This is a genomic window from Citrobacter sp. wls718 (assembly GCF_005280945.1).
GTDB lineage: Bacteria > Pseudomonadota > Gammaproteobacteria > Enterobacterales > Enterobacteriaceae > Citrobacter > Citrobacter gillenii.
The window spans coordinates 66245-119462 of sequence record NZ_SZWV01000053.1 but is presented as its reverse complement, the minus strand read 5'-3'; the positions used below and the strand labels follow the sequence as shown (position 1 = coordinate 119462).

Here is a 53218-nt window from a genome sequence, read left to right as displayed (position 1 = left end):
GGGTCCGGTAGACTATACCGGACCCTTTTTTTAAGCGTAGGTTTTATGCGTAGGTTTTGATAATTTCCAGTACGCCATTAATAATAAACTGCACGCCCATACACACCAGCAAAAAGCCCATCAGACGGGAAATCGCTTCAATGCCCCCTTTGCCGACCAGACGCATAATTCCGCCTGAACTGCGCAGGCAGCCCCACAGAATGACCCCGATCACCGCAAAAATGATCGGTGGAGCGACCATAATAACCCAGTCCGGAAACTCAGAGCCTTGACGTACGGTCGAGGCCGAACTGATGATCATCGCAATGGTACCCGGACCGGCAGTACTGGGCATTGCCAGCGGCACGAAGGCAATATTGGCCGTCGGTTCGTCTACAAGTTCTTCTGACTTACTTCTCGCTTCCGGAGAGTCGTGCGCCTTCTGCTGCGGGAACAGCATCCGAAAGCCGATAAACGCAACGATTAACCCACCCGCAATACGCAATCCGGGAATCGAAATCCCGAAGGTATTCATCACCACCTGCCCGGCATAGTACGCCACCATCATGATGGCAAACACGTAGACAGACGCCATTAATGACTGACGGTTACGCTCTGCGCTGTTCATATTGCCGGCAAGGCCGAGGAACAACGCCACGGTGGTTAACGGGTTCGCCAACGGTAACAGGACAACCAGTCCCAGACCTATGGCCTTAAACAAATCCATCATAATTCATCTTTCCTGTGCGTTAATCGTCAACGGCAAGTATACGGTGAAAACACCCGTTTAAGCCATTTTCGCGATGTAAGGATTCATTTTTCTCCTCTACGCATAAGCCTGTGAAATCAAAATATTGAAACGAACGTACGGTTAGCCAGGTGCTGACGTTTTAGCAAAACGTGGCATTTGCCGACCCATTCATTTGACTTATATTTGCCTAAGCAATAATATCAGCCGTGACTAACTACTTGCCAGGGCAACCATTGTGAAAAACACCAGTGATCTGTTCAACGAAATCATCCCACTGGGCCGTTTGATCTATATGGTTAATCAGAAAAAAGATCGTTTGCTAAACGACTACCTGTCACCGCTGGATATCACGGCATCGCAGTTTAAGGTGCTTTGCTCCATCCGCTGCGCGGTGTGCATCACCCCTGTTGAATTGAAAAAAGTGCTGTCTGTCGATCTTGGTGCGCTGACGCGTATGCTCGACAGACTGGCCTGTAAAGGCTGGATTGAAAGACTTCCTAATCCACATGACAAACGCGGCGTGCTGGTGAAACTCACCGAGCATGGCGCGACAATTTGTGAGCAGTGCCATCAATTAGTCGGGCAAGACCTGCACCAGGAACTAACAAAAAACTTAACGGCGGACGAAGTGGCAACACTTGAGCATTTGCTTAAGAAAATCCTGCCGTAAACAGAAAGAGGTATGACGATGTCCAGACGCAATACTGACACAATCACTATTCATAGCATTTTGGACTGGATCGAGAATAACCTTGAATCACCGCTGTCACTGGAAAAGGTGTCAGAGCGTTCAGGTTACTCCAAATGGCACCTGCAACGGATGTTTAAAAAAGAAACCGGCCATTCATTAGGTCAATACATCCGCAGCCGCAAAATGACTGAAATAGCGCAAAAATTAAAAGAAAGTAACGAACCGATCCTCTACCTGGCGGAGCGTTATGGCTTTGAGTCTCAGCAGACGCTGACCCGGACCTTCAAAAACTATTTTGATGTGCCACCCCATAAGTACCGTATGACAAATATGCACGGCGAATCCCGGTATTTGCATCCGCTGAATCAATGTAACTGCTAATCGCCTGATAAAGACGTAACCGAGGAAATCATGAAACTTCTGTCATCTGCAATGCTGGCCCTGCTGCTTATTGTTTCGGGCCAGAGCATGGCGGAACAAACCGCGCAGCCCATAACACCCAATAATCGCGACGCAATAATTATGCCTCCTACGCAGGAGCAGTCCCCGTTTGATTTTAATCATATGGGTGCCGGCAGCGACAAGTCCGACGAACTGGGTGTGCCTTATTACAACATGCGCAGTTTATAAGTCATGATGCCCCGCCACGGCGGGGCTACTGTTATCCCCTCGCCTGAGCGGTCCTGCGCAAACGAAAACCAAACACGTTGATGTACAGCCCCGCCATAATCAACAGCGCGCCGATAAGTTGCAGCCCACTTAGCGTTTCATCCAGTAACACTGCCGCACTCGCCAGCCCAACCACTGGCACGAGTAAAGACAGCGGGGCCACGCGCCAGGTCTCATAGCGTCCCAGCAACGTACCCCATATGCCGTATCCCACAATCGTCGCCACAAATGCCAGATAGACCAGTGAGAGAATAGTCGTCATATCAATAGCAATAAGGCTGTGTACGATGAGACCTGGGCCATCAAGGACGAGCGATGCCAGAAAGAACGGTAAAATAGGGATCAAGGCACTCCACACCACCAGCGACATCACTGGCGGGCGGGATTCATGTTGCATAATTTTCTTGTTGAAGATATTGCCGCAGGCCCAACTCAGCGCTGCCGCCAGCGTCAGCATAAAGCCGAGTATCGTCACGTGCTGTCCATTCAGGCTGGCTTCGATCAACACCAGCACGCCAAACACTGCCAGCGCGATGCCGACCCGTTGCTTGCCCTGTAAACGCTCACCAAAAGCGAATGCGCCCAGCACAATGGTGAAAAATGCCTGCGCCTGCAATACCAGTGACGCCAGTCCAGCGGGCATGCCAAATTTTATGGCGCTGAACAGAAACGCGAACTGGCCAAAGCTGATGGTCAGGCCATAACCGAGCAGCAATGAGAGAGGGATTTTCGGGCGGGCAACAAAGAAAATAGCCGGAAATGCCACCAGTAGGAAACGTAGCCCTGCCAGCATCAGCGGCGGCATATTGTGCAGGCCCACTTTGATGACGACAAAATTTAGCCCCCATACCACCACGACCAGTAGTGCTAACAACCCGTCTTTACGTGACATTCACCCGCCCCTGAAATTATTAAATTTTTGTAAACAAGTTAAAGTAGCGGAAATCGTTGCCGGGTAACAGATCATTAATACAGGTAGGTATAACTGGGCATTTTCAGACAACTTTTTGAGTGTACATCACACTTTTGCCGTGCTATTTCTGTCTGAAATTTAATAAAAACATAACAACATGCATTGTCGGGCAAGAAAATGAATACCACTCTGAGAAGATCCACCCTCGCTTTACTCGCCTCCTCACTATTACTGACGATTGGGCGGGGTGCCACGCTCCCGTTTATGACCATCTATCTCAACCGACAGTACGGCCTGAGCGTCGATCTGATTGGTTACGCCATGACGGTCGCCCTGACTATTGGCGTTATCTTCAGCCTGGGCTTCGGTATTCTGGCCGATAAGTTCGATAAAAAACGCTATATGCTGCTGGCGATTACCGGTTTTGCATCTGGCTTTATCGCGATCCCTCTGGTGCATAATGTTATCGTAGTGGTGTTGCTTTTTGCCCTGATCAACTGCGCCTACTCCGTCTTTGCCACCGTGCTGAAAGCCTGGTTTGCCGATAACCTCTCTGCCACCAACAAGACCAAAATTTTCTCACTTAACTATACAGTACTCAACATTGGCTGGACCGTGGGTCCGCCGCTCGGCACGCTGCTGGTGATGCAAAGTATCAACCTGCCGTTCTGGCTGGCAGCGCTTTGCTCAGCCTTCCCGTTGGTATTTATCCAGACGTGGGTGAAACGTTCAGAAGTGCCATCCGAGGGACTGAACGTATCCGTCTGGTCCCCCTCGGTACTGCTGCGCGATAAAGCGTTATGCTGGTTTACCCTGTCAGCGTTTTTGGCCTCGTTTGTGGGCGGCGCATTTGCGTCCTGTATTTCTCAGTACGTGATGGTGGTTGCTGACGGTGATTTCGCAGAAAAAGTGGTGGCCGTGGTCCTGCCCGTCAACGCGGCAATGGTGGTTACATTGCAATATGTCGTCGGGCGCCGTCTTTCCAGCGCCAACATCCGCCCGTTAATGGCCGGCGGAACATTATTCTTTGTGCTGGGATTAGTGGGTTTTATTTTTTCCGGCAACAGTCTGCTAATGTGGGGCATTTCTGCAGCGTTTTTTACCATCGGCGAAATCATTTACGCACCGGGCGAATATATGCTTATCGACAACATTGCCCCCGCGGGGATGAAAGCGAGCTATTTCTCCGCCCAGTCACTGGGCTGGCTTGGCGCGGCATTTAACCCGTTAGTCAGCGGCGTTATTCTGACGACCCTGCCGTCATGGTCGCTGTTTGTGGTGCTGATGATTGCCATCATTCTGGCCTGGGCGCTGATGCTAAAAGGCATGCGAGCTAAACCCTGGGGCCAGCCTGTAGTCTGTTAATTTCTCTGGCGACAGAGCATGTGCTGCCCTGTCGTTTTTTCAGAAAACCCCGATATATTTTCCCTGCTCCGCATATTTTGACATCCTTATTTATTTTTCTCTGCCAATAACGCGATAACTTTACTATTCAGACGAAATAATCCCCCTGGTTCAATCTTTGTTTAAGATTAAATTGCTAGTATAGTCCTTAACGAGGTGAAATTAAGGTAAGAGAGGAAACTCACAAATAAAGGAGCATAAACAATGCTGGGTAATATGAATGTTTTTATGGCCGTTCTGGGAATTATTTTATTTTCTGGTTTTCTGGCCGCCTACTTTAGCCACAGATGGGATGATTGATGAACGACGATAGTCCTGCACCGAACCGGCCCCTTGTAGCATCACTGCTCAAGGGGCCATTTTTTTGTCCTGAATGCCGACTACCTGAACGACAGGTAAAAAAAACCGCCGGATAAACCAGCGGTAAATGCTTGCATGGATAGATTTGTGTTTTGCTTTATACGCTATCAGGCAATTCCCTGCACAGATAGCGAATAGTCACCCAACATAGCATCGACAACCCCAATGAACGTTAAACGAAACCAAATCATCTCAACAAGACTCATTGTTCAGACCAGCGTCGTTATCCGCTCTTTGGCACCCACCCGTGTGATCTGCTCATGTTCATCCATAAACATGCAGCGATTCCTGCCAGTCTGCTTCCCTTCATACATGGCTCGGTCAGCACGCCCGAGAGCCGTGTCCAGCGTTTCGCCCTGACGAACTCGTGTGATCCCGGCCGTTACCGTAATATCAATCTCCCCCTGCGGGTAAGGGATCTTTTTTTGTTCAATGAGATGACACAGGCGCAAGCCCGCGAGAGATGCCTGCTCATCCGTTTTTGTTCTGATCAGAATGATGAACTCTTCGCCACCGTAGCGATACGCGATCTCATCATAACGAGTCCATGACAATAAATTTGATGCCAGATTGCGCAGTACGACGTCACCAACCAGATGGCCGTAGGTATCATTGACGTATTTAAAACGGTCGATATCCAGCAATAATAAATATAAATTAAGCGGTTGCGCGTCAAGTAACTGCTGGTCAAAAGACTCATCCAGCATTCTTCGACCAGGTAAACCGGTTAATACATCGATATTACTGCGGATAGTCAGTAAATGTATTTTATAATCCATCACCGCCGACGTAAAAGCCAGAAGCGCATCCTGAAAACTGTCGAAATGCCATGACTGACTGCGTTCTTCTACTATTACCGATAGCAAGTCCTTACCTAATAAATGCATTTTTTCATGGGCCGCATTTATCTTACTCAAATAACTATAATCTGCGTCATCCTTGACCAGACGCGGGGTAAGCCACTGTCCGAATTGACAGGCACAGTGCGAATTCTTACCTGAAATATCCGCCTGAGTGACATCAGATAACACCACGCAGTGAAACATTTTGACTAGCCATTTATAGTGCGCATCAATCGAGTGATTCAACTCCATCAAGATTGAATCTATTTCTGCCGTTTCTCTCATCATCACGAATCCTTTCCCTGTGTGAGTATTGCTGATAGACAATAGTTTAGCGGCTATAAAGAAAATTTATGTAAATTTATTAATAGTAATTAATATGCCGCAGTCTCGGCCACCGATAATACGGTCAGATTGTAAGCTGACCGTATTATCCCGGCTACTGTTCTAATCCCCGGTTGCGCAGCATTGCATTAATTCCTGGTTCACGCCCACGCCATGCGGGATACAGACCATGCAAATCAGCACTATTACCGCGCGAGAGGATTGCCTCACGAAAATACTGGCCGTTTTCACGGGTTAATCCACCGTTTTCGACAAACCACTGATAGCCATCGTCGGCCAACATTTGCGTCCATAAATAGGCGTAATATCCCGCGGCATAGCCACCACCAAAAATATGAGCAAAATAAGTGCTGCGATAACGCGGCGGCACAGCAGAAATATTCAGCCCTTCCGCAGTCAGCGCACACTGCTCAAACTCCGCTACTGACAATATCCTCTCGCCGTTTTCCAACGTGTGCCAGTGCATATCCAGTAATGCGGCACTGAGCAACTCGGTCATATCGTAGCCCTTGTTAAACAAGCTGGCCTGCTGCATCTTATCCTGCAGCGATTCTGGCATTCTTTCCCCGGTTTCAACATGGCGCGCGTAGCGGGCAAAGACCAGTGGATGACTCGCCCAGTGTTCATTAATTTGCGAAGGAAATTCAACGAAATCACGCGGGGTATTGGTTCCTGAGAGTGTGGCATAACGTTGACTGGCAAACAGGCCGTGCAGCGTGTGTCCAAACTCATGGAACAGCGTAATGACGTCATCCCACAGCAGCAAAGCGCGCTGACCCTGGGCAGGTTTTTGGTAGTTACAGACGTTGTAAATCACCGGTCTGGTTTCGTTAAGCATCGATTGCTCAACAAAATTCCCCATCCATGCGCCACCGCTTTTTGATTCCCGGGCAAAGAAATCACCGTAGAACAACGCCAGCCCCGTGCCGTCGTGGTCAAAAATTTCCCATACCCGTACATCCGGGTGATATACAGGGATGTCGAAACGATCGATAAACGTAATGCCATAGAGCTGGTTTGCCGTCCAGAACACACCATCGTTCAGCACCGTATCTAACGCAAAATAGGGTTTCAGCTGTGCCTCATCAAGAGCATATTTTTCACGGCGAACCTGTTCGGCATAATAGGCCCAGTCCCAGGCCTGCACGCTAAAATCGCCCTGCTCTTTATCTATGGCATTTTGGATTTCAGCCAGTTCATCATGGACTCTCCGACGCGCAGCCGGAACGATAGCGCGCATAAAAGTGAGCGCTGCTTCCGACGTTTTTGCCATTTGGTCGGCAATTTTCCACGCTGCATAATGAGCAAAACCAAGTAACTTCGCCTGCTGCATTCGGATTTCCGCCAGCCGCTGAACGATGGTGCGCGTATCGTTGGCATCATTATTTTCAGCCCGCGTCCATGCACGGGTAAACAGCGTCTCACGGGTCTGCCTGTCATGTAACGCGGCAAGCGCAGGCTGTTGTGTCGTGTTCAACAGCGGGATAACCCAATGGTCCTGAAGCCCTTTCTCCCTGGCAATTGCAGCCGCCATGGCTTTCTCTTCCGGGCTTAATCCATCCAGTTGATGGACATTATCCACCACCAGGGCACCTGATTTATTCGCCGCCAGCAGGCGCTGATTGAACTGGCTTGTCAGCGTGGCTGATTCGGTGTTCAGCAATTTGAGACGCGCTTTGTCTTCTTCATTCAATTGGGCACCAGCCAGTACAAAACGCTGATAGACGACCTCCAACAACCGTAAGGACTCTGCATCCAGTCCTAACACGGCACGCTGTCGCCAGACGGCCTCTACGCGCGCAAAAAGTGCCGCGTTAAGATAAATATCATTCGCCAGCGCCGCCAGCTCAGCGGAAAACGCTTCATCAAGACGCTCTAATTCATCGTTGGTATGCGCTGCCGTCATGGCAAAGAACACGCTGGTGACGCGCGTTAACAGTGCACCGCTCTGCTCAAGTGCCAGCAGCGTATTAGCAAAATTTGCGGGCTGTGAATTTTGCACAATGGCGTCGATTTCGGCACGCTTTTTCCGAACACCTTCGTCAAACGCGGGACGGTAATGATGCACGTCTATGCGATCAAATGGCGGAGCCTGATAAGGCAAAGTGCTTTGACGTAAAAAAGGATTCGTTAACGACATCTTTCACTCCTGAAAACGATTTATTGACGTGGTATGGTAATAGCACATAAAAAGCGTTGAGGAACAGTGAGATGATCGTTTTAGTAACCGGAGCAACCGCAGGTTTTGGTGAGTGCATTACGCGTCGTTTTATTGAGAATGGGCATAAAGTTATTGCCACCGGACGCCGCCATGAGCGTCTGCAAGAGCTGAAAGACGAGCTGGGCGATAACCTGTATACCGCACAACTTGACGTACGTAACCGTGCCGCAATTGAAGAGATGCTGGCCGCCCTACCAGCCGAATGGCGCAACATAGATATTCTGGTCAACAACGCCGGTCTGGCGCTGGGTCTTGAACCGGCCCATAAGGCTAACGTTGACGACTGGGAAACCATGATCGACACCAACAACAAAGGGTTGATTTATATGACCCGTGCCGTACTGCCGGGTATGGTCGAACGTAATCGTGGTCATATTATCAATATCGGTTCAACCGCCGGTAGCTGGCCCTATGCCGGAGGTAACGTGTATGGCGCAACAAAAGCGTTTGTTCGCCAGTTTAGCCTGAACTTACGTACCGACCTGCATGGCACTGCCGTGCGCGTGACCGATATTGAACCGGGCCTGGTTGGCGGTACGGAGTTCTCTAACGTGCGTTTCAAAGGCGACGATGATAAAGCCGTCAAAGCCTACGAAAACACCACCGCGCTGACGCCGGAAGATGTCACTGAAGCCGTGTGGTGGGTGGCGTCATTACCTGCGCATGTCAACATTAACACCCTTGAAATGATGCCTGTTGCACAGTCTTTTGCAGGCTTGAGCGTCCACCGGGGTTAATTTTTATACCCGGCCTTGTGCCGGGTATAGATACCACCGAATAAGTGATAAAGTATTCGGGTTAACTCTCTAAAAAGTAAGAATGAATGACCGTAGAAACGCAACTCAACCCTACACAGCCGGTAAATCAGCAGATTTATCGTATTCTTCGTCGCGACATCGTGCAGTGTCTGATTGCGCCCGGTACGCCGCTTTCGGAGAAAGAGGTTTCCGTCCGCTTTAATGTATCACGCCAGCCAGTACGCGAAGCATTCATCAAACTGGCTGAGAACGGCCTGATTCAGATCCGTCCTCAGCGTGGCAGTTACGTGAACAAGATTTCGCTGTCGCAGGTGCAAAATGGGTGTTTTGTTCGCCAGGCAATTGAATGCGCGGTTGCCCGTCGCGCCGCGTCGATGATCACTGACAACCAGTGTTATCAGCTCGAGCAGAATCTGCATCAGCAGCGCATCGCTATTGATCGTAAACAGCTTAACGATTTTTTCCTGCTGGACGATGAGTTTCATCAGAAGCTGGCGTTAATAGCGGATTGTCAGCTCGCCTGGGACACAGTGGAAAACATCAAGGCAACCATCGATCGCGTTCGCTATATGAGCCTCGATCACGTCTCCCCGCCGGAAATGCTCCTGCGTCAGCATCACGACATTTTTGCCGCGCTGGAAAAGCATGACAGCGATGCCGTTGAGCGCGCGATGATGTTGCACCTGCAGGAAATCGGTGAATCTGTTCAGCTGATTCGTCAGGAAAATAGCGACTGGTTTAGCGAAGATTAATCACTCCCTCACCTCGTTCCGGGGTGAGTTTATGCATCCCTTTATCTCCCCCTCTGAACCGCCAAAAAAAAGCTGTGATTTTGATCGAAAACAAAAAAATTCTTTAACGAGAAGCGTATTTATATTGCGCCCGTTACGTGGGTCTAAAAGCCCACGGGCTTTGACGGTAAGTTGGAGAGGAGAAACCACCATGAAAACATACGATCGTAACCGTAACGCAATCACCACCGGCAGCCGCGTCATGATCAGTGACACTGGCATTACTGGCCGCATCAAGGCTATTGATTCCGATGGCCTGACCGCAGAGCAAATTCGCCGCGGGAAAACAGTGGAAATCGAGGGTTGTGAAGGTAAATACGCCCCTCTGGAATTGATTCGTCTGGGTATGAACTGATTGGTGTGAGTGCCAGAAAATAACGCGCCATCTGGCTGGAGTATAAGCCGGATGGCGACATCAACGTTTTACGTCGTTACTTCAATTTCGCGGCATACTTCGCCACCGTCACCTTCGCCCCTTCCGCCAGTAAGGCCAGATACGCTTCGGTAACTCGGGTTCTGAACAACTCAACCTGCGGCAGCTCACGACCAAAGATAGCATCGATTGCCAGCAGCGCCTGAACACGTTCTTCGCCCTCTTTACTGCTCTGCACCGCATTCTGGATAACCGGCAGTAACGGATCGCTAATCTCAATCGCGTCGCCCTTTTCATCCACGCCACCTACGTAGCGCATCCAACCCGCCACACCCAGCGCCAGCAGGTCGAAACGGCTGCCGTGCACAAGATGCCAGCGTACGGAATCGAGCATACGCTGCGGAAGTTTTTGGCTGCCGTCCATCGCTATCTGCCAGGTACGGTGACGCAGTGCCGGGTTGCTGTAACGTTCAATCAAACGATCGGCATACTGCTGTAAATCAACGCCTTTCACTTTCAGCGTCGGGGCCTGCTCCTGCAACATCAGCGCACGGGCGGTAACACGATAATTGTCGTCCCCCATACAGTCGTTAATGTGTTGGTATCCCGCCAGATAGCCGAGATAGGCGAGGAAAGAGTGGCTACCGTTAAGCATACGCAGCTTCATCTCTTCGAACGGGATAACATCGGCCACCAGCTCAGCTCCTGCTTTTTCCCATTGTGGACGACCGGCAACAAAGTTGTCTTCAATTACCCACTGACGGAACGGTTCACACGCCACGCCCGCCGGATCGCGCACGCCGGTAAGCTGTTCAATTTTATCCAGCGTATCGGGCGTTACGGCAGGAACAATACGGTCAACCATGGTCGACGGGAACGTCACATGCTGTTCGATCCAGTCTGCCAGCCCGGCGTCCACCGCACGCGCGTACGCAGTAACCACGTTACGCATGACATGACCGTTTTCAGGCATGTTATCGCAGGACATCACGGTAAATGCGGCCAGACCGGCAGCTTTGCGGCGAGCAAGCGCTTCAACAATGACGCCCGGCGCAGATTTGGGCTGATGCGGATTTTGCAGATCGGCGGCGATCAGCGGGTTTTCCAGCATCAGTTGTCCAGTTGCCGGGGAGTGGCAGTATCCTTTCTCGGTAATAGTGAGAGAAACGATAGCCACCTGCGGTTCGCACAGGGCGGCAAAAACAGCCTCAAGACCATCAACCTGCGCATGCAGCGCGTTTTTGACAACGCCAACCACTCTCGCCGTCCAGGCATCGGCCGACATTTCCGCGACGGTATACAGATTATCCTGCTGTTTCAGGTCGGCAATCTGCTGCTCGCCGCCGATCAGGTTAACTTCGCAATATCCCCAGTCACTGTTGTGCTCGGCCGCCAGGATATCCGCGTAAACGCCCTGATGCGCACGGTGAAACGCACCAAACCCCAGATGAACAATACGTGGGACCAGTTTGCTACGATCGTAGTCAGGAAGTGCAGCCTTAGCTGCCAAGAGTTTGTTTTGCATGGTATGACCTACTTATCAATGAAATCAGGACTGTCTCAGAGTAACGCCTGTATGGTTGTATGTTTTGATTTGCATTAAACTTTTTACTATTGGTATGACATCATTTGAAGTTATGTGACAGCATGGCCGAATTCCCGACCATGCTGATTAGCGCATCACCTGACCTGAGTCGCACCGGCACGGATCTTCTCGGTTTTACTCACCTCAGCCGCATCTTCCAGAACACTCAGGTCACGATCTTTAACTTCAGGCATCAGGAGTGCTGAAACTAAACCGATCAGTGAGTAGATAATGACCATTACTAAAATAGGCCACCAGGACTGGGTCATGTTACAGAAAATACCGGCTAACACGGGACCAAAACCAACGGCCACTAATCCGCCAGCCTCTTTTGAAATGGCCATGCGCGTAAATCGATTACGAGCACCGAACATTTCAGCCATGGTGATATTTTCGAGGGCAAATAACCCCAATACGGCAAAGTTATGGATAACAATCAGCGCGGTCATGATGACGCCAGGACTATACGAATTATCAACCACAATAGACAGCATTGGATAAGCCAGAATGATGGCTGATATATTCAGGATGATATAAGGCAAACGACGACCGTATTTATCAGACAACCATCCCAGAAGCGGTATAGTAATAAATCCAATAACCGAACTTATCATCAACGCATCGGTGGGTATTGATTTATTAAATAACAACGTCTGTACCAAATAACCAGCAAGGAAGGTCTGAATTAAACCTGAGTTACCCGCCTGACCAAAGCGTAATCCGGTTGCCAACCAGAAAGATTTACTGCTGAACATCGCACCCAGCGAACTCTCTGAAGGGTCATTCAATGCAGGTGCATTTTCCCCATCATTTACTTTCTCAAATACCGGGCTTTCTTTGAGATTCATACGTAACCAGATGGCGAAAATCATCACCACCACACTAGCCAGGAACGGAATACGCCAGCCCCAGGCTAACAACTCTTCGCGTTCAAGCGCGAAGAACATCACCGCCCAGATGGCCGTGGCGCTGAGCGTCCCGCAGTTTGTTCCCATCGCAACAAGGGAGGAAATAATGCCGCGTTTTCCTTTTGGCGCATACTCTGCAAGCATGGTTCCCGCGCCAGAAATTTCAGCACCGGCACCCAATCCCTGCACAATACGCAGCGTCACCAGCAACACTGGCGCAAAGATACCAATCTGCGCATAGGTCGGCAGCACGCCAATTAGCGTGGTACAAATCCCCATCATGGTAATGGTAATGAACAGCACCTTTTTACGCCCGATGCTGTCCCCCATCTTTCCAAATATAAATGCCCCAACGATACGAGCAATATAACCAGCTCCGTACGTGCCCATCGCTAAAATGAGCGCCATGGCGGCTGATTGTTCCGGGAAAAATATCTCATGGAATACCAGTGCGGCACCCAAAGAATATAACTGAAAATCCATAAATTCGAGAGCCGTACCTAACCATCCTGAAACGGCGGCTCTCACCAGATCTTTCGTTGATCTTTCGTGTTTTTCTTGATTCATATTGGCTATCTCTAAGAGGTAAGATGCGTACCACTTACTCGCAGTAATTAATATTATTCAGCGAATGTGAGTAAAACTTTGCAGCAGTGCCGCTGGTCTTTCTCAAACAATTCGATTGCGTCTGTAACGTGGTGATAGTCAAAAGTGTGGGTAATCAATTTATTCGGGTCGATAAGCCCTTTAACCAGCCAATCAATAACCACCGGGAATTTATTCGCGTTTAACCGTGATGAATAAATGGAAAGTTCTTTCCCGGTAATGCCCTGCTGTACAATTTGGCAAGGTTCGCTGGAGAATCCCATCAACACAATCCGTGCCGCCGGCGACGCCAGCGTAATAGCCTCCTGTAAAATAGATGGATGACAAGCTGCATCCACGATGATTGTGGGTTTTAACCCTTTTTCAGCCAGAAAATCCTGTAGCGATTGCTGACCATTATTTATGGTCCAGTCAGCACCACACTGTTTAGCCATTGCCAGACGTTCTTCAATCCTGTCGGCAATCACCACCGTTTTTACGTTATAAACACGTTTAAGTGCCTGAACGGTCGTCAGCCCCATCGGCCCCGCACCGTAAATCAGCGCAATGTCGTTTTCTGTGGGTTTAACTTGTCCGGTCACGTTTGCCGCAATAGTAAAAGGCTCAACCATAACGGCATGCTCATCTTTCACTGAGTCCGGGATCGGCCAGGCATTTTTTGCCGGTACAACAGCAAATTCACTGAAACCGCCATCACGATGGACGCCCAGCACCACCAACGACGTGCAGACGTTCGGTTTACCTATTGAGCAGGGGTAACAGTGTCCACAGCTGATCACGGGATCAACAGATACTCGCTCGCCTAAACGCGAACGATCAACACCCTCGCCTACCGCATCAATAATGCCAAAAAACTCGTGGCCGATGACGCGTGGATATTTTGCGAAGGGATTATGCCCACGATAGATATGACTATCGGAGCCACAAATTCCTGCCAGCTTAATCTTGACCCTGACTTCGCCCGACGCTGGAGTAGGAATTGCTCTTTCTTCAATCACCAGCGTATTCGCTTTTTCAATCACAATACTTTTCATAGCAAACCACTCCTTACCAGTTCCACAAAGTGCCATCTTCCAGGCGCGCGACGGGCAAATAGGCCGGATCGTACGGATATTTCGCCGCGAGTTTTTCGTCGAATTCAATACCCAGACCCGGTTTGTCACCAGGGTGCATATAGCCGTTATCGAACGTCCAGTTATGCGGGAAGACCTCCAGCATCTGCTCGGAATAACCCATATATTCTTGTACGCCGAAATTTGGCACCCACAGGTCAAAGTGCAGCGCAGCAGCCATGCAGACAGGTGACAAATCAGAAGGTCCGTGAGAGCCGGTGCGCACCTGGTACAGCGACGCAAAATCCGCAATGCGACGCATGCCGGTGATGCCGCCCGCATGGGTAATGGTGGTGCGGATGTAGTCGATCAGCTGTTCTTCGATCAGCTGTTTGCAATCCCAGATACTGTTGAAGACTTCCCCTACCGCAATCGGCGTCACCGTGTGCTGGCGAATCAGTCGGAAACATTCCTGGTTTTCAGCTGGCGTCGGATCTTCCATCCAGAACAAACGATACTGCTCAATGCTTTTGCCAAACCGCGCGGCTTCAATCGGCGTCAGGCGATGATGCATGTCGTGCAGCAGGTGTTCGTTGAAGCCGAATTTGTTACGCACGGCGTCAAATAACTGAGGGGTAAAATCAAGGTACTTTTCCGTCGACCACAACTGCTCTTCCGGCCACTGCCCTTTGGTCGCTGGCTCATAGGCCAGGCCTTTGCCTTTTGACATACCGTAGGTGGTTTTCATACCCGGCACGCCGCACTGGACGCGAATCGCTTTAAAGCCCATCTCCTGATGGCGCGCGTAATCTTCCAGCACATCGTCAATGGTACGGCCGGTGGTGTGGCAGTAAACCATCACGCCTTCGCGGGACGCGCCACCCAGCAGCTGATAAAGCGGCATATTCGCGGCTTTCGCTTTGATATCCCACAGCGCCATATCAACGGCAGATATCGCCGACATCGTGACCGGACCACGACGCCAGTACGCGCCTTTGTAGAAGAACTGCCAGATGTCTTCAATGCGGTGCGCGTCGCGGCCAATAAGTTGCGGACACACATGGTCCTTCAGATAGGACGCAACGGATAACTCACGTCCGTTCAGCGTGGCATCACCTAACCCCGTGATCCCGTCCTCAGTGGTAATTTTTAGCGTGACGAAATTACGCCCTGGACAGGTGACAAAAACTTCAGCCCCTACAATCTTCATTCTCTATTCCTTACATCGCTGTGTCTGATGCAGGAAATTTACTCAACTGAGCTACTACCATACAAGTATAATGATCGTAAAATCGCTAGCTGATCACAAAAAAAGGCGCTATGCGCGCCCCCATCCAGCCACGATGATCAACATCCCGCACAGCGCGATCAACGCGCCAGACCAGTCGTACAGGCTCAGTTTTACACCATCAACAATGCGCAGCCACATCAGTGCGGTTACCACATACACGCCACCATACGCCGCGTATACGCGCCCGCTCGCGGTCGGGTGCAGCGTCAACAACCAGACAAACAAGGCCAGTGACACCCCTGCCGGAAGAAGCAACCAGGCCGTTGCGCCTCGCTTTAACCAGAGCCAGGGTAAAAAGCAGCCGATAATTTCGCACAGCGCGGTGATAAAAAAAAGTAATGTCGTTTTAAGCATGGACAGTATTCAGTGACGTTTGGTTTAAACATGATACGACAGAATGCGGGCAGTTTATCCATATCCGCCAGGCGGGTATGACCCGGAACAGGAATGGTGTAGAATTTAACCCTGTTTTATCGTTTTTTGCCTTTCTCATTAAAGGAATTCACCATGAACAACACACTGAGCAAGCGCCTGTGCCTGACGGCCATGTTGACGCTGGCGGCAGTTGTATACACCTCCTCCGCCTTTGCTGAAACCAGCAAACTGGTCATTGAGTCCGGCGACAGTGCCCAAAGTCGTCAACAGGCGGCGATGGAAAAGGAACAGTGGAACGACACGCGTCAGTTACGCCAGAAAGTAAATACGCGCACTGAGAAAGAGTGGGATAAAGCCGACGTGGCCTTTGACAGCCGCGATAAATGCGAGCAAAGCGCCAACATTAATGCCTACTGGGAACCGAACACCCTGCGCTGCCTTGACCGCCGCACCGGCCGTACCGTCGCGCCATAATTTTTATGCCCAATAAAGGAAATGGAAAGGATACGTTATGACAAGCGCCCTCAGTGTTAAGCTGCGCCCGCTGGAGCGTGAAGATTTACGATTTGTCCATCAGCTTGATAACAATGCCAGCGTGATGCGTTACTGGTTCGAAGAACCGTACGAAGCGTTCGTTGAGCTGTCGGACCTGTATGACAAGCATATTCATGACCAAAGCGAACGCCGCTTTGTGGTGGAGTGCAACGGTGAAAAAGCCGGTCTGGTGGAACTGGTGGAAATTAACCATGTACACCGCCGTGCCGAATTCCAGATCATTATTTCGCCAGATTTCCAGGGCAAAGGTCTCGCCACACGCGCGGCAAAACTGGCGATGGATTACGGTTTCACCGTACTCAATTTATATAAGCTGTATCTGATCGTTGATAAAGAGAATGAAAAAGCCATTCACATCTACCGCAAACTTGGTTTTATGGTGGAAGGCGAGTTGATTCACGAGTTCTTTATTAACGGACAGTACCGTAACACCATCCGCATGTGTATCTTCCAGCATCAGTATCTGGCGGAACATAAAACACCCGGTTCCAACCTGTTGCAGGCTACTGCACAGTAACGCGGTTAGTAGTAATCAATGGTGTTTTTAATCGTGTAATGGTGTTCAACTGCCGGCTTCACGCTATCATCAACGATGACAAGCTGGCAGTTGAGCGGATTCGCATGATCATCGTATTCACACGTTTGCGTGACGTTTCCCAAAGAACGATCGTTCAATAGACTCTCTGCCGTATAATCCAGTTTTTTCAGCGGATCGGCTGACGGTTTCGCATTAACACGTAACGTGTTGTCTTTACTGATGGTGGTTTTTCCCAGCGGATAGCCCTCCGCGTCGTACCGGTACTGCACCTGCATTTCTTTCCCTGTTCCTGAAACAACGAAGCCGTTATCGTCGGTGTCCCACACCACCCCGGCAGCAGGTAATTCCGCCAACTGGCATTTCCCCTGTAAACGGATCTTTTTTTCCAGCGTCTCGGCGTCCAGGTAATAGTTAGCATCCAGCACTAACGCCATTCCGCTGTTGCTCTCAGTATCGTGTAATTCCAGCGTATCAAAGCAGCCTTCTTGCGAGAGAGTGCCACGCACACGCTTGGCCACTTCACCGTTCTCATTCAGCAGTGTCTGGCTGAAATCTTTTACCGGACCACGCAGCGGATCAAACTCGAATTCATTGGAAAAACTGGCCATTTCCGGCGTGAAGGAAACCAACTCCTTGCCGTTATCACAGCCGATCAACACGACGCACAGGAAACCTAACAAGGTCTGTTTCTTCACATTTTTCACCGGCATAAAGAGATTATTCTCAATCATATTAGCAAATACAGTTATTTACACCAGAAATGCTAATCTTAATAAATGTCTGTCATGAAAGGAGTTGGTGATGAAACTCTCTACAGGAATTGTCACAAGTTTGCTTATCCTCGCCTCCCCACAGGTTCTGGCGGCACCTGAATCGTGCGAGAGAGTCAGGAGCGATATTGAGCAGCGTATTATTAATAATGGCGTTGCACAAGACAGCTTCACCTTAAGTATCGTGCCAAACGACCAGGCCGATCGACCGGATTCTCTGGTCGTGGGACATTGTGCCAACGACACGCATAAAATCCTTTACGCGCGTACCAGCAGCGGCAACGCCCCCGCCAATAGTACGCCATCTCAGGACGGTCACCCCGCCGAACCGCAATAAACCTGCCCTCCGTTCGCGGAGGGTTACGCTTAATTTGATATGCATTAATAAGCCCTACCCCAGAATAGGTAAACTCAGCCCATCATTAGCATGCTATTAATTTCGTTGTGACACGTAATATATAGCGATAACTATAATGGAGTGGGTTATGTCTGAAGTTGACCAATATGGAGGTATTAGCCGCAGGACGTTAGTGAAGTCCTCGGCTATCGGTACACTCGCGCTTGCCGCAGGTGGCGTATCACTGCCTTTCGGGATGCGTACCGCCGCCGCTGCGGTACAGCAATCAATCTCGCCGGTTGAAGAAAAAATCGTCTGGGGCGCATGCTCAGTTAACTGCGGCAGTCGCTGTGCTTTGCAGTTACATGTCAAAGATGACGAAGTTTGTTGGGTAGACACCGACAATACCGGCGATGACATCTATGGTAATCACCAGGTCCGCGCCTGCCTGCGCGGTCGTTCTATCCGCCGACGTATTAATCACCCTGACAGGCTTAATTATCCTATGAAGCGTGTTGGTAAACGTGGTGAAGGTAAATTTGAACGTATTAGCTGGCAGGAAGCCCTGGACACCATCAGCGCCGGTCTAAAAAATACCATACAGAAATACGGCAATGAAGCGGTATACATTAACTACACCTCCGGCATTGTCGGTGGCAACATTACCCGTTCTTCCCCTTATGCCTCGCTAGTGGCGCGCCTGATGAACTGCTATGGCGGCTTCCTCAGCCACTATGGGACGTACAGTACGGCCCAAATTGCAGCCGCAATGCCCTACACCTACGGCTCAAACGACGGCAATAGCACTTCAGACATCGAAAACACGAAACTGGTCGTTATGTTCGGCAATAATCCTGCCGAAACGCGTATGAGCGGTGGCGGTATTACTTACTTCCTGGAGCAAGCCCGGGAACGCTCAAATGCCAGAATGATTGTTATCGACCCTCGTTATACCGATACCGCAGCGGGTCGTGAAGATGAGTGGATCCCGATTCGTCCGGGCACTGACGCCGCACTGGTGGCAGGAATTGCCTGGGTACTGATTACTGAGGAGCTTGTCGATCAACCGTTCCTCGACAAGTACTGTATTGGTTATGATGAGAAAACCCTTCCGGTCGACGCTCCCACAAACGGACATTATAAAGCCTATATAATGGGTGACGGCGACGATGGCATTGCAAAAACACCAGAATGGGCATCACACATCACCGGGATCCCAGCCGCGCGCATTATTAAATTGGCCAGAGAGATTGGGAGCGCCAAACCAGCGTACATCTGTCAAGGATGGGGGCCACAGCGCCAGGCAAACGGTGAGCTGACTTCCCGCGCCATTGCCATGTTACCCATCCTGACCGGTAATGTGGGCATCAACGGCGGTAACAGTGGCGCACGCGAATCCACCTATACCATTACGATTGAGCGCATGCCGCTGCCCGACAATCCCATCAAGACGCAAATATCCTGTTTTAGCTGGACCGACGCTATCGCACGTGGAACCGAGATGACTGCCACCCGCGACGGCGTGCGCGGAAAAGAGAAGCTGGATGTACCGATTAAATTTATCTGGAACTATGCGGGCAATACCATTATCAATCAGCATTCGGATATCAATAAAACGCATGAGATCCTGCAGGATGATTCGAAATGCGAAATGATTGTGGTCATTGAGAATTTCATGACCTCCTCCGCCAAATATACCGATATTCTGCTGCCCGACCTGATGACCGTTGAACAAGAAGACATTATTCCGAACGATTACGCCGGGAATATGGGATACCTGATTTTTATTCAACCCGCGACTTCCGCAAAATTCGAGCGTAAACCCATCTACTGGATAATGAGCGAAATCGCGAAACGTCTTGGAGACGACATCCACCAACGGTTTACCGAAGGACGCACGCAAGAACAATGGCTGCAGTACCTGTATGCCAAAATGCTGGCTAAAGACCCTGCACTGCCTTCGTATGATGAGCTAAAAAAAATGGGGATCTATAAGCGTAAAGATCCTAACGGGCACTATGTCGCCTACAAGAAGTTCCGCGAAGACCCTGATGCCAATCCACTGAAGACACCGTCAGGCAAGATTGAGATCTACTCGAGTCGACTGGCAAAAATTGCCCGTACCTGGGAACTAGAGAAAGATGACGTGATTAGTCCGCTGCCTGTTTACGCATCGACCTTTGAAGGCTGGGACGATCCCAAACGCAGTCACTTCCCACTACAGCTATTTGGTTTCCACTATAAATCTCGAACCCACTCAAGCTACGGCAACATCGACGTTCTCAAAGCATCCTGTCGCCAGGAAGTCTGGATTAACCCACTGGATGCGCAAAAGCGTGGTATTTCCAATGGCGATATGGTGCGTGTTTATAACGATCGTGGCGAAGTGCGTATTCCCGCAAAAGTGACCCCGCGTATTCTCCCCGGCGTTAGCGCAATGGGCCAGGGTGCCTGGCACGATGCTGATATGTCTGGCGACAAAATTGACCATGGTGCCTGTGTTAACACACTCACCACCCAGCGCCCGTCACCGTTAGCCAAAGGTAACCCGCAGCACACTAACCTGGTTGAGATTGAGAAGGTTTAAGGAATAGCTCATGAATGCGCAGTACGGATTTTTTATCGACTCCGCCCGTTGCACCGGTTGCAAAACCTGCGAACTGGCCTGTAAAGACTATAAAGATTTAACCCCGGATGTTAGCTTCCGGCGTATTTACGAATACGCAGGGGGTGACTGGCAGGAAGATAACGGCGTCTGGCAGCAAAACGTCTTCGCCTATTATTTGTCGATCTCATGTAACCACTGCGAAGATCCGGCCTGCACTAAGGTGTGTCCGAGCGGAGCCATGCATAAACGTGAAGATGGCTTTGTCGTTGTTGATGAGGACGTGTGTATTGGCTGCCGCTATTGTCATATGGCCTGCCCTTACGGCGCTCCGCAGTACAACGCGACCAAAGGACATATGACCAAATGTGACGGCTGCCATGACCGCGTTGCCGACGGTAAAAAACCCATCTGCGTTGAGTCCTGCCCGTTACGCGCGCTGGACTTTGACCCCATTGATGAACTGCGCAAAAAGCACGGGACGTTGGCGGCGGTGGCTCCACTACCGAGAGCACACTTTACCAAACCGAATATTGTGATTAAACCCAACGCCAACAGCCGTCCAACCGGGGATACCACCGGTTATCTGGCAAACCCGAGGGAGGTGTAACATGGGCAATGGATGGCATGAATGGCCGCTGGTACTGTTTACGGTACTAGGACAATGCGTCGTTGGCGCGCTGATTGTGAGCGGGCTATGTTGGCTCTCCGCCAAAGATGATGCGACAAGACAGCGTCTCGTTCGCAGCATGTTCTTTCTGTGGGTGGTGATGGGCATCGGGTTTCTCGCCTCGGTAATGCACCTGGGCTCTCCACTGCGGGCACTTAATTCACTAAACCGGGTCGGTGCCTCGGCGCTGAGTAACGAAATAGCCAGCGGATCGTTATTTTTCGCCATCGGTGGCGTCTGGTGGCTGGTGGCTTTTCTCGGTAAAATGCCCGCAGCGCTGGGTAAAATCTGGCTGCTGGTGAGCATGCTCCTCGGCGTTGTATTTGTCTGGGCGATGACCCAGGTTTACCAGATAGAGACCGTGCCGACCTGGTATAATGGTTACACCACCGTGGCCTTTTTCATGACGGTGTTGCTGAGTGGCCCGCTGTTTGCTGCCCTGCTACTGCGTACCGTTCGCGTCTCATTTAACGCCGCGACATACGCCAGCATTAGCGTTCTGGCCCTGTTGGTTTGCATTGGGGTTATTGCTCTACAGGGCGTGTCGCTCGGTGAAATTCACAGTTCGGTGCAACACGCAACGGCGCTGGTACCCGAGTATGGCCGTTTGCAGGTTTGGCGCATCCTGTTGCTCGCCGCCGGTCTGGGTTGCTGGATTTGCCCCCTGATCCGCCGCAAAGAACCTCATATTACAGGTCTGGCGCTCGGCTTAATTCTCCTGCTTGCCGGTGAAATCATTGGCCGCGGATTGTTTTACGGTCTGCATATGACAGTCGGTATGGCTGTTGCAGGTTAACTCACGAGTGCGGGGAAGCCCGCACTTTTCAGGATTGTTTGCATGACCTCTTTTTCTCAACGTGACAACTTCTCCACCGCCGCGCGCGTGCTGGGTGCACTATTTTACTATGCGCCAGACAGCGCAGAAGCGGCCCCGCTCATTAGTGCGCTAAGAGCCAATGGCTGGCAGACGCAATGGCCACTGTCTGACGATACGCTGTGCGAACTGGTTAGCCAGTTTCAGATTGAAGCCGATGAATCACTCTCACAGGCCTGGCAGCGTTTGTTCGTTGGTCCGTACGCACTGCCTTCTCCGCCATGGGGTTCCGTCTGGCTGGATCGTGAAAACGTCTTGTTTGGTGAATCCACGCTGGCATTGCGTCAGTGGATGCGCGACAACGGTATCCAGTTCGACATGCAGCAAAACGAACCCGAAGATCACTTCGGCTCTCTGCTGCTATTAACCGCCTGGCTTGCTGAAAATGGCCATCACAACGCGTGCGAACAACTGCTGGCCTGGCATCTGTTACCCTGGTCGGGCCGTTTCCTCGAAGTCTTTATCGAGAAAGCCGATCATCCGTTTTATCAGGCCCTGGGGGAACTGGCCCGACTCACGCTGGCGCATTGGCAGTCGCAGTTGCTGATCCCCGTCGCTGTGAAGCCATTATTTCGTTAATGCATCATTTGCACGCCTATCCCGACCTGCGCGCGATGCTTCGCCGTCTGGTGTTCGCTGCGCTGATTGGTATCCTGGCAGCACTGGCGGTGGCCGGGTTCCGCCACGCCATGCTGCTCCTGGAGTGGCTTTTCCTGAGTAATGATACCGGCAGTCTGGTTAATGCGGCGTCCAGTCTGTCACCACTGCGACGCATGCTGACCCCGGCTCTGGGCGGCCTTACCGCAGGCTTACTGCTGTGGGGCTGGCAGAAATTTAACCGGCAGCGCCCGCAGGCGCCTACGGATTATATGGAAGCACTGCAAACTGACGGCCAGTTTGACGTTAGCGCCAGCCTGGTGAAGTCGTTGGCGTCATTGCTGGTGGTCGCCAGCGGGAGTGCCATCGGACGTGAAGGCGCCATGATCTTACTGGCGGCGCTGGCAGCATCCTGTTTTGCACAACGCTTTACCCCACGCACGGAATGGAAGTTATGGATTGCCTGCGGTGCTGCCGCCGGCATGGCCGGTGCGTACCATGCGCCACTGGCCGGCAGCCTGTTTATTGCTGAAGTCCTGTTTGGCACGTTAATTCTGGCATCGCTGGGACCGGTTGTCGTCTCCGCCGTTGTCGCCTTGCTCACCACTCATTTACTCAGTGACAGCAACGCGCTGCTTTATACCGTGCATTTGTCGCGAGGGCTGCACGCGTTGGACTATCTGATGATTGTCAGTACCGGCGTGGCGGCAGGGATCTGCGGCCCTCTCTTTATGTGGCTGATGACCACCAGCCACACCGGTTTTTTACGCCTGAAACTTTCACCACCGTGGCAGCTGGCGCTGGGGGGATTGATCGTTGGCGTGCTGTCGTTATTCACACCAACCGTTTGGGGAAATGGCTACAGCGTGGTGCAGTCGTTTTTACTCTCCCCGCCGCTGCTTTCGGTTATCTCCGGGATTTTTATCTGCAAATTACTGGCTGTACTGGCCAGCAGTGGTTCTGGCGCGCCGGGCGGTGTGTTCACACCGACCCTGTTTGTCGGCCTGTCGGTTGGTATGCTGTTGGGTCGCCTGTGGGGATTCTGGTTTCCCGGTACAGATGAGATTGCGGTGCTGCTGGGATTAACCGGGATGGCGACGTTGCGACGTTGTTGGCGGCGACAACGCACGCACCGATTATGTCTACGCTGATGGTCTGTGAAATGACCGGGGAGTATCGTCTACTCCCCGACTTATTGATTGCTTGCGTCGTGGCTTCCGTGCTGTCGCGAACGTTACGCCATGACTCTATCTACCGACAGCACGCTGCCGAGCATTGACAGTCGGATATACTGAGACAGCTCTCGCTGCTCTGCGCGCGGCAGGTACGGCAACTCGCCGATCAACGGGGCAGGTAATTTCTTGCCGAGCACGTCGATGATTTCAGCGTAATGCGCCAATCCGGGGTTAATGCGGTTCGCTACCCAACCAATCAGCGGCAGTCCGTCACTGGCAATCGCCTGCGCCGTAAGGATGGCATGATTAATGCAGCCTTCCTGAATCCCCACTACCATCAGCACGGGTAGCTGTTCCTGAACCACCCACTCCGACAACGGACGCAAATCGTTCATCAGACTGCGCCACCCGCCGGTCCCTTCGACCACCACGTGATCAACCTTTTCGCTCAGGCTGGCGAGTCCATTGGACAACAGGGTGTAGTTGATCGGGCCGCTATGCGCCACACTACTTTCGTCTTCGCTCAGCGCAATAGGATTGACCGCCTCGTAAGGCAATTCCAGGGAAGAAACGCTTTGCAGCACCAGCGCATCTTTGTTCCGCAAGCCTTCTGGCGTCTCTTTGCTGCCTTTAGCCACGGGTTTATAACCCGCAACACATTTACCCCCTGACGCTAACGCTTGTAGTAATGCGCGGGAAACCACTGTCTTCCCAACAGAAGTGTCTGTACCTGTAATAAAGAAACGCTTCAGCATCACTAACTCCACCGTTATGCTTTGAAAATATAAGCCAGGAAAATAATACAGTGGAGAAAGTCTAAGGTAAGAGAACCTGAATCAGCTTGAGATAGCGCAATTTTTTGTACAACAGTTAAAAAATGTTAACCCTGTAATAGACGAATCAACAAAGAACCGTTATACATCGCGTCCTTCACGAGTGCGGCCCCTGCCATCGTTCCCTGATTGGTAAACTGTGTGCTCTCAACAACAATGTGCTTACTGTAGGCTGGCAACGCCTGTTGGCGAATACTGTCAGCAATGGTCGGAAACAGAATATCTGCGGCCTTGCTGAGCGGAGAACCGATCAAAATCTTTTGCGGGTTGAATAAATTCACCATGATGGCCAGAATGCGTCCCACATGCGTACCGACGCCGTTAATAATATCTTTCGCCAATAAATCACCCTGCATGGCGGCAAGGCATATTGAATCCACCGTCAACGGTTGGCCATGCAGTGAGGAGCTCATCGACTGCTTCAGACGCACCTGTGCGAGTTCAAGAACGCTGTCTACACTGGCTATCGTTTCCAGACACCCATGATTCCCGCAGTAACAACGCTTGCCATACGGGTCCACCTGCGTATGGCCAATCTCGACCAGACTGCTGCTGCCCGCATGCAGTAAATGGCCGTCGGTGATCACCCCCGCGCCCACGTTGTGGTCAATCACTACCTGAATCACGTCGCGGGCACCGCGCGATGCACCAAAAAGCGCTTCAGCCATGGTCCAGGCGCTGATATCGTGCTGAATGTATACCGGTACCCCGGTATGACTCTCCAGCGCGTCACCCAGTGGCATCTCTTTAACGTCATCGTAAAACGGCATGCGATGAACGATGCCATTCTCGGTATCGATAATGCCCGGCATGGTGATGGCAATGGACGTTAAGCGTTCAAGCTTTTGCTGATGACGAATGAAGAATTGATCGACCTGCGCAATCACACGATCGAGCAGCGGGATCTCGGAGACCAGCGCCATTTCAAGGCAATCTTCAACCACCAGTTTGCTGCTGAGATCGCGCAGTGCGAGAAAAATTTCGCCACGACTGATACGAATAGATAAGTAGTGCCAGGCTTCCGTCTCGACAACCAGGCCAACGGCCGGACGCCCACGACTCCCGGCTTCTTTGATTTCCAGTTCTTGCACCAAATGTGCTTCGAGCATTTCGCGGACAATCTTGGTAATACTGGCAGGCGCTAATTGCGCCAGGCGAGAGAGATCAATACGCGATACCGGTCCGAGCTGATCTATCAGGCGATAAACCGCGCCCGCATTGGTCTGCTTAATTTGATCGATATGCCCAGGCTGACTATCAGCAACCACCACTTACTCCCTTTATTTTCGCGCTCCGAAATAATCTGTAGGCTATGGTGAAGTACTTCAATGGTTTCCGTCAACTTTTTACTTAGCCGTGTGATTTACCGCACATTTTCACCGGTTTTTAAACTAATTTAAGCACGTTGTACCGCCGCTAAAAGCTGCTGGCGAAAGCGTTGCGCAGCATGGCTTTGCTCGCGATGTTTAGGCCACACCAGCCACATTTCAGATACAGCATCCTCTTCTGCTATCGGTACCCAACACATTTCATACAGCTGTACCCGTTTAAAGGAGGCTGGCAGAATAGACACCCCCAACCCCGCCGCCACCAGGCCGATAATGGTCATCGCCTCCCCGACCTCCTGAGTAATAGTCGGCTTCAGATCGTAGCGACGCATCAGGCCAAGAATATCGTCATACAATCCGGTCCCCACGTGCGGGTCAAAAAAGACAAACGGCTCGCGGGCAAGTTCCGCCAGAGTAACAACCGGCTTTTGTGCCAATGGATGCGCTCGAGGGATCATCGCCATCAGCGGTTCGTGCAGGATAACCTCCCGGTGCAGAGTGTCAGGCAGTTGCGTATTGCGCAGCAGTCCCATATCCAGCGTCCCTTCGCTTAATGGGGCAATTTGCTCGCGGGTATTCATTTCACGGGTTTGCATATGCACATCGGGGTAAGCCTGGCGAAAAAAGGACAGCGTATCTGACACCGCCTTAATAAACGGTGCTGAGGAGGTAAATCCGATACGCAACTCACCCGCTTCGCCCAAATGCAGACGTTCAGCTCTTGCTGCAGCTTCATTCACCAGCCCGAGGATCTGCCGACTGTCGGCCAGAAACTGCCTGCCTGCGGCGGTCAGCGCCACGCTGCGGTTGGTTCGCGCCAGCAATCTGGCACCCACCTGCTGCTCGAGGATTTGGATCTGTTGGCTCAACGGAGGTTGGGAAATGTTCAGCCGCGCCGCCGCACGGCCAAAATGGAGTTCTTCCGCAACCGCCACAAAGTAGCGCAGGTGACGCAGTTCAATATTCATATTTTTAAAATATTATTTGAGATTATTAATATATTAGACAGAATATTGTGATTTTCATACTCTAAAGACTAGTCCTGTATACCCAATGGATTTCATGTGAGCCGTACAACTACTGTCGATACTGCCCCGACAAGCGATGTTGATGAACAGAATATCTCCCCGCCAGATGCGTTTATAAAACGCGGCACCGCCTCTTTTATGCGCGTCACGCTGGCACTGTTTTCCGCCGGGCTGGCGACATTTGCCCTGCTGTATTGTGTACAACCGATCCTGCCGGTACTGTCCCATGAGTTTGGCGTATCGCCTGCCAGCAGCAGTATTTCACTGTCTATCTCCACCGCCATGCTGGCAATCGGTCTCCTGTTTACCGGCCCGCTTTCCGACGCCATTGGCCGCAAGCCGGTAATGGTCACCGCGCTCCTGCTGGCTTCCTGCTGCACCTTACTTTCAACGATGATGACCAGCTGGCACGGTATCCTGATCATGCGTGCATTGATTGGCCTGTCATTAAGCGGGGTCGCCGCGGTAGGTATGACCTATCTCAGCGAGGAGATCCACCCTAGCTTTGTCGCCTTTTCGATGGGGCTGTATATCAGCGGTAACTCGATTGGCGGCATGAGTGGCCGGTTGATCAGCGGAGTATTTACCGACTTTTTTAACTGGCGTATTGCGCTGGCGGCTATCGGCTGTTTTGCGCTGGCCTCCGCGCTGATGTTCTGGAAAATCTTACCCGAATCCCGCCACTTCAGACCGACGTCACTGCGGCCTAAGTCATTGTTTATTAATTTCCGCCTGCACTGGCGTGACCCCGGATTGCCGCTACTTTTCGTGGTCGGATTCTTATTGATGGGGTCGTTTGTCACGCTGTTTAACTACATCGGCTACCGCCTGATGCTGTCGCCCTGGGAACTCAGTCAGGCGGTGGTCGGCCTGCTGTCCGTGGCTTACCTTACCGGTACCTGGAGTTCCCCCAAAGCAGGGTCAATGACCACCCGCTACGGTCGTGGCCCGGTGATGTTGTTCTCGACTGGCGTGATGCTCGTAGGCTTGTTGATGACGCTGTTCACCTCACTGTGGCTGATTTTTGCCGGGATGCTGCTCTTTTCCGCCGGTTTCTTTGCCGCACATTCGGTGGCCAGCAGCTGGATTGGTCCGCGCGCTAAACGCGCCAAAGGTCAGGCCTCGTCGTTGTATCTGTTCTGTTATTACCTGGGATCGAGCATTGCGGGTACGCTGGGTGGCGTTTTCTGGCATAACTACGGCTGGAACGGCGTCGGCGGGTTTATTGCGTTGATGCTGATCCTTGCGCTACTGGTGGGGTCCCGTTTACATCACCGTTTGCACGCCTGATTGTGATGCCCGGTATCGCCGGGCACACCGCATTACGTGGACGGCACGAATGCCTGAGCCGCGATTTGCATGCCCACCACCGTCCCGTTCATCAAGATATGCAGCATAATTGGCATCAGTATGCCGTTACTTTTAATTCGGGCTTAAATCAGAACCAGTGACACGATAAACAACAGCAATAACGTCCTAAAATCCACATACTGCGTGTGCATCAGCGCGAAAATGGCGGACACCACCGCTGACGTCAACCAGGTTTTATCCTTGAACCAGTACTGAAAGGCATTGAACAGGCAGCCGCGGAAAATCATTTCCTCATAAACCGGGGCAATAAATATCAGCGACAAACTCGACAGCCACAGCGCATAACTACGTAGTGATACCTGGGTTGTCACCCATTCTTCATTTTGTCTTATTCCCAGCAGCCAGGGCCCGGCAAACTGCACCAGCAAAAGTGCGACAAATAAAATACCAAACCACGTCACGTTAAACGTGCCCTTTCCCAGACCTGCTCTTTTGCTAAAAAAGAAATAATACAGCGGTACCAGCACAACGAACTCCGCAGCAAACAGCAGTGGGAACAGTAATCCCTGCGCCTGTAACAGCGCGCTTTCAGCAAAAAAAAGGGGGACAAACGTGAGGCCAAACATCAGAATAAACATCGAAAAACAACCGGATACTGCCCGAGTTCTGGCGATATAGTCACTACTGATTTCCTGTTGCATACCGGCTCCCTGCTAAAAGATTACGCCATAGTTTAAAACATCAAATTTTGTTTATGATAAAAAGTATCATTATCACTTACAAGCTACCAACATTTCGCATTCTCTGCCGAGGAATGGGTAAATGCGGTAAATCACGTTAGACTCACAGGTCTGGTCCAACAGAACGAGAACGAAAATAATGAGTAACAGTACGAATTACCAACAGCTCACCCGCACGTTCCAGCGGCTCTCTCGCTTCTCCCACCTCTCGGCTATCGCCAGTTGGGACATGTTCACCATGATGCCTCCTGGTGGCAGCCAGGCCCGTGGCGAAGCGCTGGCGGAACTGAACGTCCTGGAACATCAGCTGTTAACCGATCCTAAGGTCGCCACCTGGATTGCCGGCGCGCAACACGAAGAATTGAATGATGTTGAACAGGCCAATTTGCGAGAAATGTCGCGTCTGCATCATCAGGCATCATTGTTGCCGGAATCACTGGTTGAAGCCAAATCCCTTGCGGGTAGCCGCTGCGAACACGCCTGGCGCAGCCAGCGCCCGGCCAATGACTGGGAAGGTTTTGCTGAGAACCTGAAGGATGTGGTGAAGTACAGCCGCGAAGAGGCCAGGCTGCGTGCCGAGGCCAAAGGTTGTTCACCGTATGATGCGCTGCTGGATGTGTTTGAACCAGACATGACCAGCGCCCGCCTGGACGTGTTATTCGCCGACCTCAAAGGCTGGCTCCCGGACCTGTTAAGCAAGGTGGTCGCCAAACAGTCCCGGCAATCGTTAATCGCGCCGGTTGGCCCTTTCCCGACGGCGGTGCAGCGCGAGTTAGGCCTTGAGACCATGGCGCAGTTGGGATTCGACTTTGCCGGCGGACGGCTGGACATTAGCGCCCACCCATTCTGCGGCGGCGTACCGGAAGATGTGCGTATCACCACACGGTATGATGAAAACGAACTGCTGAGCGCACTGTTTGGCGTTATCCATGAAACCGGCCATGCCCGCTATGAGCAGAACCTGCCGCGTAACTGGTCCGGTCAACCTATCGCCCTGGCACGCTCGACCGCGATTCATGAATCCCAAAGCCTGTTCTTTGAAATGCAACTGGGTCGAAGCAGCGCCTTCCTGACGCGGCTAATCCCGGCGGTGAAGCGGCATTTTGGCGATCAACCCGCCTTTGAGGAAAGCAATTTTATCGCCTGGAACCAGCAGGTGAAGCCGGGCTTTATCCGCGTTGATGCCGATGAAGTGAGCTACCCCGCCCACGTGATCCTGCGCTACGAAATCGAGCGAGCACTGATTAACGGCGACATTGAAGTCGATGATATTCCGGCCTTATGGAATGAGAAAATGCAGGCGTGGCTGGGGCTGTCAACTATCGGCAATTACCGTAATGGGTGTATGCAGGATATCCACTGGACCGACGGTGGCTTTGGCTACTTCCCTTCCTATACCCTTGGTGCCATGTATGCAGCACAGTTGTTTAGTGCGGCAAATCGCGCGTTGCCGGGGTTAGAAACGGCCATTGCTCAGGGTGATTTCAGCGCACTGTTTGACTGGTTACGCCAGAACATCTGGCAGCACGGTAGCCGCTTTACCACCGAACAGTTGATTACGCAGGCCACCGGTGAACCACTCAGTAGCCGCTATTTCCGCGCACATCTGGAAGCCCGTTATCTGTAATTGCTTACCGTGAGTCATTGTACATATGGTTACACGCCGAAACCAATGACTCACGGAAGCCTTGATATTACAGCGATATAGTTATTTCAACGGCCCCGCAGTGGGGTTGAATGAAAAACCAAATCGAGGGTATGACAATGAAAAAAGTATTAGCTCTGGTTGTTGCCGCTGCTATGGGTCTGTCTTCTGCTGCATTTGCTGCTGAAACAACGGCCACCACGACTCCGGCCGCTGCAGCCACCACCAAAGCAGCCCCGGCTAAAACCACACATCATAAAAAACAGCACAAGGCGGCACCGCAGAAAGCGCAATCTGCCAAGAAACACACCAAAAAAACCACCGCTAAACCTGCTGCAGAACAAAAAGCACCAGAGCAAAAAGCACAGGCAGCTAAAAAGCACAGCAAAAAAGCCGTAAAACACGACGCAGCTAAACCTGCGGCTCAGCCAGCGGCATAATCCGTCAGAAATAACGCTGGCGTCCCCCACGCCAGCGCCTACGGCGCTAGCTCTTGTCGGTTTAGCGCCGCGTTTCGGAGGGTAAAAGGGTGTCCCATTACCGCTTTGAGTTCATTCTTATTACACTGATAATTTGCGGCCTTATTGCCACGCACTTTTATCTTTCCTGAGTGTAGTTACCTGATTTTACTCCCACTTTCCCACCGTCCCGTCTATAGTATTCATTGAGGGTTTGCTTTTAATAATCATAATTCCCCACCAGAGTGTGATATGCATAAAACCATTGCGGTATTACTGGGTTCTATTTGTCTTTCTCCTGTCGTTGCGCATGCGGATCGGCCAGCAACGCCTGCCACTGAAGCTGAAGACATTAATACGCTCTTCTTTGGTCATGACGATCGCGTACAGATCCCAGACCCGACTCAATCTCCCTGGGACGCCATCGGACAACTGGAAACCGCCAGCGGTAACCTGTGTACGGCCACGCTCATTTCTCCGCATCTGGCCTTGACCGCCGGGCACTGTCTGTTAACGCCCCCTAAAGGCAAGCCGGATAAAGCCGTTGCGCTGCGCTTTGTGTCAAAAAAAGGCGTCTGGCGCTATGAAATCCACGGCATTGAGGCACGGGTTGATCCTTCACTTGGCAAGCGCTTAAAAGCGGATGGCGACGGCTGGATTGTGCCCCCTTCTGCGGCACCCTGGGATTTTGGTCTGGTGGTGTTGCGTTACCCCCCATCAGGAATTACACCGCTTCCCTTGTATGAAGGCGATAAAACCGCATTAACCGCTGCGCTGAAAGCCGCCGATCGCAAAGTCACTCAGTCAGGCTACCCGGAAGACCATCTGGACGATCTGTATGCGCATCAGGATTGTGTAGTGACCGGCTGGGCGCAAAACACCGTCATGTCTCATCAGTGCGACACGCTCCCAGGTGACAGCGGTTCCCCATTGATGCTGAAGACAGATGCGGGCTGGCAATTGATTGGTGTGCAGAGTTCCGCGCCGGCGGCGAAAGATCGCTGGCGGGCCGATAACCGCGCGATTTCGGTCACCGGTTTTCGCGATAAACTGGACGCGTTAGCGAAGGGATAACAACATGCTGCCCGCAGATACAGGCAGCATTTTTATCAGGCGAGTTTAATCATGATCATACCGGCCAGCAACAATGCCACGCCGATCCAGCCTTTATTATTCAGGCGCTGACCAAAAAGCACCCAGCCTGCGGCCAACGTGGCGGCAATCCCGAATCCCCCCCACAGGGCATAAGCAACGGAAAGGTCGATGCCTTTTACCGCCTGAGACAGCGCACTAAAGGCTGCCAGCACGGCGACCAATGACAGCACGCCATAGGCTTTACGACGAAAACCATCGGAAAATTTCAAAAAAACGTTAGCGACAATTTCCAGCACGATGGCCATCCCCAACCAGGCGCCGTGAACCCATTCAAACTGCTGCATGGGTCACCTCGCCCCTCGCTTTTGCTGGCTTTCGTGTGCCTGATTTAATCAGCACGATACCGAACACTAGCGAGACTAATCCGGCCACCTTCATCGCCGACAGGGTTTCGTCAAATAACAGCACGCTAAACAGCGTAATAAATAAAATACCGATACCTTCCCATAACGCGTAGGCCACGCCGAGGGCGATTTTTTTAACGGCGAAACTGAGAAAAATATACGATAAGGCGATCATTACCAGCATTAAAATAAAGCCCGCATTACCATTACCTACGCTTGCCCATTTCATCGACAGCGTACCTGTAATTTCAGCCGCAATGGCCAGACCTAATAAAATCCAGTAAAACATGATACTTCTCCTGCTAGAGAATAAAGTCCTATGGGCTTACCGCATGCAGCAAACCAAAAAATAAAATCTGATAGCTCAGCGCATAACGCCAGCTCAGGCAGAAGAAGGGACTAAAGCGCGTTGCGCCAGAGTTGCTCACCTGCAAGCAGGAAAGTAGAAGAGGTACGAAGAAGTGTAGGTAAACGCAAAAACATCCTGAACGTATTGTCCATAATATTACAATTATCCGCAGTGTTGCTTCTCGTCATCGCGGATGATAATTGTCCTCGGTAGTTAAACACACGCAATTTGTATCATAGGTTCAAGACGAACTCAAAATCTTTTCACTTCTTTACCTGGTTCGTTTGATTTTTGTTATAACGACTCGAGGCAGATCACACTATTATCCAGGTTCAGGATAACTCTTCAGGAATAAACATGGCGAAACCCATTATCACGCTTAGCGGCCTAAAATTAGTCATTATGTTGGGCATGCTGGTGATCATTCTGACCGGCGTCCGCTTTGCGGCCGATATCATTGTCCCCTTTATTCTGGCGTTATTTATTGCCGTGGTGCTTAATCCCGTGGTCCAGCGAATGGTCAAACTTCGCATTCCGCGAGTATTAGCCGTGTCATTGCTGGTGGTTATTATTGTGATGCTAATGGTGCTGCTTTTAGCATATTTAGGGACATCCTTAAATGAATTAGCGAGAACGCTACCGCAATACCGTTCTTCACTGGTTATCCCGCTGAAAAATATCGAACCGTGGCTGCAGCGCGCGGGAATTGGTGTTTCCGTCGACGAACTCGTGAAGTATATCGACCCTAATGCGGCGATGACGCTGGTGACCAATTTGCTGACGCAATTGTCCAATGCCATGTCATCTATCTTTTTACTGCTGCTGACCGTCGTGTTTATGCTACTGGAAGTGCCACAGTTACCCGGCAAACTCAAACAAATGATGAGCAGACCCGTTGAGGGAATGGCCGCTATTCAACGCGCAATCGACAGCGTGTCACACTACCTGGTCCTCAAAACGGCCATCAGTATTGTCACCGGTCTGGTCGCCTGGGGCATGCTGGCCGCACTGGATGTCCGCTTCGCATTTGTCTGGGGACTGCTGGCTTTCGCGCTGAACTACATCCCCAATATCGGATCCGTGCTGGCGGCGATCCCCCCTATTGCTCAGGTACTGGTGTTTAGCGGATTTTACGATGCCCTGGTGGTGCTGGCGGGCTATCTGGCGATTAACTTGATATTCGGTAACATTCTCGAACCGCGCATCATGGGACGCGGACTGGGGCTATCGACGCTGGTGGTTTTTCTGTCGTTGATATTCTGGGGCTGGTTACTGGGACCGGTTGGCATGCTGCTTTCTGTCCCACTCACCATCATCGTTAAAATTGCACTTGAGCAAACTGAAGGCGGCCAAAGCATTGCCGTTTTGCTGGGCGATCTCAATAAAGCGTGAAGCCGCCTCTCTCACTAATAAGCGGAATGTGCCATAAAAAAACGGCCTCCGAGGAGGCCGTATGACATGTTAGTAATAATTACAGCGCTTTCAGAATCGCATCCACGCTGGCTTTGGCATCGCCAAACAGCATATGGGTGTTATCTTTAAAGAACAGTGGGTTCTGCACGCCGGCATAACCGGTATTCATTGAACGTTTAAACACAATGACGTTCTGCGCCTTCCACACTTCCAGAACCGGCATACCGGCGATTGGGCTTTTCGGATCGTCCAGCGCCGCAGGGTTAACGGTATCGTTCGCGCCGATGACCAGTACGGTGTCGGTATCGGCGAAATCATCGTTGATTTCATCCATTTCCAGCACGATATCGTAAGGCACCTTCGCTTCCGCCAGCAGCACGTTCATATGCCCCGGTAGACGCCCGGCAACAGGGTGGATACCGAAACGCACCTTGATGCCGCGAGCACGCAGTTTCTCGGTGATTTCGGCCACCGGATACTGTGCCTGCGCCACCGCCATGCCGTAGCCTGGAGTGATAATCACCGAGTGCGAATCCTTCAGCATTTCTGCCGTTTCTTCCGCGGAAATCTCGCGATGCTCACCCGCTTCCTGATCGTCACCAGTAGAAGAACCGTCGGTACCAAAACCACCGGCAATGACGCTGATGAAGGAGCGGTTCATCGCCTTACACATAATGTAAGACAGGATCGCACCCGAAGAACCCACCAGCGCACCGGTAACGATCAGCAGATCGTTGCTCAACATAAAGCCCGCCGCCGCTGCCGCCCATCCTGAATAGGAGTTCAGCATCGATACCACAACCGGCATATCTGCCCCGCCGATAGACGCCACCAGATGCCAGCCAAACGCCAGCGCGATAATGGTCATCACCAGCAACGCCAGAACCTGCAGACCCACGCTTTCAGTACGCACGAACAGCACCAGCAGCAGGAACGAAACCACCAGCGCCGCAAGGTTCAGCTTGTGGCGATTCGGCAGCATCAGCGGCTTAGAGGATATCTTGCCGCGCAGTTTACCAAACGCCACAATAGAACCCGTGAAGGTCACCGCACCGATGAAGATGCCAAGGAACACTTCAGTCAGGTGAATATTCACCAGAATCGGTTCCAGACCCGCTTCGTGATACAGGTAGCTGTTAAAACCAACCAGCACCGCCGCCAGGCCAACGAAGCTGTGCAGGATCGCCACCAGCTCCGGCATCTCGGTCATTTCGACTTTCTTCGCCAGACGAATACCAATCGCGCCACCGATGATCATGGCAACCAGAATCCACGCGACGTTACCGGTATCCGGACCAAAGATCGTGGCAATCAGCGCAATCGCCATCCCGGCGATACCGAAGTTATTACCCTGCTGGGACGTTTCATGCTTAGAAAGCCCCGCCAGACTGAAAATAAACAGGATCGCGGCAACAATGTATGCAGCTGTAACTAATCCTCCAGACATGTGCTACCCCTTAGTTTTTCCGGAACATTTTCAGCATGCGCTGAGTCACGGTGAAGCCACCGAAAATATTAATGCTGGCAATAAGTACCGCGATAAAGCTCAGGAAACTCACCCAGCCACCCTGGCCAATCTGCAATAATGCCCCCACAACGATGATCCCGGAGATGGCGTTCGTCACAGACATCAGCGGCGTATGCAGCGCATGCGACACGTTCCAGACCACGTAGTAACCGACCACGCAGGAAAGCGCGAACACGGTAAAGTGGCCAAGGAACTCTTTTGGCGCCACATCGGCCAGCCAGCCAAACAGAATAACCACCAACGCCATCAGGGCGTATTTACGCCACGGTGAGACTGGTTTTTTCTCTTCAACCGGTGCAGGTGCAGCTTTTGCTGCCGCCTGAGGCTGAGCGGAAACCTGGATCGGCGGCGCAGGCCAGGTGATTTCACCTTCGCGAACCACCGTCACACCGCGCACCACCACATCGTCGAAATCCACGGTGATATTGCCGTCTTTCTCTTTGCACAGCAGCTTCAGCAGGTTAACGAGGTTGGTCCCGTATAGCTGGGAAGACTGCGTCGGCAAACGGCCCGGAAGGTCGGTATAACCAATAACCTTGACGCCGTTCTCGGTCGTGGTCACCTGATTCGCCACGGTGTATTCGCAGTTACCGCCGTTTTGCGCAGCGAGATCGACAATCACGCTGCCCGCTTTCATGGAGTCAACCATTTCACGGGTGATCAGTTTCGGGGCCGGTTTACCCGGAATCAACGCGGTGGTGACGATAATATCGACGTCTTTCGCCTGCGCGGCGAACAGTTCCATTTCCGCTTTGATAAACGCTTCGGACATCACCTTGGCGTAACCATCGCCGCTGCCCGCTTCCTCTTTGAAATCCAGCTCGAGGAATTCAGCGCCCATACTTTGCACTTGTTCTTTCACTTCCGGGCGCGTATCGAAGGCGCGAACAATCGCCCCCAGGCTGTTGGCCGCACCAATGGCCGCAAGACCCGCCACCCCGGCACCGATCACCATCACTTTGGCTGGCGGGACCTTGCCCGCGGCGGTAATTTGTCCGGTAAAGAAGCGACCGAACTCATGCGCCGCTTCAACAATGGCGCGATATCCGGCGATGTTGGCCATCGAACTGAGGGCATCCAGCGACTGCGCACGCGAAATACGCGGTACGGAGTCCATTGCCATCACGGTGACATTGCGCTCGGCGAGTTTTTGCAGTAACTCCGGGTTTTGCGCCGGCCAGAGGAAACTGACCAGCGTGGTCCCCGGATTCAACAACGGAATCTCAAATTCTTCTGGTGCGTTGACCTTCAGGATAATCTCTGACTGCCAGACCGCATCCCCGTCAACAATTTCCGCGCCCGCTTGCACAAACGCCTTGTCGTCAAAACTTGCCAGTTGACCCGCGCCGCTTTCAACCGCGACGCTAAAACCCAGCTTCAGCAGCTGCTCAACCGTCTTCGGTGTGGCTGCTACGCGGGTTTCATTGGTTAACCGTTCTCTTGGTATGCCAATTCGCATAATGTTCCCTTCCATCTGTATTTTTGATGATGGTTTATCAATGTTCGCAAGCGGCCTGCGCGCACTTACGTAAGAGGTAAGTGTTACCCCAACAAAATAAAACAGTAACAAACTCTGTATAACCTACTGAAATTAACGCCTGTGATCTAGCGCCAAAAAACAGTATTTATTATGAAATTCGCAAAACCGGGATGAATTAACCCGCAGACAGGGATAATGCCCTTGAAATAGCCCGCAAAGGCCGATAAATCGCTCAAGCCAAGCGGCAAAACATGATTAAGCGCCACCACGGAACAATTGATTAACATTAAATTAACTTATGAAATTCAACCGATTTATCAGTTTTAGCGCTGAAATGCCGAATTTTTAGACATATCACGAAATGTTATCGATGTTGTTACGACGGCTGGCACGATGAGTGAAAAATGACGCAGACACTGACACAATTTAAATGCAATAATCAGCCACGTTTCTAGTCAATAACAATACCAGTACCTGGTTTGCGCAAGGCGAAGGATTATTTTTATGAAGCTTAAGAACACTCTCCTGGCGTCCGCACTTCTTTCTGCGACTGCTTTTTCTGTAAATGCAGCGACAGAATTGACGCCGGAGCAAGCGGCTGCCCTGAAACCCTATGACCGCATTGTGGTGACCGGCCGTTTTAATGCTATCGGTGATGCGGTTGCCGCCGTATCCCGCCGTGCAGATAAAGACGGTGCAGCCTCCTTTTACGTTGTTGATACCTCAGATTTTGGCAGCGGCGGTAACTGGCGTGTTGTTGCCGACGTCTATAAAGCCGACGCAGAAAAAGCGGAAGCTAACAAAAATCGCGTCATCAACGGTGTTGTAGAATTACCCAAAGATCAGGCCGTGTTGCTGGAACCGTACGATACCGTCACGGTGCAGGGTTTCTACCGTAGCCAGCCTGAAGTCAACGACGCCATCACCAAAGCGGCGAGAGAGAAAGGGGCTTACTCTTTCTATATTGTCCGTCAGGTCGATGCTAACCAGGGTGGCAACCAGCGTATTACCGCATTTGTCTATAAAGCCGATGCGAAAAAACGTGTTGTACAAAGCCCTGACGCCATCCCAGCTGATTCTGATGCCGGACGTGCAGCATTAGCAGCCGGTGGCGAAGCCGCGAAGAAAGTTGAGATCCCGGGCGTAGCTACCACCGCATCTCCGAGTGCAGAAGTAGGTCGTTTCTTCGAAACGCAGTCAACCAAAGGTGGACGTTACACTGTCACGCTTCCGGATGGTACGAAAGTAGAAGAACTGAACAAAGCAACCGCCGCTATGATGGTGCCGTTTGACAGCATCAAGTTCACCGGTAACTACGGAAACATGACTGAAGTTTCTTATCAGGTTGCTAAACGTGCCGCGAAAAAAGGCGCCAAGTACTACCACATTACCCGCCAGTGGCAGGAACGTGGTAACAACGTGACCATCAGTGCCGATCTGTATAAATAACGGTCACGAGTAACAATATAAGGCGGCTTTTTGCCGCCTTTCGCATTTTTAGTCACAAATCTCCCCATGCCCATTGCATGCGCTCCCTTCTCTCCGTAAAATTCCGCGCCTTAGTGGCTTCCTCCATTTTTATGCGGTTTGCCAAAATAATTATTCTCTCACTCTCGTTTTTGTCACTGGATACAAATGGAAAAGAAATTGGGTCTGAGCGCACTGACCGCGCTGGTTTTAAGCTCAATGCTCGGCGCGGGCGTTTTCAGCCTGCCACAAAATATGGCAGCGGTTGCCAGCCCGGCCGCATTACTGATTGGTTGGGCGATTACCGGCGCGGGAATTCTCCTGCTGGCCTTTGCCATGCTCATCCTGACGCGCATCCGTCCCGATCTGGACGGCGGTATTTTTACCTACGCCCGTGAAGGTTTTGGCGAACTGATTGGTTTCTGCTCGGCATGGGGTTACTGGCTGTGTGCCGTTATCGCCAACGTTTCTTATCTGGTGATCGTTTTTTCCGCACTCAGCTTCTTCACCGATACGCCTGAATTGCGTTTATTTGGCGATGGAAATACCTGGCAGTCTATCGTCGGGGCCTCAGTGCTGCTGTGGGTGGTCCATTTTCTGGTATTACGCGGTGTACAAACCGCCGCCAGCATTAACCTGGTAGCGACACTGGCGAAATTATTGCCGCTGGGTCTGTTTGTCGTGCTGGCCTTTATGCTGTTTAAGCTTGATACCTTTACCCTGGATTTTACCGGTATTGCGCTGGGTGTTCCGGTCTGGGAACAGGTCAAAAACACCATGCTCATCACGCTGTGGGTGTTCATCGGGGTAGAAGGCGCGGTCGTAGTGTCAGCACGTGCCCGCAATAAACGCGATGTCGGTCGCGCCACGCTGCTGGCGGTATTGGCCGCGCTGGGTGTTTATCTGTTGGTTACCCTACTTTCCCTTGGCGTGGTTGCTCGCCCGGAACTGGCTGAAATCCGTAACCCGTCAATGGCCGGACTAATGGTCAAAATGATGGGGCCATGGGGTGAAATTATTATTGCGGCCGGTCTGATAGTTTCCGTCTGTGGTGCCTATTTAAGCTGGACGATTATGGCAGCCGAAGTGCCGTTTCTGGCATCGACGCACAAAGCGTTCCCGCGCATTTTCGCACGTCAAAATGCGCAAGGTGCACCGTCGTCTTCACTGTGGCTCACCAATATCTGCGTACAGGTGTGTCTGGTGCTGATCTGGCTCACAGGCTCTGACTATAATACGCTGCTGACGATTGCCTCCGAGATGATTCTGGTGCCTTATTTTCTCGTTGGCGCATTTTTGCTGAAAATCGCCACCCGCCCGATTCATCAGGCTGTTGGTGTCGGTGCCTGCATTTATGGCTTATGGTTATTATATGCTTCTGGCCCAATGCACCTGCTGCTGTCTGTGGTGCTGTATGCGCCAGGATTATTGGTCTTTCTTTACGCCAGAAAAACGCACACGCACGATAACGTGCTGAACCGCCAGGAATTGGTTTTGATCGGCCTGCTACTGGTCGCCGCCGTTCCGGCTACCTGGATGTTGATGGGGTAAACGTCATACCCATCGTTTGATGTTAATGGAGATTACGATGGGTAAAAAGCCCCTGCCAATACTTATCACCGGCGCAGGCCGTCGCATCGGCCTCGCAATTGCATGGCATTTTTTGAATCAAAAACAGCCGGTAATTATCAGCTATCGTACGCATTATCCATCGATTGATGGTCTGCAAGAAGCCGGCGCGGTGTGCATTCAGGCCGATTTTTCGACCGATGCCGGCGTGCTGGCCTTCGCTGATGACGTAAAAAACCGAACGGATGGATTACGCGCCATCGTGCACAATGCCAGCGCCTGGGTTGCAGAAAAACCCGGTAAACCGCTGTCTGACGTGTTGTCCAGCATGATGCAGATCCATGTCAACACGCCCTACCTGCTAAACCACGCGCTGGAAGGCCTGCTGCGCGGCCACGGCCACGCCGCCGGCGACATCATCCATTTTACAGATTACGTCGTCGAGCGCGGCAGCGACAAACATATCGCGTATGCCGCCAGCAAGGCTGCACTGGACAACATGACCCGCTCATTCGCGCGTAAACTGGCACCAGAAGTCAAAGTGAACGCCATCGCCCCATCGCTTATTCTGTTTAACGAAGATGACGACGCCGAATATCGTCAGCAGGCTCTGAACAAGTCACTGATGAAAACCGCGCCCGGCGAGAAAGAGGTCATTGAGTTAATCGATTATCTGTTGACCAGCTGTTTTGTCACCGGGCGTAGTTTTGCCCTGGATGGCGGTCGCCACCTGCGTTAGTGCAGTTTTACCCAACAAATAATCAGCAACCACGCGCTCAGGCCCCAGCAGACTACCGCCCCGCCGAGCGCGACGGGCAGGCGCATAAACCCGGTGAAGTACCACAGTGAAACAAGGTAGACAAAATAGGGAATAATTGACCACATACTGAAGACAATTGTGGTGCGTAACGCTTCAATACCGCGCTCGCTGGCCACAATATAGTGAGCGATCAGCGCAAAAGTCGGGAACAGCGGAATTAATCCGGCAATATAGTAGTTCTTTGTTTTAGCCAGCACGCCAATCAACACCACCACCAGCGCACCCAGCGCCGCTTTTATAAGTAACCCCATCACTTTGCCTTAACACATCAATAACATCAGCCCCTAGCATAACGGAAGCGTTCTCGTTTAGAAAAGATTAATGGAAGGAAAAACAGGGGCGGTGTATGTTGGCACTTTATAATCAAAATGAATGATATGAACACCATCGTATTTGTTGAAGATGATCCTGAAGTCGGTTCGCTGATTGCCGCCTACCTGGCCCGGCATGATATCGAGGTCATCCTTGAACCGCGCGGCGATTTAGCCGAAGAGAAGGTCCTGCAGGTTCAACCCGACCTGGTGTTGTTAGACATTATGCTGCCTGGTAAAGACGGAATGACCATCTGTCGTGATTTGCGCGGGCGCTGGCAGGGTCCAATTGTTCTGCTGACGTCTCTCGACAGCGATATGAACCATATACTGGCGCTCGAAATGGGAGCCTGTGACTACATTCTGAAAACGACGCCGCCGGCGGTGCTGCTGGCCCGCCTGCGCCTGCATTTACGCCAGAACGAACATTCGACGCAGTCAAAAGGTATTCAGGCGGCCACCCTTACGCCGCATACCATACTGCGCTTTGGTACGCTAACTATCGACCCAACCAATCGTTCCGTGCTACTTGCTGGTGACCCCGTTTCGCTTTCTACCGCCGATTTCGAACTACTGTGGGAGCTGGCAACCCATGCAGGACACATTATGGATCGTGATGCGTTGCTGAAAAATCTGCGCGGTGTGAGTTATGACGGGATGGATCGCAGCGTTGATGTGGCGATTTCCAGACTGCGCAAAAAACTGCTGGATAACGCCACAGAGCCGTACCGCATCAAGACCATCCGTAATAAAGGCTATTTGTTTGCCCCGCACGCCTGGGATGATGAACCACGCAAATAACCCCGCAAGGCTGGTTTTAACCCAGCCCAATTCGCCATTTAACGTTACACTGTCACGCAAATCGTCTACAGGATAAGCATAAAGACCTCGTCTCGGTCTGAACCACACTTTTTGTGTGGCTGTCAGTGGTCCCCCTCCCTATAATCCGTCCCGGTCCTGAGCCACTATGGCTCAGCGTTTTATTTCAAAAATACACTCTCTTTCCGGCATTTCAGGTGCTGAATGAGGCAAGAGGCTACATTATGTTCGTTACTCTCGCGTATATCGCGTTATTTTTGGTTTGTTCATGGGCTGTATTCAGAATCGACCAAAAAAGTCACTCCCTGTCCAAAAGCGTTTTCATTGCCATTTTTATCGGTGCCGTTATTGGCTTATCCCTGCATTTTATTGCAGCCGACAACAGCAAAACAATTATCGACTGGTATAACGTCATCGGTAACGGTTATGTCAATTTACTCAAACTGGTTGCGGTTCCGCTAATCTTTATCTCTATCCTGTCGGCGATTAATAAGCTCGAAAATAGCGCCGGAATTGGCAAAATGTCACTCACTATCGTAGGGAGCATGCTCTGCCTGGTGATGATCGCCGGATTTGTTGGCCTGCTCACCGCCCACGTTTTAGGTCTGGATGCCAGCGCGTTTGGCCATATGCAGTCAACGTTGACGGCTGAGGATGTGAGTAAAACAGCCGCCGTTTCACTGCCTAAGCTAGTCACCTCGCTGATCCCCACCAATATCTTCCTCGATCTTACCGGGGCCAGAAGCGTTTCTGTTATTGGTATTGTGATTTTCACTCTGCTTGCCGGGGTAGCATTATTAAAAGTAAAACAAGATGCACCGCAAGAAGGTGAAAAATTAAGCGCGGGCATTAACGCCATCCAGATTTGGGTGATGAAAATGGTGCGCATCGTTATTGCCCTCACCCCCTATGGCGTGATGGCATTAATGGCTGGCGTATTTTCCGCTTATCGGTTTGAACAATTTGCCAGTTTGTTAGGCTTTATTGCCGCCTGCTACATTGCCGTGCTGATGATGTTTATCGTGCATGCGCTAATTTTGCTGCTTAGCGGAAACAATCCTGTGCGCTATTTTAAAACCGTGTGGCCGGTTTTAACCTTTGCGTTTGTTTCGCGCAGCAGCGCTGCCTCTATTCCACTGGCCATTACCGCGCAGGAAAAATTTGGCGTACAAAATACCATTGCCAATATCGCGGCTTCATTTGGTTCCAGCATGGGCCAGAATGGCTGTGCCGGGATTTACCCTGCGATTATGGTGGCAATGATTGCACCGACAATGGGCATCGATCCGCTGTCGGTACATTTTCTGCTCGCGATGCTACCGGCGATTGCGCTGGGATCGATTGGGGTGGCGGGCGTCGGTGGTGGTGGGACGTTTGCCGCACTGATTGTGCTTTCCACGCTGAATTTTCCGGTCGCGCTGGTGGGGATTTTTATTGCTATTGAGCCGATTGTCGATATGGCGAGGACTGCATTAAACGTCAACGGTTCGATGATGTCGGGCGTGCTGGCTAACCGAATATTGCGTAAAGAAACGTCCGCGCAGCAACCGTCCACATCGCTCAGCAACGCTGAATAACCGTTCAGAGCAGTGCCAGATAATAGCCTTCCCGCTGACAGGAAGGCTTTATTTAGGTTAGCTGAGCATCAACCTGTCATAGTTTTTCCAGCGATAATTCAGCGCGGAGAGGATCCAGCAACCGAGAAATACAGCAATAATCATAAAACCAACATTACCCATGTGGTCACTCATATTACTTACCGTATCCCACATTCCGCCCTGAAGTGAAAACGCATCGGACAGTAATCCTAACGCTTCCAGCCCGCCAATAAATACCGCCACAATCACCGAGGTTCCGGTGATTGTCATATTGTAATACAGCTTTCGCTGCGGCTTATTAAAGGCCCAGCCGTAGGCCTCGACCATCAGGATACTGTCGAGGCAATCAATTAACGCCATGCCACAGGTAAACAATGCCGGAAACACCAGAATGGACCAGATGGACATCCCACTGGAAGCACCTGAAGCAGAAATGCCTAACAGCGAAATTTCTGTGGCAGTATCAAAACCCAACCCAAACAAAAAGCCGACAAAATACATATGCCAGTCTTTCCCCACCAGCCTAAAGGCCGAGCGGAAGAGCCAACTCAGAGGCCCTGAAATCGTGATTTCTTCCGCGGTTCCGTAATAGGTGCCCGTACGTTTTAAATGACGGAATGCCTTCCATACCTGGCAGAAGATAATCAGATTGATGGTCGCCAGAATCAGCAAGAACGCTGCAGAAACGGCCGTACCGATCACGCCCCCAACATTCTGCAACCACGCCATATGATGTTTAAACACGCTGGTAGTGAGGGCAATGCCAATACTTGCCAGTACCACAATGGTGGAATGTCCGAGAGAAAACCATGCCCCGGTGGTCAATGCGCGCTTTTTTTGCTGCATCAGTTTGCGGGTTGCGCTGTCGATGGCGGCGATATGATCGGCATCCACGGCGTGGCGTAAACCGTAGCACCAGGCGACCAAGCTCAGCGCCAGAAGCGAGGTATGATGACTAAACACCGTGAAAGCCCACAGCCACGCCACAATGTTTGCCCCGACCAAAATCGCCACCAGCAGCATAATATCCGGACGTTTTTTGCACACTGAAAACAACGTGTTCATTGTTTTCGGCCCATTAACTTATTCATAAGAGACACAACCTAACCCGCCATTTACTGATTGGTAATCTAAATATTTATCAGCCTAATGATAACGGTTTAAAATTACTGACGTGTGTCGTAGATCAAAGTTGCAGAGACCCTGAGTCCAGTTCAGCAAACGCGAGCTCCGCCACGTGCAGGGTTATTGCCGCAGTGCCCCCGTCTTGCAGAAACCAGGCGGATGAAAGTCCACACCATGCCGCGATCCACAGAAGAAGACGCTCGCGTTTAAGTCCGGCAGCCTCTGAAACGATGTTGACGCGCTGGGTGAACCGCGATGGATCAATGGCGATGCCAATACCAGGATCGGCAAGATCGGGATTGGTGAAAATATTGGCGTAATCAAACCCACGCTCACCCAACAACCCTTTCGGATCGATAACCAGCCATCCAGACTCTGCAAAATCAAGCACATTACCGTGGTGTAAATCACCGTGCAGCACCACGACATCTTGCGCAGTGGAGAAAAGCACATTGGCTGCCTGCGCGCAACGAAGCATGATCCCACCAAAACGTTGCGCTGTCGGCTCAAGATCGCGAAACCAATGTTCAAGCGGCGTGAGCAGCGGTGTTGAGGTATCTGCCGCAACATGGAGTCGACGGGCAGTTTGGCAAATGATGCGGCAGGCTCGCGCATCCTGGTCTTCCCGGGACATATCCGTCAGCGATTGTGTCCCTGTGGCACGTTCTAACAGAATCGCCCCATTTTCATGAGCCAGCACCCTCGCCGCCCCTTTCCCGTTCCACCAGGTCATCAACTGACAACCGGTTCGCTCACTGTCATCATCCGTGAGTTTAAGAATGGCTTTCTTGCCACCGTGAATTGTTGTCACGGGTAGCAGATACGATGTATGAGTCACGATGGGAGCACCATCAGGGATGAGTTTCCAGCGGCTTAACCAGGTACTGAACATATGCTTTCCAAAGTAATGCCACCCTCTTCAGCCTGAGTGAATCGCTGGTGGAACATTAGCGAGATTTTTACCGCATTATAACGATGACGGGTCAGGGCGACACCTACACCTATACAGAATTTTATGCTAGGTTGAAAAATACAGCCCTCGAGAAAGAGGCAAACGTCAGCTTAAAAAACAGATCGTTTATGCTGTTTTACGGTCAATTGCGCCATAGAATTAAGAATAAAATAAAATCACATCATCGATAAAAACAGGGAGCGCTGAATTCTCGCCCCCTGCACTTTTTTTACCCCTCAGGCATCGCCGAAGAGTGATGGGTGGAGATTTTCCACTCTTTTCCATCCCATGCGTAAGTGAACGTATATCGTGCTGAAACGGTAGATTTATCGGCGAAGGTAAATGTGTAGGTACCGGTATCTATCGCCTTGTTGCACCCCAGACGAATAGTGCGAGTATCAATTTTTCCGGTAGGTTTCTTCGCCAGAAAATGCTCAAAATAATCAATGCGTTCAGCATCCGTTAAGCGGGCTTTATTGGATACCGTTGGCAGTAACACCGCATCGCTGAGATAGTTTTCTGAAACCGTCTTCGCGTTGCCCGTTTTTAACGATGCGTTCCACTTATCAAATAGCGCTTCGATTTGAGCGTTATCGACCTTCACGCAGTCAGGTGCCGACACCGCAAAAACCGGGCCAGACAGAAGGGTCAGTGAAGCAATAAGACCAAATAATTTCTTCATTTTAATCAATCCATTCGTGATCGTATGGCAATGCTGAACCATTGATAACCAGGCTATAAAAATCGCATGGCATGTCATTATCAATGGGAATCATCAACATACGCTGTGTGTGAAAATAAAGAATCCGTGAGGGAAAGGGTATTCAATACGAAGGAGTTATAAGAGATTTTTGTGTTATCGCCACGGGTAGAGACTGTTCAACTTCCTGGTTAATTATAGTTTAGCAATCACGCACTTTCTGTACGCTTTTCTCATCAGGGAAGTGATCATAAGGACCATACAGGTGGTGCAGAGACTGAAGAGTTCGTTGCTGGCTGCTTAATGGCCGATGTAACCGGGAGGCGACAACCGTTTGACACATCTTTTACACCGGTAGCCTGTCAGGCAGTTTGTTTTTACGCAGATACCTTTCACCCATTTTGTGACATTGTCACGCAACCCGTTATTCTGCGTTCATTACCTGTAGTTAACCATTACCATCTGATAACCCACTGAATTTTCACGCTCCAGCATTGCCGCAATGTCATCCCAGTGCATTGGCGACTTACCGCCACGTGGTTCCAGCTTAGCCGTCCGGGGCTCAACGATTTTGACAGCTGCTTCTGCGCTCATTTTGATTTCTCGCTAACAAGCTGTTAATTTTTCAATGTTCCAATTAACTTATTTCAATGAGGTATGATACCCTTTTATTAAATCTCAGTCATTTACTAAAGGGTAGCAAATCTCTACACGTGACACAGCGCTTCATCAGCATTTAAAATACTGAAATTATTTTATTCATACTATCTTAAATCATTTTTCTCAAACATTTCACTAAACATTTCATCAATAGATTGCTGATAGGATGGAGGACTTAACTTCTCCTTGATAACAATACAACACGCATATATTAATGCTAAACCCATAGCTACAATCATAATAAAAACGATGAAAAGAAAAAAACAAATAATCACTTGAGATGAATCAAGATTCTCAAATGAACTTATTCCAAAACGAAAGAGAATTAATCCTATGACACTTAATATAGCACCCATTAGTTCATATCCTCTTTACAGATACGCCATGTGCCAAACTGTCGTCCCATCATCGTTTCATAAGACATTACCTGACACCACCCCTGATTTATAAGAAAATTATTGGTCCATTCGCTATCATGAGCCTGATTAGAACGAATGGTGTCATATTTATCTTTCAACATACCTTTATCAAATGCCTCCTTTGACTGAGGGTCATTGATAATGATCATAGGCAACCTGCTCTGTGATACCAGGGCTTTTAAAATGTTCTACAAATAGTTTGTTATTTTCATCAACTTCAAATTTACTGTCAGTATGAGTTTCATTGAAACGGGCCACTTCTTGCTTCACTTCAGCAACACGGCTCTCGTAAGCATTGTGTGCAATCACGGAACCACCAAAAAGAGCAGCAACCGCCCCCACTTTTAATCCTATTTTTAGGACTACAACTAATGCCACAGCTATCGCACCACCAAAGATTGTTTTAATATTCATTTTAATTACACCACAGGAGTAGTCATTAACAATTAAGTAATTTTTATATAACAACGATAGCATATAATAAAATAACCATACATAACATAGTGACTAAAAGTGAATTCCATTCACCTATTTTCTATAGTCATATAAAAACCAGAGAGAAATATAGATTATTCTATATTTAACACAATCACATTTCATTTATAGCAAATATTTAAAAGTGCAGCTTGCGAGAGTGTTATTATCATTTCCCTTTTATGAGGAATCAACTACGCAAAGTATCCATTTATGGACACCCCTCGAACTCTGCCTTTAAAAACATAATGTTATCTTACGAAAAGAGTTTATCTCATGATGATTTTCGCAATCCTAATGTATAACGTTTTCCGTATACACCGGTTGCCTACTGCCCTATTGTCAGAACAGATGAATTAAGTTGTAATGGTAACAATAAGAACCTGATAAATCGTAATAATTTTCTTTCAACCTAATAAATTGAAGATTATATTTTGATATGTCATTAGCAGGTACCTCAGTACCCGGTTTCAAGTAATGAATCCGGTAGAATACTGGACACAGTTGTATCTATGACGCTTTTGACTGATACGGGAAGACAGTTTCTGATGACTTTTCTTCCAATATCAACAGGGCATCCGCTTTACGCGAAAGCGGACATTCGGCGTATGTGGATTCTGCAGCCACTCTCAAGCAGGCTTAATGGAAACTAACCTTAAGGCAGATTCAGTCATCAGACTTGCCACACTGATGAGCCATGAGCATGCAGAAAGGATATATACCGTGTACTCTACCGAGATAAGTGCGCCTGGTGGAGTCCGCAGGAATAACTCTGCCTCTATTTCAGTGGGTGATGCCCCTGACTGCAAAAGCGTATTAGCTAACTTATTGAGCGTCCGGTGATTTGTTATGAAGAAGCTGTTTGTACAGTTTTACCTGTTGCTGTTCGTCTGCTTTCTGGTGATGACTCTGCTGGTCGGTTTGGTATATAAATTCACCGCAGAGCGCGCCGGCAGGCAGTCGCTTGATGATTTAATGAAAAGCTCCTTGTATTTGATGCGCAGTGAGCTTCGCGAGATCCCCCCCCCATGAGTGGGGGAAGACGCTGAAAGAGATGGATTTAAACCTCTCGTTTGATCTGCGTGTGGAGCCGCTGAATAAATACCATCTGGATGTCCCTACCCAGCAGCGTCTGCGCGAGGGTGATATTGTGGCACTCGACGACCAGTACACCTTTATTCAGCGTATTCCTCGCAGCCATTATGTCCTTGCCGTCGGCCCGGTTCCCTATCTCTATTTTCTGCATCAAATGCGCTTGCTGGACGTCGCGCTGATGGCGTTCATCGCCATTTCGCTGGCCTTCCCGGTGCTTATCTGGATGCGTCCGCACTGGAAGGAGATGTTGAGGCTGGAAGCGGCGGCGCAACGGTTTGGTGAAGGACACCTGAGTGAACGGCTGCATTTTGACAGCGGTTCCAGTTTTGAGCGGCTCGGCGTGGCGTTCAACCAAATGGCGGACAATATCAATGCGCTCATTGCCAGCAAAAAACAGCTGATTGATGGCATCGCCCATGAGCTGCGCACACCGCTGGTGCGTTTACGCTACCGGCTGGAGATGAGCGATAACCTCAGCGAACAGGAATCCCAGGCGCTGAATCGTGATATTAGCCAGTTGGAAGCGCTCATCGAAGAGTTACTCACCTATGCGCGACTCGACCGGCCACAGAATGAGTTAAACCTCACGGAACCAAACCTACCGGTATGGCTTACCACCCATCTGGACGATGTACAAAGCGTTAATCCTGACCGTACGGTGCGTCTGCGCCATCTAACCTCCGGTGATTACGGTGCGCTGGATATGCGCCTGATGGAGCGCGTCCTGGATAATTTGCTCAACAACGCCCTGCGCTACTGCCAGTCTACGGTTCACGCCAGTCTGCTGCTACAGGGTAATCAAGCGATGCTGATCGTCGAAGACGATGGCCCCGGCATTCCACCTGACGCCCGTGCGCAAGTTTTTGAACCGTTTGTTCGTCTCGATCCCAGCCGCGACCGGGCCACGGGCGGCTGCGGACTCGGGCTGGCCATCGTCCACTCGATTGCGCAGGCCATGGGCGGTACGGTGATGTGTGACGAAAGCGAGCTCGGCGGCGCGCGTTTCACCTTTAGCTGGCCCCTCTGGCATAACATTCCTGAATTTTCCGCTACTTGACCCCTACGGCTCGGTGGTCAGGTAACGTTGGGTGTGCTATAAAAAAGTATGTTGTAACTAAAATGGTAACTCTATGGCTCGTTACGATCTCGTTGAACGTCTGAACAGCACTTTTCGCCAGATGGAACAAGAACTGGCGCAATTCACTGAAAATCTGCAGCAACACACGCTACTGATTGCCCGCGTGTTCTCCTTGCCAGAAATCGCAAAAGAGTCGGAGCACGCCCTGCTGGAGGCCATCGATGTTAAACAACATTTAGGTAAAGAAGCTGAAAGTCTGGCGCTGCGCCACTATCGCCACCTGTTTATTCAGCAGCAGTCCGAGAATCGCAGCAGCAAAGCTGCCGTGCGCCTACCCGGCGTGTTGTGCTATCAGGTCGACAGCCCTTCTCAGGCGACGCTGGAAGCGCAAATTCAGCGTATCAACCAGTTGAAAACAACCTTTGAGCATATTGTGACGGTGGATTCAGGTCTGCCACCCGCCGCACGTTTCGAATGGGTGCATCGTCATTTACCAGGACTCATCACCCTCAATGCTTATCGAACGCTGACGGTGGTCAGAGAACCTGCGACCCTGCGATTCGGTTGGGCCAATAAACACATTATTAAAAACCTGAAACGCGATGAGGTACTGGAACAACTGGAAAAGAGCCTGAATTCACCGCGCAGCGTACATCCATGGACGCGCGAAGAGTGGCAGGCCCGTCTGGAGCGCGAGTATCAGGACATTGCCGCCCTGCCGCAACAGGCGAAACTGAAGATAAAAAGACCGGTGAAAGTCCAACCCATCGCCCGCGTCTGGTACAAAGGGCTGCAAAAGCAAGTGCAATATGCATGTCCGACACCGCTGATTGCACTGATTAATAACGATAATGGTATGAGTGTGCCGGACATCGGCGAGTTGCTGAATTACGATGCCGACAACGTTCAACACCGTTTCAAACCGCAGGCGCAGCCGCTAAGGTTGATTATTCCCCGGCTGCACCTGTATGTGGCAGATTAACGTCCCGGTCGCATACTTCCGACCATCAGTTCCGGGCGCACCCAACTGTCGAACTCGGCTTCGCTAAGGTAGCCCAGCGCCAGCGCCGAGGCTTTTAACGTCAGTCCCTCTTTGTGGGCCTTTTTGGCGATCTCCGCGGCTTTATCGTACCCAATATGGGTATTCAGGGCAGTCACCAGCATCAGGGATTCATTGAGCAACTGGTCAATGCGCTCGCGATTGGGCTCAATGCCGGTCGCGCAGTGCGCATTGAAGCTTTCCATACCATCTGCCAGCAGACGAACTGATTGCAGGAAATTATGGATAACCATCGGTCGGTAGACGTTAAGCTCAAAATTACCGGAGGCTCCGCCAATGTTGATAGCCACATCGTTGCCCATTACCTGACAGCACAGCATAGTTAAGGCTTCACATTGTGTGGGGTTGACCTTACCAGGCATGATGGAGCTGCCTGGCTCGTTTTCAGGAATCGCTATCTCGCCGATACCACAGCGCGGACCAGACGCCAGCCAGCGCACATCGTTGGCAATTTTCATTAACGATGCAGCCAGACCTTTCAGTGCACCATGGGCATGTACCAGCGCATCACAGGTGGCCAGCGCTTCGAATTTATTCGGCGCGGTGACAAACGGTGCACAGGTGATCACTCTCAGTTCATCCGCGACCCGGCGAGCATATTCAGGATGTGTATTCAGTCCGGTGCCGACGGCCGTTCCTCCCAAAGCCAGTTCAGCCACATGCGGCAGGCTGTTTTCTATGTGCTTCAGGTTATGTTCCAGCATCGCCACCCAGCCAGAAATTTCCTGACCCAGCGTCAACGGTGTAGCGTCCTGCAAATGCGTACGGCCAATTTTGACAATATCTGCAAACGCGTGGGATTTTTTACTCAGTGTTTCAATTAAAACATTCAATTGTGGAATAAGTGACTTACGCAGAGCCAGCAGTGCGGCAACGTGCATCGCCGTGGGGAACACGTCATTTGAACTTTGGCTTTTATTGACGTCATCGTTGGGGTGTATTTTACGTTCCATCCCCCGCACGCCGCCCAGCAGTTCGCTGGCGCGGTTCGCCAGCACCTCGTTCATGTTCATATTGCTTTGCGTACCGGAACCGGTCTGCCAGATAGCCAGCGGAAACTCGTCAGCGTGTTTATCAGCCAGCACTTCATCTGCCGCCTGCATGATGGCGTTCGCTTTTTCTGCCGCCAGCAGCCCGAGGTCCTGATTTACCTTCGCGGCAGCACGTTTAGTGAGCGCCAGCGCGTGGATCAGCGAGACCGGCATTTTCTCCGTAGAGATACGAAAATGCTCCAGCGATCGTTGGGTTTGTGCGCCCCAGAGTTTATCGGCCGGAACCTCAATCGCCCCCATTGAATCATTTTCGCGGCGTACCGTTACCATGACCTGCTCCTTATATTAACAATTGATTAGGTTATGTTTCGACATTGCCCATTTGCCATTGGTCTTATGAGTATTGACGAGGATGGAACCCTCGTTTGGTGG

The 53218-nt window shown here is 51.0% G+C and carries 52 protein-coding genes and 3 pseudogenes; 28 read left to right on the top strand and 27 right to left on the bottom strand.

The window, feature by feature from the left end:
• Positions 1–43 precede the first annotated feature (43 nt).
• Positions 44–709, bottom strand: a complete 666-nt coding sequence (locus FDW95_RS10955; protein WP_096757080.1) for a MarC family NAAT transporter — start codon at positions 707–709, stop codon at positions 44–46.
• Positions 710–965: 256 nt separating this feature from the next.
• Here FDW95_RS10955 and marR point away from each other — a divergent pair, with 256 nt between their 5' ends.
• Genes marR through marB form a run of 3 tightly spaced genes read left to right on the top strand, consistent with a single transcriptional unit; the run spans position 966 to position 2051 of the window.
• Positions 966–1400, top strand: coding sequence for a multiple antibiotic resistance transcriptional regulator MarR (gene marR, locus FDW95_RS10950; RefSeq protein WP_096757081.1), 435 nt, complete (start codon positions 966–968; stop codon positions 1398–1400).
• Between the two features lie 18 nt (positions 1401–1418).
• Positions 1419–1802, top strand: a complete 384-nt coding sequence (gene marA, locus FDW95_RS10945) for an MDR efflux pump AcrAB transcriptional activator MarA (RefSeq protein WP_138140554.1) — start codon at positions 1419–1421, stop codon at positions 1800–1802.
• 30 nt (positions 1803–1832) lie between these two features.
• On the top strand, positions 1833–2051 hold the full coding sequence (gene marB, locus FDW95_RS10940) for a multiple antibiotic resistance protein MarB (RefSeq protein ID WP_115258522.1): 219 nt from the start codon (positions 1833–1835) through the stop codon (positions 2049–2051).
• Between the two features lie 31 nt (positions 2052–2082).
• Here the strand turns inward: marB and eamA are convergent, their stop codons facing one another.
• A complete protein-coding gene (eamA, locus tag FDW95_RS10935; protein ID WP_115258523.1) occupies positions 2083–2982 on the bottom strand; it encodes an O-acetylserine/cysteine exporter in 900 nt (299 codons plus the stop codon).
• A gap of 198 nt (positions 2983–3180) precedes the next feature.
• On the opposite strand from eamA, the gene ydeE reads away from it, so the two are divergent.
• The gene (gene ydeE, locus FDW95_RS10930; RefSeq protein ID WP_115258524.1) at positions 3181–4368 is read left to right on the top strand and encodes an efflux MFS transporter YdeE; all 1188 of its coding nucleotides are present in this window, start codon (positions 3181–3183) and stop codon (positions 4366–4368) included.
• Between the two features lie 243 nt (positions 4369–4611).
• Complete coding sequence (gene mgtS, locus FDW95_RS10925; RefSeq protein ID WP_096757085.1) at positions 4612–4707, top strand: protein MgtS; 96 nt, start codon at positions 4612–4614, stop codon at positions 4705–4707.
• A 269-nt stretch (positions 4708–4976) separates the two neighbouring features.
• Here mgtS and FDW95_RS10920 read toward each other — a convergent pair whose 3' ends face one another.
• Both FDW95_RS10920 and dcp read right to left on the bottom strand, forming a co-directional pair.
• Positions 4977–5897, bottom strand: a complete 921-nt coding sequence (locus FDW95_RS10920; RefSeq protein WP_115258525.1) for a diguanylate cyclase — start codon at positions 5895–5897, stop codon at positions 4977–4979.
• A gap of 151 nt (positions 5898–6048) precedes the next feature.
• Positions 6049–8094 (bottom strand): peptidyl-dipeptidase Dcp, encoded by a 2046-nt coding sequence (gene dcp, locus FDW95_RS10915; RefSeq protein WP_115258526.1) that lies wholly within the window; start codon positions 8092–8094, stop codon positions 6049–6051.
• 71 nt (positions 8095–8165) lie between these two features.
• Between dcp and ydfG the strand changes: the two genes are divergently transcribed.
• The 3 genes from ydfG to ydfZ all read left to right on the top strand — a co-directional run bounded on the left by ydfG (position 8166) and on the right by ydfZ (position 10079).
• Entirely contained in the window at positions 8166–8912 is a 747-nt protein-coding gene (ydfG, locus tag FDW95_RS10910; protein WP_096757088.1) for a bifunctional NADP-dependent 3-hydroxy acid dehydrogenase/3-hydroxypropionate dehydrogenase YdfG, read from the top strand.
• Positions 8913–8998: 86 nt separating this feature from the next.
• Positions 8999–9685, top strand: coding sequence for a GntR family transcriptional regulator (locus FDW95_RS10905; protein WP_115258527.1), 687 nt, complete (start codon positions 8999–9001; stop codon positions 9683–9685).
• Between the two features lie 190 nt (positions 9686–9875).
• The gene (gene ydfZ / locus FDW95_RS10900) at positions 9876–10079 is read left to right on the top strand and encodes a putative selenium delivery protein YdfZ (RefSeq protein WP_096757090.1); all 204 of its coding nucleotides are present in this window, start codon (positions 9876–9878) and stop codon (positions 10077–10079) included.
• A gap of 76 nt (positions 10080–10155) precedes the next feature.
• Here the strand turns inward: ydfZ and FDW95_RS10895 are convergent, their stop codons facing one another.
• The 5 genes from FDW95_RS10895 to FDW95_RS10875 form a co-directional block, all read right to left on the bottom strand.
• Positions 10156–11622: a mannitol dehydrogenase family protein gene (locus FDW95_RS10895; protein WP_115258528.1), complete on the bottom strand. Its 1467-nt coding sequence runs from the start codon at positions 11620–11622 to the stop codon at positions 10156–10158.
• 155 nt (positions 11623–11777) lie between these two features.
• A complete protein-coding gene (locus FDW95_RS10890; RefSeq protein WP_115258529.1) occupies positions 11778–13157 on the bottom strand; it encodes an MFS transporter in 1380 nt (459 codons plus the stop codon).
• 53 nt (positions 13158–13210) lie between these two features.
• On the bottom strand, positions 13211–14230 hold the full coding sequence (locus FDW95_RS10885) for a Zn-dependent oxidoreductase (RefSeq protein WP_115258530.1): 1020 nt from the start codon (positions 14228–14230) through the stop codon (positions 13211–13213).
• Between the two features lie 13 nt (positions 14231–14243).
• Positions 14244–15458: a starvation-sensing protein RspA gene (gene rspA / locus FDW95_RS10880; protein ID WP_096757093.1), complete on the bottom strand. Its 1215-nt coding sequence runs from the start codon at positions 15456–15458 to the stop codon at positions 14244–14246.
• 108 nt (positions 15459–15566) lie between these two features.
• Positions 15567–15893 (bottom strand): YnfA family protein, encoded by a 327-nt coding sequence (locus FDW95_RS10875; RefSeq protein ID WP_115258531.1) that lies wholly within the window; start codon positions 15891–15893, stop codon positions 15567–15569.
• 153 nt (positions 15894–16046) lie between these two features.
• Between FDW95_RS10875 and FDW95_RS10870 the strand changes: the two genes are divergently transcribed.
• Both FDW95_RS10870 and speG read left to right on the top strand, forming a co-directional pair.
• Positions 16047–16388: a DUF1283 family protein gene (locus FDW95_RS10870; RefSeq protein ID WP_096757095.1), complete on the top strand. Its 342-nt coding sequence runs from the start codon at positions 16047–16049 to the stop codon at positions 16386–16388.
• A gap of 37 nt (positions 16389–16425) precedes the next feature.
• Positions 16426–16986 carry a spermidine N1-acetyltransferase gene (gene speG, locus FDW95_RS10865; RefSeq protein WP_115258532.1) on the top strand — a complete coding sequence of 187 codons (561 nt, stop codon included), beginning with the start codon at positions 16426–16428 and terminating at the stop codon, positions 16984–16986.
• A gap of 5 nt (positions 16987–16991) precedes the next feature.
• Here the strand turns inward: speG and FDW95_RS10860 are convergent, their stop codons facing one another.
• Positions 16992–17702: a YnfC family lipoprotein gene (locus tag FDW95_RS10860; protein WP_115259945.1), complete on the bottom strand. Its 711-nt coding sequence runs from the start codon at positions 17700–17702 to the stop codon at positions 16992–16994.
• Positions 17703–17808: 106 nt separating this feature from the next.
• Here FDW95_RS10860 and FDW95_RS10855 point away from each other — a divergent pair, with 106 nt between their 5' ends.
• From FDW95_RS10855 to clcB, 6 genes and pseudogenes are all read left to right on the top strand, one after another.
• On the top strand, positions 17809–18114 hold the full coding sequence (locus FDW95_RS10855) for a DUF1161 domain-containing protein (RefSeq protein WP_115258533.1): 306 nt from the start codon (positions 17809–17811) through the stop codon (positions 18112–18114).
• A 148-nt stretch (positions 18115–18262) separates the two neighbouring features.
• Entirely contained in the window at positions 18263–20701 is a 2439-nt protein-coding gene (gene ynfE / locus FDW95_RS10850) for a selenate/tellurate reductase subunit YnfE (protein WP_115258534.1), read from the top strand.
• A 10-nt stretch (positions 20702–20711) separates the two neighbouring features.
• Entirely contained in the window at positions 20712–21329 is a 618-nt protein-coding gene (locus FDW95_RS10845; protein WP_115258535.1) for a DMSO/selenate family reductase complex B subunit, read from the top strand.
• A gap of 1 nt (position 21330) precedes the next feature.
• Positions 21331–22185: a dimethyl sulfoxide reductase anchor subunit family protein gene (locus tag FDW95_RS10840; protein WP_115258536.1), complete on the top strand. Its 855-nt coding sequence runs from the start codon at positions 21331–21333 to the stop codon at positions 22183–22185.
• Between the two features lie 42 nt (positions 22186–22227).
• Positions 22228–22842 (top strand): Tat proofreading chaperone DmsD, encoded by a 615-nt coding sequence (gene dmsD / locus FDW95_RS10835; RefSeq protein ID WP_115258537.1) that lies wholly within the window; start codon positions 22228–22230, stop codon positions 22840–22842.
• Positions 22842–24139 (top strand): annotated as a pseudogene (gene clcB, locus FDW95_RS10830) (voltage-gated ClC-type chloride channel ClcB). Before dmsD ends, clcB begins: the two are co-directional and overlap by 1 nt.
• Here the strand turns inward: clcB and bioD are convergent.
• From bioD to FDW95_RS10815, 3 genes are all read right to left on the bottom strand, one after another.
• The gene (bioD, locus tag FDW95_RS10825; RefSeq protein WP_096757100.1) at positions 24095–24790 is read right to left on the bottom strand and encodes a dethiobiotin synthase; all 696 of its coding nucleotides are present in this window, start codon (positions 24788–24790) and stop codon (positions 24095–24097) included. The pseudogene clcB and the gene bioD overlap by 45 nt on opposite strands.
• A gap of 125 nt (positions 24791–24915) precedes the next feature.
• Positions 24916–26136: a sugar metabolism global transcriptional regulator Mlc gene (gene mlc, locus FDW95_RS10820; RefSeq protein WP_115259946.1), complete on the bottom strand. Its 1221-nt coding sequence runs from the start codon at positions 26134–26136 to the stop codon at positions 24916–24918.
• 128 nt (positions 26137–26264) lie between these two features.
• A complete protein-coding gene (locus FDW95_RS10815; protein WP_115258538.1) occupies positions 26265–27164 on the bottom strand; it encodes a LysR family transcriptional regulator in 900 nt (299 codons plus the stop codon).
• Positions 27165–27260: 96 nt separating this feature from the next.
• On the opposite strand from FDW95_RS10815, the gene FDW95_RS10810 reads away from it, so the two are divergent.
• On the top strand, positions 27261–28514 hold the full coding sequence (locus FDW95_RS10810; protein WP_115258539.1) for an MFS transporter: 1254 nt from the start codon (positions 27261–27263) through the stop codon (positions 28512–28514).
• Between the two features lie 32 nt (positions 28515–28546).
• Here the strand turns inward: FDW95_RS10810 and FDW95_RS10805 are convergent.
• Positions 28547–29236 (bottom strand): annotated as a pseudogene (locus FDW95_RS10805) (type II CAAX endopeptidase family protein).
• A 178-nt stretch (positions 29237–29414) separates the two neighbouring features.
• On the opposite strand from FDW95_RS10805, the gene FDW95_RS10800 reads away from it, so the two are divergent.
• The 3 genes from FDW95_RS10800 to FDW95_RS10790 all read left to right on the top strand — a co-directional run bounded on the left by FDW95_RS10800 (position 29415) and on the right by FDW95_RS10790 (position 32452).
• A complete protein-coding gene (locus FDW95_RS10800; protein WP_115258540.1) occupies positions 29415–30902 on the top strand; it encodes a carboxypeptidase M32 in 1488 nt (495 codons plus the stop codon).
• Positions 30903–31039: 137 nt separating this feature from the next.
• Positions 31040–31360 carry an acid resistance repetitive basic protein Asr gene (gene asr / locus FDW95_RS10795; protein WP_115259947.1) on the top strand — a complete coding sequence of 107 codons (321 nt, stop codon included), beginning with the start codon at positions 31040–31042 and terminating at the stop codon, positions 31358–31360.
• A 270-nt stretch (positions 31361–31630) separates the two neighbouring features.
• A complete protein-coding gene (locus tag FDW95_RS10790) occupies positions 31631–32452 on the top strand; it encodes a serine protease (protein WP_115258541.1) in 822 nt (273 codons plus the stop codon).
• 35 nt (positions 32453–32487) lie between these two features.
• On the opposite strand, the gene mdtI is transcribed toward FDW95_RS10790, so the two are convergent.
• Positions 32488–32817, bottom strand: a complete 330-nt coding sequence (mdtI, locus tag FDW95_RS10785) for a multidrug/spermidine efflux SMR transporter subunit MdtI (RefSeq protein WP_040233868.1) — start codon at positions 32815–32817, stop codon at positions 32488–32490.
• Positions 32804–33169 carry a multidrug/spermidine efflux SMR transporter subunit MdtJ gene (gene mdtJ / locus FDW95_RS10780; protein ID WP_170972989.1) on the bottom strand — a complete coding sequence of 122 codons (366 nt, stop codon included), beginning with the start codon at positions 33167–33169 and terminating at the stop codon, positions 32804–32806. Before mdtJ ends, mdtI begins: the two co-directional genes overlap by 14 nt.
• 414 nt (positions 33170–33583) lie before the next feature.
• On the opposite strand from mdtJ, the gene FDW95_RS10770 reads away from it, so the two are divergent.
• Complete coding sequence (locus tag FDW95_RS10770) at positions 33584–34618, top strand: AI-2E family transporter (RefSeq protein ID WP_115258543.1); 1035 nt, start codon at positions 33584–33586, stop codon at positions 34616–34618.
• A gap of 79 nt (positions 34619–34697) precedes the next feature.
• On the opposite strand, the gene pntB is transcribed toward FDW95_RS10770, so the two are convergent.
• A complete protein-coding gene (gene pntB, locus FDW95_RS10765) occupies positions 34698–36086 on the bottom strand; it encodes a Re/Si-specific NAD(P)(+) transhydrogenase subunit beta (RefSeq protein ID WP_096757109.1) in 1389 nt (462 codons plus the stop codon).
• A 10-nt stretch (positions 36087–36096) separates the two neighbouring features.
• Positions 36097–37626 (bottom strand): Re/Si-specific NAD(P)(+) transhydrogenase subunit alpha, encoded by a 1530-nt coding sequence (gene pntA / locus FDW95_RS10760; protein WP_096757110.1) that lies wholly within the window; start codon positions 37624–37626, stop codon positions 36097–36099.
• A 525-nt stretch (positions 37627–38151) separates the two neighbouring features.
• Between pntA and ydgH the strand changes: the two genes are divergently transcribed.
• From ydgH to folM, 3 genes are all read left to right on the top strand, one after another.
• Entirely contained in the window at positions 38152–39096 is a 945-nt protein-coding gene (gene ydgH, locus FDW95_RS10755) for a DUF1471 family protein YdgH (protein ID WP_096757111.1), read from the top strand.
• Positions 39097–39282: 186 nt separating this feature from the next.
• A complete protein-coding gene (locus tag FDW95_RS10750; protein ID WP_096757112.1) occupies positions 39283–40665 on the top strand; it encodes an amino acid permease in 1383 nt (460 codons plus the stop codon).
• Positions 40666–40702: 37 nt separating this feature from the next.
• Positions 40703–41422 (top strand): dihydromonapterin reductase, encoded by a 720-nt coding sequence (gene folM / locus FDW95_RS10745; RefSeq protein ID WP_096757113.1) that lies wholly within the window; start codon positions 40703–40705, stop codon positions 41420–41422.
• On the opposite strand, the gene FDW95_RS10740 is transcribed toward folM, so the two are convergent.
• Entirely contained in the window at positions 41419–41754 is a 336-nt protein-coding gene (locus FDW95_RS10740; protein WP_096757114.1) for a GlpM family protein, read from the bottom strand. The two genes, folM and FDW95_RS10740, sit on opposite strands and share 4 nt — an antisense overlap.
• 117 nt (positions 41755–41871) lie before the next feature.
• On the opposite strand from FDW95_RS10740, the gene rstA reads away from it, so the two are divergent.
• The gene (gene rstA, locus FDW95_RS10735) at positions 41872–42615 is read left to right on the top strand and encodes a two-component system response regulator RstA (protein WP_115258544.1); all 744 of its coding nucleotides are present in this window, start codon (positions 41872–41874) and stop codon (positions 42613–42615) included.
• Between the two features lie 242 nt (positions 42616–42857).
• Entirely contained in the window at positions 42858–44210 is a 1353-nt protein-coding gene (locus FDW95_RS10730) for an L-cystine transporter (RefSeq protein ID WP_115258545.1), read from the top strand.
• A 57-nt stretch (positions 44211–44267) separates the two neighbouring features.
• On the opposite strand, the gene FDW95_RS10725 is transcribed toward FDW95_RS10730, so the two are convergent.
• From FDW95_RS10725 to FDW95_RS10700, 7 genes are all read right to left on the bottom strand, one after another.
• Positions 44268–45296, bottom strand: a complete 1029-nt coding sequence (locus tag FDW95_RS10725) for a HoxN/HupN/NixA family nickel/cobalt transporter (protein ID WP_115258546.1) — start codon at positions 45294–45296, stop codon at positions 44268–44270.
• 121 nt (positions 45297–45417) lie between these two features.
• On the bottom strand, positions 45418–46248 hold the full coding sequence (locus FDW95_RS10720) for an aminoglycoside phosphotransferase family protein (RefSeq protein ID WP_115258547.1): 831 nt from the start codon (positions 46246–46248) through the stop codon (positions 45418–45420).
• Between the two features lie 289 nt (positions 46249–46537).
• On the bottom strand, positions 46538–46990 hold the full coding sequence (locus FDW95_RS10715) for an SgcJ/EcaC family oxidoreductase (protein WP_096757119.1): 453 nt from the start codon (positions 46988–46990) through the stop codon (positions 46538–46540).
• Positions 46991–47446: 456 nt separating this feature from the next.
• The gene (locus tag FDW95_RS23180) at positions 47447–47602 is read right to left on the bottom strand and encodes a hypothetical protein (protein ID WP_170972988.1); all 156 of its coding nucleotides are present in this window, start codon (positions 47600–47602) and stop codon (positions 47447–47449) included.
• A gap of 170 nt (positions 47603–47772) precedes the next feature.
• Positions 47773–48024, bottom strand: a complete 252-nt coding sequence (locus tag FDW95_RS10710; RefSeq protein ID WP_137363496.1) for a hypothetical protein — start codon at positions 48022–48024, stop codon at positions 47773–47775.
• Positions 48024–48236: a hypothetical protein gene (locus FDW95_RS10705; protein WP_115258549.1), complete on the bottom strand. Its 213-nt coding sequence runs from the start codon at positions 48234–48236 to the stop codon at positions 48024–48026. Before FDW95_RS10705 ends, FDW95_RS10710 begins: the two co-directional genes overlap by 1 nt.
• Complete coding sequence (locus FDW95_RS10700) at positions 48220–48501, bottom strand: hypothetical protein (RefSeq protein ID WP_137363495.1); 282 nt, start codon at positions 48499–48501, stop codon at positions 48220–48222. Before FDW95_RS10700 ends, FDW95_RS10705 begins: the two co-directional genes overlap by 17 nt.
• Positions 48502–49410: 909 nt before the next feature.
• Here FDW95_RS10700 and rstB point away from each other — a divergent pair.
• Both rstB and tus read left to right on the top strand, forming a co-directional pair.
• Positions 49411–50713: pseudogene (rstB, locus tag FDW95_RS10695) on the top strand (two-component system sensor histidine kinase RstB).
• Positions 50714–50786: 73 nt separating this feature from the next.
• Entirely contained in the window at positions 50787–51716 is a 930-nt protein-coding gene (tus, locus tag FDW95_RS10690; protein ID WP_115258551.1) for a DNA replication terminus site-binding protein, read from the top strand.
• Here the strand turns inward: tus and fumC are convergent.
• On the bottom strand, positions 51713–53116 hold the full coding sequence (gene fumC, locus FDW95_RS10685; RefSeq protein ID WP_096757122.1) for a class II fumarate hydratase: 1404 nt from the start codon (positions 53114–53116) through the stop codon (positions 51713–51715). The genes tus and fumC overlap by 4 nt on opposite strands.
• Positions 53117–53218 lie beyond the last annotated feature (102 nt).

Bases quoted from the DNA above. Each gene is read 5' to 3' on its own strand.
- FDW95_RS10770 (WP_115258543.1), top strand. From the start codon at position 33,584: ATGGCGAAACCCATTATCACGCTTAGCGGCCTAAAATTAGTCATTATG.
- FDW95_RS10710 (WP_137363496.1), bottom strand. From the start codon at position 48,024: ATGGGTGCTATATTAAGTGTCATAGGATTAATTCTCTTTCGTTTTGGA.
- FDW95_RS10720 (WP_115258547.1), bottom strand. From the start codon at position 46,248: ATGTTCAGTACCTGGTTAAGCCGCTGGAAACTCATCCCTGATGGTGCT.
- speG (WP_115258532.1), top strand. From the start codon at position 16,426: ATGACAAGCGCCCTCAGTGTTAAGCTGCGCCCGCTGGAGCGTGAAGAT.
- FDW95_RS10885 (WP_115258530.1), bottom strand. From the start codon at position 14,230: ATGAAAAGTATTGTGATTGAAAAAGCGAATACGCTGGTGATTGAAGAA.
- dcp (WP_115258526.1), bottom strand. From the start codon at position 8,094: ATGTCGTTAACGAATCCTTTTTTACGTCAAAGCACTTTGCCTTATCAG.
- FDW95_RS10740 (WP_096757114.1), bottom strand. From the start codon at position 41,754: ATGGGGTTACTTATAAAAGCGGCGCTGGGTGCGCTGGTGGTGGTGTTG.
- FDW95_RS10705 (WP_115258549.1), bottom strand. From the start codon at position 48,236: ATGATCATTATCAATGACCCTCAGTCAAAGGAGGCATTTGATAAAGGT.
- FDW95_RS10955 (WP_096757080.1), bottom strand. From the start codon at position 709: ATGATGGATTTGTTTAAGGCCATAGGTCTGGGACTGGTTGTCCTGTTA.
- ynfE (WP_115258534.1), top strand. From the start codon at position 18,263: ATGTCTGAAGTTGACCAATATGGAGGTATTAGCCGCAGGACGTTAGTG.
- pntA (WP_096757110.1), bottom strand. From the start codon at position 37,626: ATGCGAATTGGCATACCAAGAGAACGGTTAACCAATGAAACCCGCGTA.
- ydfZ (WP_096757090.1), top strand. From the start codon at position 9,876: ATGAAAACATACGATCGTAACCGTAACGCAATCACCACCGGCAGCCGC.
- FDW95_RS23180 (WP_170972988.1), bottom strand. From the start codon at position 47,602: ATGAGCGCAGAAGCAGCTGTCAAAATCGTTGAGCCCCGGACGGCTAAG.
- FDW95_RS10725 (WP_115258546.1), bottom strand. From the start codon at position 45,296: ATGAACACGTTGTTTTCAGTGTGCAAAAAACGTCCGGATATTATGCTG.
- FDW95_RS10750 (WP_096757112.1), top strand. From the start codon at position 39,283: ATGGAAAAGAAATTGGGTCTGAGCGCACTGACCGCGCTGGTTTTAAGC.
- dmsD (WP_115258537.1), top strand. From the start codon at position 22,228: ATGACCTCTTTTTCTCAACGTGACAACTTCTCCACCGCCGCGCGCGTG.
- FDW95_RS10790 (WP_115258541.1), top strand. From the start codon at position 31,631: ATGCATAAAACCATTGCGGTATTACTGGGTTCTATTTGTCTTTCTCCT.
- asr (WP_115259947.1), top strand. From the start codon at position 31,040: ATGAAAAAAGTATTAGCTCTGGTTGTTGCCGCTGCTATGGGTCTGTCT.
- ydeE (WP_115258524.1), top strand. From the start codon at position 3,181: ATGAATACCACTCTGAGAAGATCCACCCTCGCTTTACTCGCCTCCTCA.
- marB (WP_115258522.1), top strand. From the start codon at position 1,833: ATGAAACTTCTGTCATCTGCAATGCTGGCCCTGCTGCTTATTGTTTCG.
- fumC (WP_096757122.1), bottom strand. From the start codon at position 53,116: ATGGTAACGGTACGCCGCGAAAATGATTCAATGGGGGCGATTGAGGTT.
- mdtI (WP_040233868.1), bottom strand. From the start codon at position 32,817: ATGCAGCAGTTTGAATGGGTTCACGGCGCCTGGTTGGGGATGGCCATC.
- FDW95_RS10840 (WP_115258536.1), top strand. From the start codon at position 21,331: ATGGGCAATGGATGGCATGAATGGCCGCTGGTACTGTTTACGGTACTA.
- rstA (WP_115258544.1), top strand. From the start codon at position 41,872: ATGAATGATATGAACACCATCGTATTTGTTGAAGATGATCCTGAAGTC.
- FDW95_RS10730 (WP_115258545.1), top strand. From the start codon at position 42,858: ATGTTCGTTACTCTCGCGTATATCGCGTTATTTTTGGTTTGTTCATGG.
- FDW95_RS10815 (WP_115258538.1), bottom strand. From the start codon at position 27,164: ATGAATATTGAACTGCGTCACCTGCGCTACTTTGTGGCGGTTGCGGAA.
- FDW95_RS10920 (WP_115258525.1), bottom strand. From the start codon at position 5,897: ATGATGAGAGAAACGGCAGAAATAGATTCAATCTTGATGGAGTTGAAT.
- FDW95_RS10715 (WP_096757119.1), bottom strand. From the start codon at position 46,990: ATGAAGAAATTATTTGGTCTTATTGCTTCACTGACCCTTCTGTCTGGC.
- rspA (WP_096757093.1), bottom strand. From the start codon at position 15,458: ATGAAGATTGTAGGGGCTGAAGTTTTTGTCACCTGTCCAGGGCGTAAT.
- eamA (WP_115258523.1), bottom strand. From the start codon at position 2,982: ATGTCACGTAAAGACGGGTTGTTAGCACTACTGGTCGTGGTGGTATGG.
- FDW95_RS10890 (WP_115258529.1), bottom strand. From the start codon at position 13,157: ATGAATCAAGAAAAACACGAAAGATCAACGAAAGATCTGGTGAGAGCC.
- mgtS (WP_096757085.1), top strand. From the start codon at position 4,612: ATGCTGGGTAATATGAATGTTTTTATGGCCGTTCTGGGAATTATTTTA.
- pntB (WP_096757109.1), bottom strand. From the start codon at position 36,086: ATGTCTGGAGGATTAGTTACAGCTGCATACATTGTTGCCGCGATCCTG.
- bioD (WP_096757100.1), bottom strand. From the start codon at position 24,790: ATGCTGAAGCGTTTCTTTATTACAGGTACAGACACTTCTGTTGGGAAG.
- ydgH (WP_096757111.1), top strand. From the start codon at position 38,152: ATGAAGCTTAAGAACACTCTCCTGGCGTCCGCACTTCTTTCTGCGACT.
- marA (WP_138140554.1), top strand. From the start codon at position 1,419: ATGTCCAGACGCAATACTGACACAATCACTATTCATAGCATTTTGGAC.
- folM (WP_096757113.1), top strand. From the start codon at position 40,703: ATGGGTAAAAAGCCCCTGCCAATACTTATCACCGGCGCAGGCCGTCGC.
- tus (WP_115258551.1), top strand. From the start codon at position 50,787: ATGGCTCGTTACGATCTCGTTGAACGTCTGAACAGCACTTTTCGCCAG.
- FDW95_RS10875 (WP_115258531.1), bottom strand. From the start codon at position 15,893: ATGCTTAAAACGACATTACTTTTTTTTATCACCGCGCTGTGCGAAATT.
- FDW95_RS10800 (WP_115258540.1), top strand. From the start codon at position 29,415: ATGAGTAACAGTACGAATTACCAACAGCTCACCCGCACGTTCCAGCGG.
- FDW95_RS10905 (WP_115258527.1), top strand. From the start codon at position 8,999: ATGACCGTAGAAACGCAACTCAACCCTACACAGCCGGTAAATCAGCAG.
- ydfG (WP_096757088.1), top strand. From the start codon at position 8,166: ATGATCGTTTTAGTAACCGGAGCAACCGCAGGTTTTGGTGAGTGCATT.
- FDW95_RS10870 (WP_096757095.1), top strand. From the start codon at position 16,047: ATGAACAACACACTGAGCAAGCGCCTGTGCCTGACGGCCATGTTGACG.
- FDW95_RS10895 (WP_115258528.1), bottom strand. From the start codon at position 11,622: ATGCAAAACAAACTCTTGGCAGCTAAGGCTGCACTTCCTGACTACGAT.
- FDW95_RS10845 (WP_115258535.1), top strand. From the start codon at position 20,712: ATGAATGCGCAGTACGGATTTTTTATCGACTCCGCCCGTTGCACCGGT.
- FDW95_RS10700 (WP_137363495.1), bottom strand. From the start codon at position 48,501: ATGAATATTAAAACAATCTTTGGTGGTGCGATAGCTGTGGCATTAGTT.
- FDW95_RS10855 (WP_115258533.1), top strand. From the start codon at position 17,809: ATGAAACTCTCTACAGGAATTGTCACAAGTTTGCTTATCCTCGCCTCC.